The 57,671-nt window shown below is 48.3% G+C and carries 46 protein-coding genes and 2 pseudogenes; 33 read left to right on the top strand and 15 right to left on the bottom strand.

What is annotated here, in order from left to right; genetic code table 11:
- The first annotated feature begins 107 nt into the window (after positions 1-107).
- On the top strand, positions 108-917 hold the full coding sequence (locus QM717_RS12825; protein ID WP_415037904.1) for an energy transducer TonB: 810 nt from the start codon (positions 108-110) through the stop codon (positions 915-917).
- Between the two features lie 55 nt (positions 918-972).
- On the opposite strand, the pseudogene QM717_RS12820 reads toward QM717_RS12825, so the two are convergent.
- Positions 973-1,185: pseudogene (locus QM717_RS12820) on the bottom strand (zinc ribbon domain-containing protein YjdM); the annotation flags it as partial.
- Between the two features lie 260 nt (positions 1,186-1,445).
- Between QM717_RS12820 and QM717_RS12815 the strand changes: the two are divergent.
- A complete protein-coding gene (locus tag QM717_RS12815) occupies positions 1,446-2,684 on the top strand; it encodes an MFS transporter (protein WP_415037903.1) in 1,239 nt (412 codons plus the stop codon).
- A 3-nt stretch (positions 2,685-2,687) separates the two neighbouring features.
- On the opposite strand, the gene QM717_RS12810 is transcribed toward QM717_RS12815, so the two are convergent.
- Positions 2,688-2,996, bottom strand: coding sequence for a hypothetical protein (locus QM717_RS12810; RefSeq protein WP_415037901.1), 309 nt, complete (start codon positions 2,994-2,996; stop codon positions 2,688-2,690).
- Between the two features lie 258 nt (positions 2,997-3,254).
- On the opposite strand from QM717_RS12810, the gene lipA reads away from it, so the two are divergent.
- The 3 genes from lipA (at position 3,255) to QM717_RS12795 (ending at position 7,613) form a co-directional block, all read left to right on the top strand.
- On the top strand, positions 3,255-4,124 hold the full coding sequence (gene lipA, locus QM717_RS12805; protein ID WP_415037899.1) for a lipoyl synthase: 870 nt from the start codon (positions 3,255-3,257) through the stop codon (positions 4,122-4,124).
- 98 nt (positions 4,125-4,222) lie between these two features.
- Positions 4,223-5,224 (top strand): type I glyceraldehyde-3-phosphate dehydrogenase, encoded by a 1,002-nt coding sequence (gene gap / locus QM717_RS12800; RefSeq protein ID WP_415037897.1) that lies wholly within the window; start codon positions 4,223-4,225, stop codon positions 5,222-5,224.
- Between the two features lie 190 nt (positions 5,225-5,414).
- Positions 5,415-7,613 carry an ATP-binding protein gene (locus tag QM717_RS12795; RefSeq protein WP_415040123.1) on the top strand — a complete coding sequence of 733 codons (2,199 nt, stop codon included), beginning with the start codon at positions 5,415-5,417 and terminating at the stop codon, positions 7,611-7,613.
- Positions 7,614-7,794: 181 nt separating this feature from the next.
- On the opposite strand, the gene QM717_RS12790 is transcribed toward QM717_RS12795, so the two are convergent.
- The 3 genes from QM717_RS12790 to lpxK form a co-directional block, all read right to left on the bottom strand.
- Positions 7,795-8,607 (bottom strand): purine-nucleoside phosphorylase, encoded by an 813-nt coding sequence (locus QM717_RS12790; protein WP_415037895.1) that lies wholly within the window; start codon positions 8,605-8,607, stop codon positions 7,795-7,797.
- A gap of 86 nt (positions 8,608-8,693) precedes the next feature.
- Positions 8,694-10,868, bottom strand: coding sequence for a zinc-dependent metalloprotease (locus QM717_RS12785; protein WP_415037893.1), 2,175 nt, complete (start codon positions 10,866-10,868; stop codon positions 8,694-8,696).
- A gap of 142 nt (positions 10,869-11,010) precedes the next feature.
- Positions 11,011-12,027: a tetraacyldisaccharide 4'-kinase gene (gene lpxK, locus QM717_RS12780; protein ID WP_415037891.1), complete on the bottom strand. Its 1,017-nt coding sequence runs from the start codon at positions 12,025-12,027 to the stop codon at positions 11,011-11,013.
- 55 nt (positions 12,028-12,082) lie between these two features.
- On the opposite strand from lpxK, the gene QM717_RS12775 reads away from it, so the two are divergent.
- The 7 genes and pseudogenes from QM717_RS12775 (at position 12,083) to QM717_RS12745 (ending at position 18,344) form a co-directional block, all read left to right on the top strand.
- The gene (locus tag QM717_RS12775) at positions 12,083-12,655 is read left to right on the top strand and encodes a hypothetical protein (protein ID WP_415037889.1); all 573 of its coding nucleotides are present in this window, start codon (positions 12,083-12,085) and stop codon (positions 12,653-12,655) included.
- A 10-nt stretch (positions 12,656-12,665) separates the two neighbouring features.
- Positions 12,666-13,760, top strand: a complete 1,095-nt coding sequence (locus QM717_RS12770; RefSeq protein WP_415037887.1) for a Nif3-like dinuclear metal center hexameric protein — start codon at positions 12,666-12,668, stop codon at positions 13,758-13,760.
- A 3-nt stretch (positions 13,761-13,763) separates the two neighbouring features.
- Positions 13,764-14,546: a zinc ribbon domain-containing protein gene (locus tag QM717_RS12765; protein ID WP_415037885.1), complete on the top strand. Its 783-nt coding sequence runs from the start codon at positions 13,764-13,766 to the stop codon at positions 14,544-14,546.
- Positions 14,547-14,577: 31 nt separating this feature from the next.
- Entirely contained in the window at positions 14,578-15,423 is an 846-nt protein-coding gene (locus QM717_RS12760) for an alpha/beta fold hydrolase (protein WP_415037883.1), read from the top strand.
- A 210-nt stretch (positions 15,424-15,633) separates the two neighbouring features.
- Positions 15,634-16,410: pseudogene (rluF, locus tag QM717_RS12755) on the top strand (23S rRNA pseudouridine(2604) synthase RluF); the annotation flags it as partial.
- 322 nt (positions 16,411-16,732) lie between these two features.
- Positions 16,733-17,101, top strand: coding sequence for a lipocalin family protein (locus tag QM717_RS12750; protein WP_415037881.1), 369 nt, complete (start codon positions 16,733-16,735; stop codon positions 17,099-17,101).
- 79 nt (positions 17,102-17,180) lie between these two features.
- Positions 17,181-18,344: a T9SS type A sorting domain-containing protein gene (locus QM717_RS12745; protein ID WP_415037879.1), complete on the top strand. Its 1,164-nt coding sequence runs from the start codon at positions 17,181-17,183 to the stop codon at positions 18,342-18,344.
- Here QM717_RS12745 and QM717_RS12740 read toward each other — a convergent pair.
- From QM717_RS12740 to QM717_RS12725, 4 genes are all read right to left on the bottom strand, one after another.
- Complete coding sequence (locus QM717_RS12740; protein WP_415037877.1) at positions 18,331-19,218, bottom strand: bifunctional 5,10-methylenetetrahydrofolate dehydrogenase/5,10-methenyltetrahydrofolate cyclohydrolase; 888 nt, start codon at positions 19,216-19,218, stop codon at positions 18,331-18,333. The two genes, QM717_RS12745 and QM717_RS12740, sit on opposite strands and share 14 nt — an antisense overlap.
- Before the next feature lie 130 nt (positions 19,219-19,348).
- Positions 19,349-20,686, bottom strand: a complete 1,338-nt coding sequence (gene ffh / locus QM717_RS12735; protein ID WP_415037875.1) for a signal recognition particle protein — start codon at positions 20,684-20,686, stop codon at positions 19,349-19,351.
- A 154-nt stretch (positions 20,687-20,840) separates the two neighbouring features.
- Positions 20,841-21,785 carry a LamG domain-containing protein gene (locus QM717_RS12730; RefSeq protein ID WP_415037873.1) on the bottom strand — a complete coding sequence of 315 codons (945 nt, stop codon included), beginning with the start codon at positions 21,783-21,785 and terminating at the stop codon, positions 20,841-20,843.
- Positions 21,700-22,182, bottom strand: coding sequence for a hypothetical protein (locus QM717_RS12725; RefSeq protein ID WP_415037871.1), 483 nt, complete (start codon positions 22,180-22,182; stop codon positions 21,700-21,702). Before QM717_RS12725 ends, QM717_RS12730 begins: the two co-directional genes overlap by 86 nt.
- Positions 22,183-22,355: 173 nt before the next feature.
- On the opposite strand from QM717_RS12725, the gene QM717_RS12720 reads away from it, so the two are divergent.
- The 5 genes from QM717_RS12720 to QM717_RS12700 all read left to right on the top strand — a co-directional run bounded on the left by QM717_RS12720 (position 22,356) and on the right by QM717_RS12700 (position 28,162).
- Complete coding sequence (locus QM717_RS12720; protein ID WP_415037869.1) at positions 22,356-22,874, top strand: RNA polymerase sigma factor; 519 nt, start codon at positions 22,356-22,358, stop codon at positions 22,872-22,874.
- 45 nt (positions 22,875-22,919) lie between these two features.
- Positions 22,920-23,825, top strand: a complete 906-nt coding sequence (locus tag QM717_RS12715; RefSeq protein WP_415037867.1) for a FecR family protein — start codon at positions 22,920-22,922, stop codon at positions 23,823-23,825.
- Positions 23,826-26,132, top strand: a complete 2,307-nt coding sequence (locus tag QM717_RS12710) for a TonB-dependent receptor plug domain-containing protein (protein ID WP_415037865.1) — start codon at positions 23,826-23,828, stop codon at positions 26,130-26,132.
- A gap of 83 nt (positions 26,133-26,215) precedes the next feature.
- Positions 26,216-27,559, top strand: a complete 1,344-nt coding sequence (locus QM717_RS12705; protein WP_415037863.1) for a T9SS type A sorting domain-containing protein — start codon at positions 26,216-26,218, stop codon at positions 27,557-27,559.
- A 189-nt stretch (positions 27,560-27,748) separates the two neighbouring features.
- Entirely contained in the window at positions 27,749-28,162 is a 414-nt protein-coding gene (locus QM717_RS12700; protein ID WP_415037862.1) for a 3-hydroxyacyl-ACP dehydratase FabZ family protein, read from the top strand.
- A gap of 172 nt (positions 28,163-28,334) precedes the next feature.
- Here the strand turns inward: QM717_RS12700 and argS are convergent, their stop codons facing one another.
- Entirely contained in the window at positions 28,335-30,113 is a 1,779-nt protein-coding gene (gene argS, locus QM717_RS12695; protein WP_415040121.1) for an arginine--tRNA ligase, read from the bottom strand.
- A gap of 268 nt (positions 30,114-30,381) precedes the next feature.
- Between argS and QM717_RS12690 the strand changes: the two genes are divergently transcribed.
- Both QM717_RS12690 and QM717_RS12685 read left to right on the top strand, forming a co-directional pair.
- Positions 30,382-34,992: a choice-of-anchor L domain-containing protein gene (locus QM717_RS12690; RefSeq protein WP_415037860.1), complete on the top strand. Its 4,611-nt coding sequence runs from the start codon at positions 30,382-30,384 to the stop codon at positions 34,990-34,992.
- 159 nt (positions 34,993-35,151) lie between these two features.
- On the top strand, positions 35,152-37,533 hold the full coding sequence (locus QM717_RS12685) for an outer membrane beta-barrel protein (protein ID WP_415037858.1): 2,382 nt from the start codon (positions 35,152-35,154) through the stop codon (positions 37,531-37,533).
- A gap of 113 nt (positions 37,534-37,646) precedes the next feature.
- Here QM717_RS12685 and QM717_RS12680 read toward each other — a convergent pair whose 3' ends face one another.
- The 3 genes from QM717_RS12680 to QM717_RS12670 all read right to left on the bottom strand — a co-directional run bounded on the left by QM717_RS12680 (position 37,647) and on the right by QM717_RS12670 (position 41,035).
- Positions 37,647-38,654, bottom strand: coding sequence for a 3-oxoacyl-ACP synthase III family protein (locus QM717_RS12680; RefSeq protein ID WP_415037856.1), 1,008 nt, complete (start codon positions 38,652-38,654; stop codon positions 37,647-37,649).
- 147 nt (positions 38,655-38,801) lie between these two features.
- Positions 38,802-40,070: a YCF48-related protein gene (locus QM717_RS12675; protein WP_415037854.1), complete on the bottom strand. Its 1,269-nt coding sequence runs from the start codon at positions 40,068-40,070 to the stop codon at positions 38,802-38,804.
- A gap of 11 nt (positions 40,071-40,081) precedes the next feature.
- Positions 40,082-41,035 carry an ABC transporter ATP-binding protein gene (locus QM717_RS12670; RefSeq protein ID WP_415037853.1) on the bottom strand — a complete coding sequence of 318 codons (954 nt, stop codon included), beginning with the start codon at positions 41,033-41,035 and terminating at the stop codon, positions 40,082-40,084.
- A gap of 153 nt (positions 41,036-41,188) precedes the next feature.
- Here QM717_RS12670 and QM717_RS12665 point away from each other — a divergent pair, with 153 nt between their 5' ends.
- Positions 41,189-43,372: a hypothetical protein gene (locus QM717_RS12665; RefSeq protein ID WP_415037851.1), complete on the top strand. Its 2,184-nt coding sequence runs from the start codon at positions 41,189-41,191 to the stop codon at positions 43,370-43,372.
- 59 nt (positions 43,373-43,431) lie between these two features.
- Here the strand turns inward: QM717_RS12665 and QM717_RS12660 are convergent, their stop codons facing one another.
- Together QM717_RS12660 and QM717_RS12655 are read right to left on the bottom strand one after the other, a co-directional pair.
- On the bottom strand, positions 43,432-44,124 hold the full coding sequence (locus QM717_RS12660) for an OmpA family protein (protein WP_415037850.1): 693 nt from the start codon (positions 44,122-44,124) through the stop codon (positions 43,432-43,434).
- A gap of 23 nt (positions 44,125-44,147) precedes the next feature.
- The gene (locus tag QM717_RS12655) at positions 44,148-44,624 is read right to left on the bottom strand and encodes a hypothetical protein (RefSeq protein WP_415037849.1); all 477 of its coding nucleotides are present in this window, start codon (positions 44,622-44,624) and stop codon (positions 44,148-44,150) included.
- Between the two features lie 168 nt (positions 44,625-44,792).
- On the opposite strand from QM717_RS12655, the gene htpG reads away from it, so the two are divergent.
- The 13 genes from htpG (at position 44,793) to QM717_RS12590 (ending at position 57,275) form a co-directional block, all read left to right on the top strand.
- Positions 44,793-46,679 (top strand): molecular chaperone HtpG, encoded by a 1,887-nt coding sequence (gene htpG, locus QM717_RS12650; protein ID WP_415037846.1) that lies wholly within the window; start codon positions 44,793-44,795, stop codon positions 46,677-46,679.
- Positions 46,680-46,821: 142 nt separating this feature from the next.
- On the top strand, positions 46,822-47,421 hold the full coding sequence (locus QM717_RS12645) for a TetR/AcrR family transcriptional regulator (RefSeq protein ID WP_415037845.1): 600 nt from the start codon (positions 46,822-46,824) through the stop codon (positions 47,419-47,421).
- Positions 47,422-47,488: 67 nt separating this feature from the next.
- The gene (locus tag QM717_RS12640) at positions 47,489-48,742 is read left to right on the top strand and encodes a TolC family protein (RefSeq protein WP_415037843.1); all 1,254 of its coding nucleotides are present in this window, start codon (positions 47,489-47,491) and stop codon (positions 48,740-48,742) included.
- 12 nt (positions 48,743-48,754) lie between these two features.
- The gene (locus QM717_RS12635) at positions 48,755-49,645 is read left to right on the top strand and encodes an HlyD family secretion protein (protein WP_415037841.1); all 891 of its coding nucleotides are present in this window, start codon (positions 48,755-48,757) and stop codon (positions 49,643-49,645) included.
- 1 nt (position 49,646) lies between these two features.
- Entirely contained in the window at positions 49,647-50,627 is a 981-nt protein-coding gene (locus QM717_RS12630) for an ABC transporter ATP-binding protein (protein ID WP_415037839.1), read from the top strand.
- Entirely contained in the window at positions 50,624-51,379 is a 756-nt protein-coding gene (locus tag QM717_RS12625) for an ABC transporter ATP-binding protein (RefSeq protein ID WP_415037838.1), read from the top strand. Before QM717_RS12630 ends, QM717_RS12625 begins: the two co-directional genes overlap by 4 nt.
- A 16-nt stretch (positions 51,380-51,395) precedes the next feature.
- Positions 51,396-52,502 carry an ABC transporter permease gene (locus tag QM717_RS12620; protein ID WP_415037837.1) on the top strand — a complete coding sequence of 369 codons (1,107 nt, stop codon included), beginning with the start codon at positions 51,396-51,398 and terminating at the stop codon, positions 52,500-52,502.
- 12 nt (positions 52,503-52,514) lie between these two features.
- Entirely contained in the window at positions 52,515-53,633 is a 1,119-nt protein-coding gene (locus QM717_RS12615) for an ABC transporter permease (protein ID WP_415037835.1), read from the top strand.
- A 39-nt stretch (positions 53,634-53,672) separates the two neighbouring features.
- On the top strand, positions 53,673-54,686 hold the full coding sequence (locus QM717_RS12610; protein ID WP_415037833.1) for a hypothetical protein: 1,014 nt from the start codon (positions 53,673-53,675) through the stop codon (positions 54,684-54,686).
- Positions 54,687-54,690: 4 nt separating this feature from the next.
- Positions 54,691-54,909, top strand: a complete 219-nt coding sequence (locus QM717_RS12605; protein WP_415037832.1) for a hypothetical protein — start codon at positions 54,691-54,693, stop codon at positions 54,907-54,909.
- 96 nt (positions 54,910-55,005) lie between these two features.
- The gene (locus QM717_RS12600; protein ID WP_415037830.1) at positions 55,006-55,779 is read left to right on the top strand and encodes a hypothetical protein; all 774 of its coding nucleotides are present in this window, start codon (positions 55,006-55,008) and stop codon (positions 55,777-55,779) included.
- Between the two features lie 81 nt (positions 55,780-55,860).
- Positions 55,861-56,682 carry a LytR/AlgR family response regulator transcription factor gene (locus QM717_RS12595; RefSeq protein WP_415037828.1) on the top strand — a complete coding sequence of 274 codons (822 nt, stop codon included), beginning with the start codon at positions 55,861-55,863 and terminating at the stop codon, positions 56,680-56,682.
- Positions 56,683-56,693: 11 nt separating this feature from the next.
- The gene (locus QM717_RS12590; RefSeq protein ID WP_415037827.1) at positions 56,694-57,275 is read left to right on the top strand and encodes a Crp/Fnr family transcriptional regulator; all 582 of its coding nucleotides are present in this window, start codon (positions 56,694-56,696) and stop codon (positions 57,273-57,275) included.
- Positions 57,276-57,671: the final 396 nt, after the last annotated feature.

Below are 57,671 nucleotides of genomic sequence, written 5' to 3'. Positions count from 1 at the left end.
TAAAAAATTCTTAACGTTTTATATATTATCTCAATCATTTTTCACGTTAGGTGTTAAAATGAAGCTTATGACCTGACATTACTTTTAACCATTTAACACTTAAAACTATGTCAAAACTAAGCCTTTATGAGACCAATTGGATCAATCTTGTTTTTGAGGGAAAAAACAAAGATTACGGCGCCTACCAACTGCGCCAGGAAAATCCGCGAACCACTTTACTCGCCTTTTTATTCGGATTGTTTTTTATCGCTTCGGCATCGGGGATCATCCTGCTGCTGAGCTCGTTTGGCGATGCACCGGCACCAGCCAAAACGCCCGATCTACCGGAAATCAAGATTACCAATGTCATTTATCCGCCTGAAACACCGCCTTTGCCACCGACACGTCACACCACAACACCGCCAACCGAAGTGGTCGACAGCCGCGATTTGATCAACCCGATTATCACACCGCCAGAGTTTGCCGACAACGACATCCGCCGCAACGACGATCCGCCTGCCGCGCCCGATCCTGGACCTACAGGAACCGATACCGGAACTTCAACAACGACGACTTCCGGAACGGGAACAGCGGTAACGCTAGCATTGCCTCCAGATAATGGAAATACCGTCATCACAACAGTTAATGTAGACGTCATGCCCGAATTTCCAGGCGGCGTTAAAAAGTTCCTGCAATACGTTGGGGACAATTTCGAAAAACCGGAAATCGACGAAACGGTAACGATACTGATGTCGTTCGTGATCGAAAAAGACGGCTCAATGACCGACATCAAAGTATTGCGCAATCCCGGATACGGACTCGACAAGGAAGCCATCCGCGTGCTCAAGGCACAAAAAACCAAATGGAAACCGGGCATCAAGAACGGCCAGCCGGTACGCGTACTCTATACGCTCCCGATCAAGGTGACGCGCTATTAAACCTTCAAAAACCCTAAACAAAACAAAAGCCGATGGAATCCATCGGCTTTTTCATTTATGCTTTCTTGACAAATTCCGTTCGCAAAACCATCGCCGTCTTGTTTACACGGCAATCGATTTCTGCCGGGTCGTCGGTCAGTCGTATGTTCTTGACCATCGTCCCGCGCTTGATCACGTCCGAAGAACCGCGTACTTTCAAATCCTTAATCACCGTTACAGAATCGCCGTCCTGCAAAATATTGCCGTTGCTGTCTTTTACATCCATTTTGTTTGTTTTTGGTCGACAAAGATACAAAGTTTTAGGAGCCGGTCCCGACAATTCGGGATGCTTTCCGCTATATCTTTTGCACTTCAAGATTTACCTGACTGTCGATGGCAGTCCTCCTCTTAATATCAAATGCAAAAGGATGCCGCTGCCATCAGGGCTAGCGCCTCTCATCCAATCCAACATTTTTTTCACATTTACAATTCATCATTTACCATTCACAATTCTTTTTTACATTTGAACCAAACCGACGTAACCAAAAAATGCAAACCTTTACCACTTCCCAAAAGATAAAACACCTGCTCAGTTTTCCTGTCATCGTCGCCGCACTCGGCTATTTCGTAGACATTTACGACCTCTTGCTTTTTGGCATCGTGCGCGTCCCAAGCCTTAAAGATTTGAACCTCGACGCCGATGTCGCCGGCACCTTGATTATCAATTACCAAATGACCGGATTGTTATTGGGCGGTATTCTTTGGGGCATTTTGGGCGACAAGAAAGGACGGCTTTCGGTGTTGTTCGGTTCGATTCTCGTGTATTCGCTGGCCAACATCGCATGCGGATTTTTACCCCAGATGAATTTCGCCGACAAAACCGCGATTTACGCTGCCTTGCGTTTCCTCGCCGGAATCGGTCTCGCAGGCGAACTCGGTGCCGGAATCACCTTGGTTTCCGAAAGCCTGCCCAAAGAATTGCGCGCGATCGGCACTTCGATTGTCGCGGGATTTGGTTTGCTCGGTGCGGTCATCGCGCAATTGACCGTTGAACTTGCCGGCGATTGGACCTATGCGTATTTTATCGGTGGCGGTCTGGGATTGTTGCTGTTGCTGCTTCGTGTTGGCGTGCTCGAAAGCGGCCTCTACAAAGAAATCGCGCATTCGGAAGTCTCGAAAGGAAATTTCCTGTCTTTTTTTACCAATTGGGAGCGCTTCGTCAAATACCTCAAATGCATCGCGATCGGTTTGCCCACCTGGTTCTGCGTCGGGATTCTGGCCATGATGGGCAACCAGTTCGCACCGGTTTTCGGGATTGAAATCGAGCCCGGGAAAGCCATCATGTGGGCTTACGTTGGAATCTCGATCGGGGATTTTGCAAGCGGATTCATTTCGCATGCGCTGCATTCGCGCAAGAAAGCCATTTTCTACATGATGTTGTTTACGATTGTCGGCGTATTGCTGATGCTTTTCGGCGGAACGACCAGCGAAAACAGCTATTACTTTTTCTGCGCCTGGCTTGGGCTCGGAACGGGCTACTGGGCGATGTTTGTAACGGTTGCCGCGGAGCAGTTCGGGACCAACATCCGCTCGACGGCAACGACCACCGTCCCCAATATGGTGCGTGGTTTGGTTCCCGTGATGCTGCTCGGTTTCGATTTTTTCAAACCGACTTACGGCGTGATTGCCGCGGCAATGATTGTCGGCGTAATCGTTTTTGCGCTCGGCATCTATTCGACCTTAACGGTTTCGGAAACGCACGGCCGCGACCTGGATTTTACCGAATAGCGTTCAAAGCAAAATTAAAGTAACCTCGCCTTTGCCCACCATGATCGTACCGACGATTTCCTTCTTGAGGATTTTTCGGATGGCCCTGAGCATATTGGGCTTGACTTTCCTGATCGACTGTGTCAGGTCGAGTGTAACGAAAAGCAATTTACTGCTCAAGGCGTGTACGATGGCTTCTTTGTGCGGCACTTCTTCTTCGTTGTACCGTTCATTGATGTTGCCGCTGGCCAATTTCTGGAGGTAAGTGGTCAATTCGGTGCGAAACGGAATGTTGCATTCGCACTTCAGCTCGATGCATGCAGGATTTTTCATAACCGGTTGATTTAGGGAAGGATAAAACTACAATTTTGCGCATTTCGATTGTTACATCAATCACATGATTTGATACATCAATCCGCATCTGTAACAAATTCCATAACGGTTAAGCGCTTAATCTTCTTAGTGATTGTCCCATCTTACTTCCGCAAAACTTACAATCTTCCCCTGCACGAACCAAGTGATTGCCGGTTGGGAAACCCTTAACGATTTTAATCAAAACAATCCTTATCTTTGTACGGCAAAATGGACTACATGGAAACCGTACTCGACAACAACCTACCGGTCAGCAAGCCCAAATGGCTCAAGGTAAAACTGCCCATCGGACAGAAATACACCGAATTGCGCGGACTGGTCGACAAATACAAACTCAACACGATCTGCACCTCGGGAAGTTGCCCGAACATGGGCGAATGCTGGGGCGAAGGCACGGCTACGTTCATGATTTTGGGGAATGTTTGTACGCGATCGTGCGGATTTTGCGGCGTCAAAACCGGACGTCCGGAAACGGTCGATTGGGACGAACCAGAGAAAGTGGCGCGCTCGATCAAGATCATGAAAATCAAGCATGCCGTCGTGACCTCGGTAGACCGCGACGATTTGAAGGACATGGGCTCGATCATCTGGATCGAAACCGTGAAAGCGATTCGCCGCATGAATCCAGAGACGACACTCGAAACGTTGATCCCCGATTTCCAAGGGAACGAACGCAACCTCGACCGCATCGTCGAAGCCAATCCCGAAGTCGTTTCGCACAACATGGAAACCGTCCGCCGATTGACGCGCGAGGTTAGAATCCAAGCCAAATACGACCGCAGCCTCGAAGTCTTGCGTTACCTCAAAGAAAAAGGCATCCGACGCACCAAATCGGGCATCATGCTGGGCTTGGGCGAAACCGAAGAAGAAGTCATCCAGACCATGCGCGATTTGCGCAACGCCAACGTCGACATCGTCACCATCGGCCAATATTTGCAGCCGAGCAAAAAGCACTTGCCCGTCAAGGAATTCATCACGCCAGAGCAATTCGCCAAATACGAACAAATCGGGAAAGAAATGGGATTCCGCCACGTAGAAAGCGGCGCGCTCGTGAGAAGTTCTTACCACGCACAAAAACACATTTTGTAATTATTTATTGGGCGTTGCCTGCGGCCCGGGCTGTACGCGGTGCACGGCACCCAGCTCCCATCCCTAACGCGGTCGCCCGTACACCACAACGACCAAACATGAAAACACGCATTGCCATCAACGGATTCGGGCGCATCGGTAGAAACCTGTTCCGGTTATTGCTCGACCACCCCAACATAGAAGTCGTCGCCATCAACGACATCGCCGACAACCGCACGATGGCGCACCTGATCAAATACGACTCGATCCACGGCGTGCTCGATTTGGATTGTTCTTATGATGAAAATTCGATCATCGTCGGTGGCAAGCACTACACTTTCCTGCACGAAAAAAGCATCCCTAACATCGATTGGAACAGTCTCGACATCGACGTCGTTGTCGAATCGACGGGCAAATACAAAACGTTTGACGAGATCAACGCGCACATTTTGTCGGGTGCCAAAAAAGTCATCCTTTCCGCCCCGGCCGAAGTAGACAACATCAAAACCATCGTGCTCGGCGTCAACGAACACATCCTTGACGGCAGCGAAAACATCATTTCGAATGCGAGCTGCACGACCAATAACGCCGCACCGATGATCAAAGTGATCCGCGATTTGTGTGGCATCGAACAGGCTTACATCACGACCGTTCACTCCTACACCACCGACCAGAGTTTGCACGATCAGCCGCACAAGGATCTGCGTCGGGCACGCGGCGCCTCGCAATCCATCGTTCCTACGACGACCGGAGCGGCCAAGGCGTTGACCAAAATATTCCCAGAATTCGAAGGCAAAATCGGCGGCAGCGGCATTCGCGTCCCGGTTCCCGACGGTTCTTTGACCGACATCACCTGTTACGTCAAACAAGAAGTATCGATCGAACAGATCAACGAGGCTTTTAGAAAATCGGCCAACGGTGAACTCAAGGGCATCCTTGCCTATACTGAGGATCCGATCGTTTCGGTGGACATTTTGGGCAACCGGAATTCGTGTCTTTTCGATGCACAACTGACTTCGGTGATTGATAAAATGGTTAAAGTTGTGGGGTGGTATGACAATGAGATCGGTTATTCATCAAGAATCATCGATTTGATTGGATTGATTGAGCACAATACCTAACGATTTATGAGTATTTGTGGCCTGTTTGTATCCATCCAAACTACCTCAAACCCACTGGTCTTGTTTGTTTATACTTTATAGACATGACAATGAAATTGGGTATTTCTCTCGAATTATTGGGTAGATATCGCTAACAGTTCAAAAATAATTTCTACATTTAACCCCCTGAAAAACAAATCGACACACATTGATGCGGTTACTGATTGTACTTTTTATTTTTGTGAACAGCCTTGCATTCGCCCAAAAGCAGCCCAAATCTGCCGCGGTCGACAGTGTTGATTATTACATCGAACTCTCCAATTTCAACATCAAGACGAACAATTACAAGTTCTCGCTCGCGTTTGCGCAAAAGGCCATCGATTACTCCAAGAAGACTTCGAATGTCGTGGCGCAGGCCAATGCTTATGCGACTTTGGGTGCGATTTATTTCGAGCTCAAGAAATACGACGACGCAATCGAGACCTATTACAAAAGCGTTTCGCTCTACAATACCATCAAACCATCGAGCAATCAGGCTTTTTCGTATTACCGCATCGGTTTGTGCTACATGGAAAAGGGCGATTATTCGAAAGCCGACGTCAATTTCGACAAGGCCAAGACGATTTACGAAACCATCCGCATCCCGAATGCGATCGAGTTGCTGAACCTGCAGAAAGGCATCGTCTACAAAGCCAAGGGTGAATTCAAGTCGGCCATCCCGATCTTCAACCAGATCATCGCCAAACCCGATTCAGACGATTCGTTCAAGACCAAGGCCGAAGCGTTGTATCAGATCGGCAACATCGAAATGCTCAACAACCGCAAGAACCTGGCGTTGAATTACCTCAACCGCGCCTACGAACTCAACGCGCGCGACAAGAACATCGAACAGAAAGCCAAGATTTTACTTTCGTTGAGCCAGGTCTACGAACGTTTGCTCGACGTCAACCGCGCCTATACCTTGCTCAAGAAACATTTGCAGCTCAAGGACAGCATTGCGTATTTGAACACGCAGAAACTCGGTTCGGAAGATTACGTGCAGTTCAAGGAAAGCGAGCGCCTCAAAACCATCGAGCAGATGGACAAGGAAAACAAGGAGCAGCAAAAAGCCAACAAGGTCGCCAAATTGATTTCGATTCTGGCCATTGCACTCATTTCGATCCTGTCGCTTTTGAGTTTGTCGTTGTACAAGAACAACATCATCCGGAACCAGTCGAACTTGCTGCTCAAGGAAAAGAACAACGAATTGCAGATGGCCAAGGAAAAAGCCGAAAAGGCGTCGAAGGCGCGTGCCGAATTCCTTTCGACGGTGAGCCACGAGTTGCGTACGCCGCTCAACGCGATCAACGGCATCACGCATTTGCTCCTGGAGGAAAACCCGAAGGAATCGCAGATGAATTACCTGACCTCGCTCAAATTCTCGGGCAATTATTTGCTGACGTTCATCAACGAAATCCTCGAGATCAACCGCATCGAATCGAGCGCAATCGAGACCGAAAGTATCAATTTCAACCTCAAGTTGCTGCTGGCCAACATCCAGAACTCGCTCAAGGAACTGGCCGCGATCAACAACAACGCGTTCACGATGGAAATCGACCCGAACATCCCCGATTTCCTGATCGGCGACCCGACCAAATTGTCGCAGATTTTCCTGAACCTGATCAACAATGCGCTCAAATTCACCAAGAACGGTGAAGTGAAAGTGATTTTGACCACCAACGAGATCAACCCTGAATTCACCTCGATCCATTTCGAAGTACTCGACACAGGCATTGGGATTCCGGAAGAAAAAATCGAAACCGTGTTCGACAGTTTCGCGCAGGGTTCAATCGAGATCAACCGCAAATATGGCGGTACCGGACTCGGGCTCACGATCGTCAAGAAACTCATCGAGATCATGGGCGGCAAGATCAAATTGGAAAGCAAGGTCGGCAAAGGTTCTTCGTTTACGTTCGATCTGAGCTTCAAGATCGGTATCGATGCCGAAGCGGCCGCACAGCAGGAAAAGATGACCGATTTCGACGATTCGATCCTTGACGGCAAGAAAGTATTGCTCATCGAAGACAACAAGATCAACCAGATGATCACCAAGAAAATGGTCGAGAACAAAGGCATGGTTTGCGAGGTCATCGACAACGGCGAGGATGCGATCGAGGCGGTCAAGAACAAGGAATACGATCTGGTTTTGATGGACGTGCATTTGCCGGGCATCAACGGAACCATTGCCACGCAAACGATCCGTACCTTCGACAAGAAAACCAAAATCATCGCGCTCACGGCCATTTCGCTCAACGAAAACCGCGACATGCTCATGTCTTACGGCATGAACGACGTAATCACCAAGCCATTCGATCCGATTGATTTTTACCGCGTCATTTCGCAGAATCTGGCCAAGAAGGAGAAGGCTTAATTAGAAAATGAGTCAATTAGAAATTAGACAATTGACGTCCGAAATGAATTATCTCATTTCCTAATTGATTAATTGGCACATTGATACCCTTTCAATTCCAAAAAAAAAATGAGGAGATTGGATAATCAGAAAATGCACCTGCAACTCAATTATCTCATTTTCTAATTATCTAATTGACCAATTAATATCTCTTGATCAATTCCGAAATCAGTTTTCGTACTTTAGGTTCCGCCGTTTTGGCCGCCTCCAGTACTTCCTTGTGCGTGATCGTATCGATGCTTTCCTCGTCGCCCATATCGGTAATGACCGAAATCCCGAACGTTTCGAGTTCCATGTGGCGCGCCACGATGACTTCTGGTACGGTCGACATGCCTACGCAATCGCCGCCCATCGCCTTGACCATTTTGTATTCGGCCAGGGTTTCGAATGTCGGCCCTTGCAAACCAAGGTAAACCCCGTCCTTGACATCGATTTGGAGTTCATAGGCAATTGTCTTCGCCGCAGCAATCATCTTGCGGCTGTACGGCTCGCTCATATTCACGAAACGCGGCCCGAAACGCAAATCGTTCTTGCCACGCAACGGATGTTCGGGCAATAGGTTGATGTGGTCCTTGATGATTACGATCGAACCGACCTTGTAATCCGGGTTCACACCGCCCGAGGCATTGGAAACAATCAGTTTTTCGACACCGAGGTATTTCATCACACGCACCGGAAACGTCACTTGCTTCATGTCGTAGCCTTCGTAATAATGGAATCGGCCTTGCATCGCCACGACTTTCTTGTCGCCAATCGTCCCAAAAACGAGTGCCCCTTTGTGGCCTTCGACCGTAGACACGGGAAAATTCGGGATTTCGTTGTACGGCAGCGTGTGTTCGATTTGGATGTCATCGGTAAAACTACCGAGGCCAGAGCCCAAAATGACGCCGTATTCCGGACGGAAGTTGATGGTGTTGTTGATGTAATTGACGGTTTCTTGCACTTGTTCCCACATGGTTTTCTGAATTAATCTCCGCCAAAAATAACAATTAAAAGCCACTTTCATCAGACCGTGGCTTTTAATTGCTGTAAAATCGGCAATTACTTTTTAAGGATGCGGAATGTCTTTTCGGTAGTCGTGGTCGTCACCGTAACGATATAGGTTCCTGAAGCATAGTCACCCATCTCGCAATCAAAGGCATTTGCATTGGTTTTGCTAAAATCGATCGTACGTCCGAGCACATCCGAAATGCGAACCGATACGATGGCCTCTGGCGACTGAACCGTCAACCTGTGCTCCACCGGGTTCGGGAAAACCTGCAGCCCATCGCGAGAAAAAACTGTAGTGCCCAAGGTTTCGATGCAGCTCACCTGTCCGCGGAAACCCTCTGGCAGCCAGCGCGCCGTGGTATTGTAGTATTCGAGTGTCAGTGTTCCCGTCGGGTGTGTGGAAACGAGTGCCGGTGCATTTTCGACCACGCCGGTGTAACTGGCAATCATGGGGTCGGTGATGTTCGGGCCGTCGTAAATCCGGACGAAATCCCTTTGCGAATTCGTGACCACATACTCCATTGCCAATGACACGAGCTGGTTGGCCGCATCGGGAAACAAGGTAGTTTGGTAATTGTAGCCCACTTCGGTTTCTTCGGTCGGGTCATCATAGGCATAGATAAAGCCACCACAATACTGGCCCGAAGTGCGGAAATAGTTGGCGTTGGTATAATTCGCCTCGAAAGGTTCGGCACAAATTTTACGCACTTCCACCGAATACAATGTTTGCGGCTGCAATCCTTCGATGACAAACGGATTGCTGTCGATTTGCTGGAATTCACCCGGGACGATTCGGTACAGCCACGAAACGGAATTGGGATCGGTATCCACAATGGTGAGTTTGGCCGTATGCAACCCGATGTCGCTGAATTCTAGCTTGGCCACACTTGGCGTACACGAATACACGCAATCGTTACCGAAACACGCCGCCGATTCGATGTTGTTGATGATCAACTGGCGGGGCTGCGGCCCAAAACCCGCGGCCAGCGAATTCAAGCTACAGTAGCTCATGATGGTGCCCTGTGTAATCCCGTCGACCGTTTCGGGAAAAATCGGCGCGGATGGATCGTAACATGGGCTCGGTGCTTCCACGAAAGGAAAAGCATTGCCGCAATCATCGATCTGCGTATTGTTGCCGTTCCACACGCAATGGTGCGTATGCGGCGACCCAAACACATGCCCCATTTCGTGTGCCGTCAATTTCACCTCCCAGGAATAGCCAGGAAATTCGGGAACCGGGCCGTTGTACAAATCCGAAACGCAATACGATCCGGAAGCCAGTGGATAGTCACCGTGAAAAGCGTTGCAACGCGACGGATCGGCCACACCCATGCCGCTGTTGTATTGGAAAAGACAGGCAATATCGCCGTTAAAAGCGGGACGCAGGTGCTTGAAATTCCGAAGCACGTCAAACGAAGATCCCGGGCCATAGCCATCGGGGGTAATCCAGGCAAAAACTTCACTGATGGGCAAATTGTTGATGCCGTCGTTGGCATATACCGCCGCCACAGCGTTGTGCAATGCGGTCAGCCGATTGAGTTCCTGATCGAGGTCTCCGCCGTAGTTGACATAAATCTCATGCATGAGTTCATAATACACGCGTACGCATTTGGTGGTTTCGGTTGGCGTTTGCAAAAGCCTCTCGGTAGACGGAATCGGCGGAAATAAAGCCGTATCGGTGGTGCATTGCAGCGGCGCTCCATCAGCCGGACCAACCAGGTATTCATTGGCATTGGCCGCATTTGGTCGCTTGCCGATATTGAGGTCGCCCCAATTCCGTGAAGAAACCACGGCCACCATTTCCCCTTCAAAAAAACTGACGGCAGCCAAAGATTCCGCATTTCCTGACACGATGCCCCGGTAATAGACCCCTTTGGAATATGCGGTATATTCACCCTGATCGGTTTTGATTTTACAATCGGGCGTCATGATGTCTACTTGATAGAGCTGTACCGAAATGGTTTGCCCGTTGTACGGAAAAGCAAATTGGATTGCAGCAGGTTTGGCGTTGTAAATGGATTGCAATGCACCAAAATGGAGTACGGCCTGCGTGGTTTGGCTTAAGGCCGACGCATCGGCAAAGGGTACATAAGGCGAATCGAACAAATCAAAGGTTTCGAAATCTACGCCGCGTTGCTCGAGCCGGGTCACCGCTTGGCTTACCTTGCCTTTCTGTGCAAACAATACACCGCAGGAGAACAAAAGAAATAAAAAAAGCCGTTTCATATGGGTTTGGTTTTAAGAGGGTTAGTTGACCCGTTTGACGGCGCTTTTGCATTTTGTTTCACCAAAACAGGTAGACAAAAGGTAGACAAAACCTATTTTTCAAGGTTTTTTTGAAAAATTAATGAATAGCTAGGGGAATTTGCTAAGCTTGCTCTGCAACAAAATCAAGAATCCGGCAATCGAATGAAGTTGCGTCATCGAGGAATTGCGAACGAATCGGCAGGTAGAAAAGCTGGTCGGCGGGAATTTTGCCGTTGAGCCTTACGTAATCTTTCTCGGTGGTGATAATTTTTCTGCCGTTGGCCTTGCTTAGGATTGCTTGAATATCGGTTTCGGAAAAATGATGGTGGTCCGGAAACTCCATAATTGTGTCGTTTTCACCTTGCAAATAGGCGAAAAACGGTTTGGGTTTGGCGATTCCGGCGAGCAATAATTTGTCGGAAGATTTGATTTCGTTTACCGATAAAGATTCATGCTCCGTATAAATGCGATCATCATATTGGATGCAGGTAAAATACAACAATTGATTGTGCCCGATATTCAATTTTTCCCAAATTTTATTTTGTTCCTGTCGCGATAAATCCGGCGGACATTTGGTGACAATAATGACGTCTGCCCGTTTCGAACCACTTCTGCTTTCGCGCAAATTTCCGGTCGGCAACATCCAATCATCGGCATACAAATCGCCATAAGCCGTGAGCAGAATGTAGCATCCGGCCTTGACTTTGCGGTGCTGGAAGGCGTCGTCAAGCAAAATGATTTGCGGCGGTGGATTTTGTCCCAATAAGTTTTCGATGCCGTTTTTGCGATTGGCATCGACGGCAACCAGAATTTGAGGGAATTTATTGTAAAACTGGAATGGCTCGTCCCCGATACTTTCCGCGCTGGCATTGGAATCGGCCAACACAAAACCTTGCGTCGTCCTTTTGTAGCCGCGGCTTAGCGTCGCAATCTTGTATTTTTCTGCCAGCAAACGGATCAAATATTCGATCATCGGGGACTTTCCGGTGCCACCTACGCTAAGATTTCCCACAGCGATAACGGGCAAGTCAAACGAATAGGATTTGAGGATTTTCCGATCGAAAAGAAAATTGCGCAACTGCGTAACCCAGCCGTACAAAACCGCCAACGGAAATAGGATTTTTCGCAGTAAATTCATTCTACGAAAGTATAATATTTTATCTTTGGAAGGAAATAATTTGCCCGCGCTTCGCATGAAAACGAAAACCTGTTTATTGATTTGGCTCGCTTTTTTGGGAATGGTTCCGTTGGCCAGGGCCCAAAATACCGAAGATGCGGCAGTGATCAAAACCGTATTGCTGCGCTACTACAAGACCGAAAAGCCCGTCTACAAAGGCCGAAGCCAATTGTTGTATTTGTATTGCAACCGCGCCAACAACAACGAGGAATTGGTCGAAGCGATCCAAAGCACGAAATTGCCGGCCGATTTCAAGACCGAAATCCGCCAGAAAATTACCGATACCAAGGAACTCGACTGGCACAACGAACTCGAAGCGATCTACAAAACCGACCAGACGAAACTCCAGCAAAAAATCTCCGAATGCCTGAGCCTCGAAAAATACCACGAGGTTTCCAAAAGGCTCCATTTGAACAACCAACGCCTGATGATCATCAGTAAGCCATTGTATTATTCGAAATCGAACATCGCCTTGGTTAAAGTCACGTTTTACCGCAACATCGAGCACAACAACGGATCGGTCTTGCTGCTCGAAAAAGTCGATGGCCAATGGATCATCAAAGACTACCTAAACACCTGGGCAACCTAAAATTACCTTCATGAAAATCAAAGAAATTCTCCCGATACTCGAAGAAATGGCGCCGCTCGCCTATGCCGAAGATTTCGACAACGTTGGCTTGCTCATCGGCAATCCAGATACCGAAGCAACCGGAATCCTGGTGTGCCACGACGCGCTCGAAAGCGTCATCGAGGAAGCGATCGCCAAAAAATGCAACTTGGTCGTTTGCTTCCACCCGATCGTATTTTCGGGTCTCAAGAAAATCACGGGCAAGAATTATGTCGAGCGCGTGGTCTTGCAAGCCATCCAAAATAACATCGCGATTTATGCGGTGCACACGGCCTTGGACAACCACAAAGACGGCGTCAATCGAATTTTCAGCGACGCACTCGGATTGGTGAACACAAAAATCCTGGTTCCAAAATCGAATTTCATCCGCAAATTGATCACGTACACTATAGCCGAAAATGCCGAAAAATTGCGCCACGCCTTGTTTGAAGCGGGCGCTGGAAACATCGGCAATTACGAGAATTGCAGTTTCAATTCGACTGGAATTGGAACGTATAGGGGCAATGAAAACAGCAATCCCGAAATCGGCGAGCGGTTTGAATTCGTGCAAAGCGAAGAAACCAAGATCGAAGTGACTTTTGAAAAACATTTGGAATCGAAAATCCTCAAGGCATTGTTTTCGAACCATGTCTACGAAGAAGTCGCGTACGAAATTTATGATTTGCAGAACGCGCACCAAAATATCGGGCTCGGCATGATCGGCGAACTGGAAACGGCCCGTAGCGAGCGCGATTTCCTGCAGATGGTCAAGGACAAGATGCAAACCGAGAGCATCCGCCATTCGGAATTCCTGAATAAAAATATCAAGAAAGTAGCCGTTTTGGGTGGTTCGGGCAGCTTTGCGATCAAGAATGCGATGGCTGCCGGCGCAGATGCATTCCTGACGGCCGACCTCAAATACCACAATTTTTACGAGGCCGAAAACCGCATGCTTTTGTGTGACATCGGACATTTTGAAAGCGAACGGTATACAAAAAATTATATGGTTGATTTTCTTAAGAAAAAAATCACTAATTTTGCCATCATTTTATCGGAAAAAAATACAAATCCAGTTAAGTACTTTTAAAATATGGCTACGAATACCAAAGAATTGAGTGTGGAAGATAAGTTGAGAGCGTTGTATGACCTGCAATTGATCGACACCAGAATTGATGAAATCAGAAATGTTAGGGGTGAATTGCCGCTTGAAGTGGAAGATCTGGAAGACGAAGTGGCCGGACTCACGACGCGTACCGAAAAACTGAAACAAGATTTAGAAACCATCGAGGAGCAGATCAAGGCGAAGAAAAACGCCATTGAGGACCACCAGTCTGCCATCAAAAAATATTCAAAACAACAGGAAAGCGTTCGCAACAACCGCGAATTCAACTCGCTCACCAAAGAAGTGGAATTCCAGGAACTCGAAATCCAATTGGCTGAAAAACAGATCAAGGAAATGAAGGCTTCGATGGAACACAAAAAAGAAATCATCTCGAACTCAAAAGAGAAACTCGAGGCCAAAATGGCGCACCTCAAGCACAAAAAATCGGAACTCAGCGACATTATGGCCGAGACCGAAAAAGAGGAAGCGTTCCTTTCTGAAAAATCGGCCGAATTCGAGGCACTCATCGAAGAACGTTTGCTCGCGGCCTACAAAAGAATCCGCAGCAGCGTGAGAAATGGTTTGGCAGTCGTATCGATCGAAAGAGGCGCATCTGCCGGTTCGTTCTTCACGATTCCACCGCAAACCCAAGTGGAAATCGCCGGACGCAAGAAAATCATCACCGATGAGCATTCCGGAAGAATCCTCGTGGATACTTCACTCGCCGAAGAGGAAAGAGAAAAAATGCAACAATTGTTTTCACAATTCTAAAATACCAGCCTCGTTTTAACGGGGCTTTTTTATGCAGAAAATCAAGCGGTTCTTACTGACGAAATCCATCGGGATGTACCTCAATATTTTGAGTTATACGCGTCCGAAACAAGCGTCGTTGCTCGCCTATCGGTTGTTCAGCGAACCGCGCGATGGCCGTTTGCACAAAGACCGCCTGCCCGATATTCTAAAGGAAACCCAAACCGAAACCTTCCGCTATGGCGGCCACGAGATGCAATCGTACACCTGGAAGGGCAACGACCATGTGATTTTGCTCGTACACGGCTGGGAAAGCAATGCCGCGCGTTGGGAGAAAATGCTGCCGCACCTTAAGAAAACCGGAAGCACGATCATCGCAATCGACGCGCCCGCACATGGTTTGTCGAGCGGCAAGGAATTTACCGTTCCTAAGTATGCCGAATTCATCGATGCGGCCATTCAGAAATTCAAACCCGATGCGCTGATTGGGCATTCGATCGGCGGTGCGGCCTGTGTGTACCACCAGTACCAATATCCCGAAAATGGCGTACGCAAGATGGTGCTGCTCGGTGCGCCTTCGGACTTGCAGACGCTGATCGACAATTTCGGGAACCTCTTGAGCCTCAATGCCAAGATGGTCCAGTTGCTCGAAAACCATTTCATCGAACGTTTTGCGATCAAGACCGCTGAGTTTTCCGCACGTATTTTCGGCTCGCAGCTCCACCTCAAAGGCATGGTCGCGCATGACATCGATGATGAAGTCGTGGCTTTCGACGAGGGCAAAAAAATCGCGAATTCGTGGAAACAGGCCACTTTTATCGAAACCAAAGGATTGGGCCATAGCATGCACGACGATGTGTTGTATGGAAAGGTGGTGGATTTTTTGTTTGCCGATTAGGAGCTTTTTCCTGCTGTCCGCTTTATCTTTTCCCTGCTAAAGAAGCAGGAAAAAGGATACCGCTTCCATCAGGGCTAAATGAGACAATGTCTCAATTAGAAAATTAGATAATTAGATAATGTCCAAAAATTGGCTAATCATCTAATTGACTAATTTTCTAATTTTCTAATTTTCTAATTGACACATTTCCTAATTCCCTAACTTTGCCACATGGAACAAGAACTAAAACGCCTCAACAAATACATAGGCGAAACCGGATTCTGCTCGCGACGCGAAGCCGATGCATTAATCGAAGAAGGACGCGTCACCGTCAACGGCAACCCAGCCGAAATGGGCATGAAAGTGACCAACGACGACGAAGTGCGCATCGACGGCAAACTGATCCGCGACAAAAACGAGAAACCCGTTTACCTCGCCTTCAATAAACCACCCGGGATCGAATGCACGACCAATCTTGAAGTCAAGGACAACATCGTCGATTTCATCAATTACCCCAAACGCATTTTTCCGATCGGGCGATTGGACAAAGCCTCGGAAGGTTTGATCTTCATGACCAATGACGGCGACATCGTCAACAAAATCCTGCGCGCGCGCAACAACCACGAAAAAGAATATACCGTGACGGTCGACAAACCGATTACCTCGCGTTTCATCGACCGCATGGGCAACGGCATCCCGATTTTGGATACCGTGACACGCAAATGCAAAGTCGAACAAATCAGCAAATACACCTTCAAGATTATCCTCACGCAAGGCTTGAACCGCCAAATCCGGCGTATGTGCGAGTATTTGGGCTATGAGGTGACGCGACTCATCCGCATCCGCATCATCAACATTTCACTCGATTTGCCACAGGGCCGTTACCGCGATTTGACCGAGGCCGAAATCAAGGAACTCAACCAACTCATCGAACCGTCAAGCAAGACCGAAGAAGCGAGTTTGCCCAAAGCGGAACCAAGAGTCAAGAGCCAAGAGCCAAGAACCAAGAGCCCGGAGCCAAGAACCGAGCGCAAATCTTATGACAAACGCAAACGCGAGGATGCTGCAGCAACGGAACGTCCGGCGAGAAAAATCGAATTCATCCAACGCGAAGACACCAAAGTCATGCGCGAGGAGAAACCTGCACGCAAGGTAGGTTTTGTCAAAAAAGAGGATTCCAAAATCGTCGACAAAAAGGCAAATGAAAATCCCAAAACCGATGGTACGCCAGAAAACACCGCCAAACCGGCCAAACGTTGGAACGTCGAAATCATCAAAAAAGACGACCCGAATTACCGCAAAAAAGGAGAATACTAATTCCTATTCAACCATGTCAAGAATCATCGCTTTAGTTTTGTTTATCGGTTTTTTATCAACTGCCAACGCCCAATCCGCAAAAATGCTGGAAGGCAAATGGATTTTCAAGGAAGCACTGAACAAAGGCATCGATAAGGATGGGCGCAAAACCTTAAAGAAAGATGTCATCAATAAAATGACTTTGGAATTCAAGGGCAATGGCGATTTTACCGGCTCCTTGTTTGGTGCGCCGGCAAGTGGCAAGTGGTTGCTTGCCAACGATTCGAAGTCACTTGTCCTGAACGCCGAAGGGGAGAAATTTGAGTTTTCAATCCTGGAATTGACCGCAGACCGACTGGTCTTGAAATTTGGACTGGGCGAATTCCTGATGAAAAAGCTGTAAACCGCAGCTTTAAAAGCTAATTTGCTTGTTTTCAGAATTATACGTAATTTTTTCTTATACTTGTACAAACCAATACAACATGAGAAAAATTACAACACTACTTAGCGCGTTTGTTGCTTTCACAGCATTGGGCCAAAATTTCGCTGCCGATTTCAATGTCAATGGCTCGACCAAAACAGACACTTTTCAAAGCCGTCAGTCCATGGCAACCGCCTCCCCGATGGCTGAAATCTATGGCGAGGTTCGGGCATTAACCGAAATCAACACCAATACCGCCGAATCCTATCCGTGGATCAGTTCCGACGGACTCCGGCTGTATTACAGTCATTCCGATATTTCCTGGGGCAAGATCATGTTTACCCAAAGATCCGACACTAATAGTGAATTTGGCGTGCCGGTTGAAATCCCGACTGGTGTGGTTTATCCACGGTCGATGTGGCTTTCGGAAAATGAACTCGATGCCTACGTTATTGGGATTGGTTCCCTAACCCAATTGTATTACCTGCACCGCCCTACAGTGGATTCGCCATTTGAGGCACCTGTATTGATTACGCTGACGGGTTTGTTGATGGACCAGTTTTTCGGGCCATCGCTTGATGCTTCCCAAAACACGATGTACATGCATGACCAAACGGGAGATGACAGCATCCGCATTTTTGAGCGTAGTTCGGCGACCTCTTTTGCTTACAGCGGAATGCTAGATGTAGGCGGTATTTTGGCGCAACCCGGCCAACTTTCAAAAGATGAACTGAGTTACTTTTTTGGCTTTCCTCCGTTTGCCGGAAATGGGAACATCGGCCAAATTACGAGAACATCGACATCCGAGGCATTCGACCCGCAAACAACCGCGCCGCTACAAGGATTCGCGGAAGCAACGGCCTACATTTCGCACCCTACGGTTTCTGCCAATAATGAATGGATCGTTTACCTCAGGAACGACATGACCAACGGCTTCAACAGTTCCGATTTGTACATGGCGCACAACCAAAATCTTTCGGTCGCAAAAACAGCGGATGGGTCAAATGTTTTTAAAATTTACCCGAATCCTTCCAACGGGATCTTTCAAATTGCGTCGAACAACCATAAGCCACAAAACATCGAGGTTTACACCGCGACAGGACAAAAGGTCTTCAAACAATCGATGCCCGAAACCATCGATCTTTCTGCATTGGCCAAAGGAATTTATTTCGCCAAAATTTCAGGCGATGACTTTGCCGAAACCACAAAACTTATTTTGAAATAGCTTTCCGCTGTTCGCGGGCCAACAAGGTATTTTTGAGCAACATCGCAATCGTCATCGGGCCAACACCACCCGGCACCGGCGTGATATGGGATGCCTTTTTACTGACGTTTTCAAAATCGACATCGCCCGTGATGACATAGCCTTTTTCGGAATCTTTGTCTTCGACGCGCGTAATCCCAACGTCAATCACGACGGCATCGTCCTTGATCATCTCGGCTTTGAGATAGTTCGGGACCCCAAGTGCCGTAATAATGATGTCGGCCTGTGTGGTGATCTGTGCTATATTTTTGGTATAACTGTGCGTGAGTGTGACGGTGGAATTTCCGGGAAATCCTTTTCTTCCCATCAGGATGCTCATCGGACGGCCGACAATGTGGCTCCTGCCGATAACCACCGTGTGTTTGCCTTTGGTTTCGACATTGTAGCGTTCGAGCAATTCCAAAATTCCGAACGGGGTCGCCGGAATGAACGTCGACATATCGAGCGCCATTTTACCAAAATTCTCGGGGTGGAAACCATCGACGTCCTTGCTCGGATCGATGGCCATCAACACCTTTTGCGTATCGATTTGTTTCGGGAGCGGCAACTGTACGATGAACCCGTCGATGTGGTCGTCTTCGTTGAGCTGCTTGATTTTCTTGAGCAGTTCGGTTTCCGAAGTCGTGCTCGGCATCTTGATCAAGGTCGATTCAAACCCGACGCGTTCGCAGGCTTTGACCTTGCTGCCCACATAAGTCAAGCTCGCCCCGTCATTCCCGACAATTATGGCCGCCAGATGCGGGACTTTTTCGCCATTGGCTTTCATGGCCGCGACTTCGGCCGCGATTTCATTCTTGATGTCCTCTGAAGTTTGTTTTCCGTCCAGTAGTTGCATGTTAATTCGTGAATTAGAAAATTTGAAAATGAGCCAATGCCTTTCCAAATTTGATTGGTTGTGTTTGTATTAAAAGCAAATTAGCGAATGAAAACCCAGATTCTCATTCGCTAATTTTCTCATTTTCTCATTATCGCATTCCTTTCATGCCGCCCATCATTTTCATGAGGTTTTTGCCTCCCGGGCCTTGCATCATTTTCATCATTTTGCTCATTTGGTCGAACTGTTTCATCAGTTGGTTAACCTGTTCGATTTTGGTCCCCGAGCCTTTGGCGATGCGGTTCTTGCGCTTGACATCGATGATGGCCGGACGGCTTCTCTCCTGTGGTGTCATCGAGTAGATGATCGCTTCGATGTGCTTGAAGGCATCGTCCTCGATCTCGACATCCTTCATCGCCTTGGATGCACCCGGAATCATGCCCACCAAGTCCTTCATGTTCCCCATTTTCTTGACCTGTTGGATTTGGGTCAGGAAATCATCGAAACCGAATTCGTTCTTGGCGATTTTTTTCTGCAATTTGCGCGCTTCTTCTTCGTCGAATTGCTCCTGCGCACGTTCCACGAGGGAAACGACGTCACCCATACCGAGGATTCTTTCGGCCATACGCGACGGATAGAATACATCGATGGCTTCCATTTTCTCGCCGGTTCCAACGAACTTGATCGGCTTGTTGACCACCGATTTGATTGAGATTGCCGCACCACCTCGTGTATCGCCATCGAGTTTCGTCAGGATGACCCCGTCAAAATTGAGTCGGTCGTTGAAGGCTTTGGCCGTATTGACCGCATCCTGGCCCGTCATCGAATCGACGACGAATAAAGTCTCTTGCGGCTGGATGGCTTTGTGGACATTGGCGATCTCGTTCATCATTTCCTCATCGACGGCCAAACGACCGGCGGTATCGACGATGACGACGTTGAAACCATTGGCTTTGGCGTGCTTAATCGCATTTTCGGCAATGTTGACCGGGTTCTTGTTTTCGGGTTCCGAATAGACTTCTACCCCAATCTGGTCACCGACCACGTGCAACTGGTTGATCGCCGCCGGACGGTATACGTCGCAGGCCACCAACAAAGGCTTTTTATTTTTTTTCGTTTGGAGATAATTGGCGAGTTTTCCTGAGAAAGTCGTTTTACCCGACCCTTGCAGACCCGACATCAAGATGACTGTTGGGTTGCCTGAAAGGTTGATGCCCGCGGCGTCGCCTCCCATCAATTCGGTCAATTCATCCTTGACCAATTTGACGAGCAATTGCCCCGGCTGCAAGGTCGTGAGTACGTCCTGCCCGATGGCTTTGTCTTTTACCTTGGTCGTAAAATCTTTGGCAATCTTGAAATTGACGTCGGCATCGAGTAAGGCGCGACGTACTTCCTTTAAGGTTTCGGCTACGTTGACTTCGGTGATTTTGCCGTGGCCTTTCAAAATGTGGAACGCCTTGTCGAGTTTATCGCTTAAATTATCAAACATGATTTTCTATTTATGAAGCTGCAAATATAGTATAAAGTCGGCAAGCGTCAAAGCCGGAATTTCGAATTTTAACGCCCGTAAACGTTCCCGATAAATAAAAAAAACCAGCCCTTCCGGACTGGTTCTCCTGTATAAAAACTAACTACTAACTATTTTAGTCGAGGCAATGGCTCGTATCGCCTTCGAGTTCGTATAAAATTTGTATTTCCTCCATCTCCAAAGCCTTTTTGTATACGCGCAAATCATCAAGATAGCCTTTGTAATTTCCGCCTATGATCATTCCGAGGATTGAAATCTCATTGGCCCCCATTTGATTGACGTAAGAACCATCCCTGTAAAGTGTCATGGCCGTTTCTCCGTTGTAAGTAATGACCACGTGGTGCCAATTACTGGTGTCTGTACCCAAATTTTGACTGACCCATGAGAAATCATACAAAGTAGGATTGTCGTGGTAGATGATCACCGGCCCGCGTTGCGAAGGCAGGTTGTTATTGCCCAGATTGAGTGCAAATCCTTCCCCGGTAAACAAATCCTCGAAAGTTCCGGCCGGGTTGGTGTCCTGTCTTTTGAACCACAAACTGATGGAAAACGGCACTCCGGGAGGAATGGCGTTAAGCCCAGTCAAAGGAATTTCGATGCGGCTGGTGCCGTCATTGGTATCGAAAGAGATCGCACCATTGAGGTTTCCGCTCCTGTCGGTTACATAATGGGTAGACCCCAATACGGAAGGTACGGCAAAACCAGTCAAATCGTTTACTTCGCCCGCGAACGGAATGTAAGCCGCCAATTGATCGGTAAGCACGTGCGGATTGTCGCAGCCGCAGTTTTCGATGGCGTTGTAGATTTGCGAAGACAATTCGGCATTGCTGTTGATCGTAATGGGTGCGTTGTTCAAGGTCGCCTGCAACGGATAGTTGATCTGGAAATACTGCCCTGCCCCAAGGTTGACCACAAAGGCCAACAAATCGTAATCGTCTTGCATGGTCAACATTTGCGGGGTCTGCGAATTGGCATCATACAGCGAAATATTGAACGGAAACACCAATTTGAAGCAGCCGATTGGCGCAGCACCCGCCGGAATCGGGCAAGTCTGGCGCAAAGTCTGCAATTCGATTACATCTTTCGAGCGTCTGTTCCCCGCCGCCGTTGTGGTTGATCACCAACGGATAATTGAACTCCAGATAATCTTCATCGGCGTTCGAGGCATTGAAAATATTGGCTACATCGAGGTAATCGCTTTCATCTTGTACCGAAAGGAACTGGCCGTTTACAGCGAGATTGATCGGAAGTTTGATCTTGAAACAGCTCGCGCTGTCAAGGACATTGTCGTCTACCGCCCGGGCCTGCGCCACGCGTTGGAGCAGTGTCGTAAGCTGCGAAGATTTGCCCAGCGCTTCGGGATTGACGTAGCTGCTGTTCTCATCGCCCTGGCACGAAACCATCAGGATTACCACAACCGACAGAAGACCGAAGACCTTCCTTAAATCATTTTTCATAGTTCAATTTTCTAGTCCATTTTTGAGTAAAACAAATGATGGCCAAATTACCCTACCCAAGTAAATCTTTTTTTAAGTTAAATCTTATCTTTGGAAAATAAAAATATAAAAATAGGGTTTTTCCCTTCATTCCTGTTATACAGGAAATATTTTTACAAGCCCAATCTCAACCAATGGAAAAAAACGCTTCTAAAGGCATTTGCGAAGAAAACATTTTTGCCGCTTTTTTTAAAGCCAATGCCAAAAGCCTGACGAACTATTTGTACTACAAGTTCGGAAATGCCGATCAGGCGCACGACATCGCCCAGGACGCGTTCATCAAATTGTGGGAAAACTGCAGCAATGTCCCTCCCGAAAAAGCCAAATCTTATGTCTATACGGTGGCCAACAATGCGTCACTGAACCAGATTGCCCACCAAAAAGTAGTGTTGGCGCATGCCAAAAATTCGGCTTCGAACCCCAGTACCGCCGAAAGTCCGGAGTTTATTTTAGAGGAGGCGCAGTTCAAGACCAAACTGCAGGACGCCATCGCCAATCTATCGGAAGCACAACGCACCGCTTTCCTGATGAACCGCATCGATGGAAAAAAATACGCTGAAATCGCCGAAGAACTCGACATCAGCGTCAAGGCCGTTGAAAAAAGGATACACGGTGCCTTGGTTTACCTGCGCAAAGAAATCGGAAAAGTGTAGGTAGGGTTTTTTAAAAATAAAATGTTTTACAACAAAAATAGCAAAATGGAAGAGCAACACGATTTAGCGAAATGGCTGGAAGGCAAGATGACCGCAAGCGAATTGGAAGCTTTTGAAAAGTCCCCAGACTTTGAGACCTACCAGAAAATCAAACAGTATTCGGCCGAATTAGTCGGGCCGCAGATCCATACGGAGGCGATGTACCAAAATATCATCGCGCAACCGAAACAAACAACCATACCGCGCGTGATCAAGATGAAACCCAACTGGATGGCCCGTGTGGCCGCGGTGGCCGCCATTCTCGTCCTCGGATTTTTCATCGCCAAACCACTCGCCAACCAAACACAAATCGCCGCCAATGGCCAGCAGGAAGTCTTTTTCCTGCCCGATCATTCCGAAGTAACGCTGAACTCCGGTTCGGAAATCCGTTACAACAATTGGTTTTGGGACGGCAACCGCTCGCTCGATCTTGAGGGCGAGGCATTCTTCAAAGTAACCAAGGGAAAAACCTTCGATGTCCACACCGATTTGGGTACGGTGACCGTCGTGGGAACGCAGTTCAATGTCAAGGCGCGCCAGCAGCGTTTTGAAGTGACCTGCTTCGAAGGGAAAGTTAAAGTTGCCAATAACAGTGACAAGATTTACCTGACCAAAGGACAAAGCGTTATATTTGAAAACGGAAAACGTATGGCATCGGTAATCAATACCGACTCCAAACCTTCCTGGATGAACTATCAGCTAACATTCAATGCTGAGAATCTCAATGCGGTGATCGCCGAAATCGAGCGCCAATACGACATTGTGATTACAAAAGAAAACATCGCTACCAGCCAGAAATTCACCGGAACCGTTCCGGCCGGAGACATGGAAATGGCCTTGCAAATCATCAGTTCAGCCTATAATTTTAAATACCAAAAGACCGGAAAAAATAGCGTAACCTTTAAACGGTAAATGATTCGACCCAAAATCACTTTCATACTGATTCCACTCGTATGGCTGTTTTCTGTCGTGGCTTTCTCGCAAGAAAAGAAGCCGCTAAAGGTTGTATTAGCCGCGATTGAAAAGCAACACAAGGTCAAATTCAACTACACCGAAGAAACCGTTTCCGATCTCGAGGTCACCCCACCCGAAAGAAAACTGACCCTGATTCAAAAATTAGAGGCGCTCCAAACCGAAGCGCCTTTGGCATTTGAGCTCGTCAACAACCTGTATATTGTCATCACACGCACCCATCCCGAGAAGATTCCGGAGGAGGAAAACCAGATGGCGGCCGACCTCAACGAAGTGGTCATCGAAAGTTTCCTTGCCACGGGTATTTCGAAGAAAAAATACGGCGATGTGGTCATCAAGCCGCAGCAATTTGGGATTTTGCCCGGACTTACCGAACCCGACGTGCTGCACACCATGCAACAAATCCCCGGGATTTACAGCGCCGATGAAACCATCTCGAACATCAACGTCCGCGGCGGCACGCACGACCAGAATTTATTTTTGTGGAATGGCATCCGCATGTTCCAGACCGGACATTTCTTTGGATTGATCTCTGCTTTCGACCCGGCACTCGCCCACACGATTTCGATTTCAAAAAATGGAAGTCCTGCGTTTTATGGCGAAAGCGTTTCGAGTGTCGTCGATATTTCGACCCATACCGACGATATTGAGAAAACCCAATTTGGGATCGGGGCCAACATGATCGGTGCGAATTTTTTTGCCAAGGTCAAGGCGTCGAAAAAAGCATCGTTTGTCGTTTCGGCCAGGCGCTCGTATACCGATGAAATCCAGACACCGACTTACCAAAATTACTACAACCGCATTTTCCAGAATACGATCGTGACCAAGGTCGACAACAACCAGATCGTCGATTACCGCACCAACGAGAATTTCTTCTTTTACGACGGGACTTTCCAGTACCGCCAGAAAATCGGAAGCCAGCACGAATTTTTCATCGACGGCATCGGGATCAAGAACCGGCTTGGCATCAACCAGAATGCGACTGTCGACGGCATCGTGAATTCGAAATACAGCGCGCTCGAGCAGCAAAGTTTCGGATCAAGCCTCAATTGGAAAACTGTTTGGAATACGGCCAACTTTACCAAGATCAATGCCTATGTGTCGTCCTATAAACTGGATGCATTGAACCAATCCGTCGAAAACAACCAGATCCTTGACCAGCAAAACAAAGTGCTCGACTATGGGCTGCGCATCGAAAACCACCACCAGATCAATGCGTTTTGGGCGTTCAACAATGGTTACCAGTTCAACGAAACCGGGGTTTCCAATTTCGACGAGATCAACAATCCGTTCCTCAAAAGACGCATCACCGAGGTCTTGCGCACCCATGCCCTGATCCTCGAAACCGAATATGCCTCGGCAACCAAAGATGCTTTGTTCAAAGGCGGCGTCCGCACCAATTACATCGAAGAACTCCAGAAATGGATCGTCGAGCCGCGGCTCCAATTCAACTATACGTTGTCCAAAACACTCAAGGTGGAAATCCTCGGCGAACAGAAAAGCCAAACGATGGCGCAGGTCGTCGATTTGCAACGCGATTTCCTCGGCATCGAAAAAAGACGCTGGACCGTGGCCGGTGATGAAGTTCCGGTACAGAAAAGCAGCCAGGTTTCCGTTGGTGTTTCCTACAAGGACAACGCGTGGCGCATCGCCATTGACAATTTTTACAAAAAGGTAACCGGGATTTCCTCGCCGGGACAGGCGTTCCAAAACCAATTGGAATTGCTGCGCATCAACGGCGATTATACCGTGGCCGGCACCGAGCTGCTGATCCAACGCAATTTCGAACATTTTTACAGTTGGCTGGGTTACAGTTTCAACCGCAACGAATACCGTTTCGGCTCGTTCGACCCGACGCGTTTCCCGAACAATTACGAATTGCAGCATTCGGTCTCGGCTGCCGCTGTGTATGAAAAGGAACGCTTGAAGATTGCGCTCGGCGGCAAATGGAACTCGGGCCGCCCGACAACGGTTCCGCTCAGTTATTCTGGTTTTACGATTACCTACAACGATCCGAACAAGCGTTATTTGGAAGATTACCTGCAGTTCAATCTCTCGGCTTCGTATTATTGGAACCTGGGCCAAAAAACCAAATTGCAGGCCAATGCCTCGGTACTCAACCTGCTCAACAAAGAAAATGTCATCAACCGCTATTACCGTGTCAACACGACGGCCAATGACATTGAGGTCGTCAATACCTATTCGATGGAACGCACGCCCAACCTGAGTTTGCGCCTGACTTTCTAATTCAACAAAAAATATTTCACCGCGAAGACGAAAAGTTTTACGCAAAGCACACGTTGGCTGCAATACTCATAAAACCTATAACTATGAAGAAATATTATTTGATTTTAATTTTCCTTATAATCGCTCAAACGATAGGGGCGCAATGTGTCAAGTCAATCGCTACAGGTGCCGGACATTCAGGTTATATAGATAATGACGGAACTTTATGGATGTGGGGGCGAAACCTAAACGGACAGCTCGGAAATAATACTACCACCAACAGCAACGTCCCAATCCAGGTCGGCAATCCCGGGGAATGGCAATCCCTAGGTTCCTTTGCCTTCAATCACACCTATGCAATAAAGTCAGACGGCACCTTATGGCAATGGGGGTTTCATATAAGCCCAGGAGCTTCTTGGCCTGGTGTAGATGCGCATATTCCAACACAAGTAGGAACGGCATCAGATTGGAAATTTGTCAGCGCATTCGAACACGTAATGGCAATCAAAACCGATGGATCGCTATGGGGCTGGGGATACAATTACGAAGGACGAGTAGGCAATAATTCGTATACCTATGTTCCTGAGCCCGTCCGTATAGGAACCGACAATGATTGGCTCAGCGTTGCAACTGGGGGATCTTTTACAGCAGCTATAAAAACAGACGGCACATTGTGGGCTTGGGGCGGCAACCGTTATGTAATGACAATCGATAAGCAAAAAACGCCCATCCAGATCGGCAGTGACAATGATTGGCGCAAAATTGATGGCGGTAATAATTTTCTTGTCGCCTTAAAAAATGATGGTACGCTCTGGGAATGGGGTATGAAAGGATATAGTGGTCCTGGCGGTACAAGCGGGATATATCTATGGCCTACGCAGACCAACAGCGATTCTGATTGGGCCGATATTGATGCCGCGCTGTACAAATTTTATGCTATAAAGGAAGACGGTTCGTTTCATTATTGGGGAGATGGTTATGCCGAAAGCAGTGCCAACGATAACAATCCAGCACAACCAACGCTCTTCGGTAGCGACAATGATTGGGAAATTGCCAGTTGCGGTGCCACGCATGGGATGGCTATAAAAACAGATGGAAGTGTGTGGACTTGGGGAAGAAATGAAATGGGAGATCTAGGAAATGGCACCTATGAAACCAGCTACATCCCAATTTTAGTAAAGGATTGTGATATTGCAATACCCGAAGAACCTGGACAATGTGGATGTGAATGTTTGTTCATCCAGAATCCTGTTCACGATTTTGCTACCGTTTCTGCAGAAGGAAATGTTGTTTTTGAAGATGTAACGGTTTATGACATTTCTGGTAAGTCTATTATCTTAAGCCTTGAAAATAATCAGGTATATGTTGGAAATCTTCAACAAGGAATATACCTCGCTGAAGTTAAATGCAAAGGAAAAAGTTATTATAAAAAATTTATAAAAATATAATGGGCACAGCAGCCAACGCACAACTAAGCAAGCGCCAGATGTTACAAGCTACAACGTTTTACTTTCACGAAGAAACATCATATTCGTCAGAGAGAATTCGGTTCGCTTTTTCGCCTGCGCAGTTATGGGTAGCTGATTGCACTTCGGACACATCGGAAATAATTGTTATCTTGTCAAAAAAAAAAACTTATGTCACAAGAAATTGAGAATTTAATTCCACATAGAACTCCCTTTTTATTTGTCGATGAAATAACTTCATTTTCAAATGAAACTATTATTGGCCATAAGACATTTGACGAAAAAGACAATTGGTTGAAAGGAAACTTTCCTGAGTTTGAATATATTCCTGGAACAATCTTAATTGAATCAATGGCACAATGCGGCGGCGCAGGAGTTAAACTTTTAGGAGTGACTAATGGACTATTCGGTCTGGTAAGTATTGACGATGCCGAATTCTATGCTGGCGCTAGATTTACGGATCAAATAACATATGTTATTCAAAATATTCGTTTAAGTGAAAAAATAATTAAACAATCTGGAATTGTTTATGTGAAAGACAAAAAAATTCTAAAGGCAAGCTGGATGTGTGTTAAAATACAGTAGCACTCTCCAAAACTGTCTTTTCAAGCCATTGCCGCGTTTTCGGTAGCCGGAAGTTGCACTTTCACGAACAAACAGTATATTCGTCAGAGCGAACTCAATTCGCATTTTCGCGCCTGCGTAGTTGCGCAAAACAAAGCTTTGTGTACTTAGCAGTGAAAGAAATACTCTAAAATTACATCCTTTCCGGAACCGAAATCCCGAGCAAACCGAAAGCGGCCTTGATGGTATCGCCGACTTTTTGCGACAACTGCACGCGGAATTTCTTCTTCTCCGAATCTTCCTCACCCAAAATCGGAACCGACTGGTAGTAGGAATTGTACTCCTTGACGAGTTCGTAGGTGTAATTGGCCACAAGCGCCGGGCTGTGGTTTTCGGCGGCATCCTGGATGATTTGCGGAAATTGTGCGATGATTTTGAGCAATTCCTTTTCCTTTTCGTGCAATTCGGCAATGTTTGCAACCGAAGCGGTATCGAAATCGGCTTTGCGCAAAATCGATTGGATCCTTGCGTAGGTGTATTGGATGAACGGACCTGTGTTCCCGGCAAAATCAACCGATTCCTTCGGGTTAAACAAAATCTGTTTTTTGGGATCCACTTTTAGGATGTAATATTTCAAGGCGGCCAACCCGATGATTTGGTACAAAACCGCCTTTTCGGCTTCGCTATACCCTTCGAGTTTACCCAAGTCTTGCGAGATCTGTTGGGCCGTTTGGGTCATTTCTACCATCAAATCATCGGCATCTACAACGGTACCTTCGCGGCTTTTCATTTTACCGGAAGGCAATTCGACCATGCCATAGGACAAATGCGTCAAATCTTTGGACCATTCAAAACCGAGTTTCTGCAAAATCAGGAACAACACCTTAAAGTGATAGTCTTGTTCATTACCGACCGTGTAGACCATACCGCCTACGTCAGGGAAATCCTTGACCCGCTGGATCGCGGTTCCGATGTCCTGCGTCATGTAAACGGCCGTACCGTCGGAACGCAGCACGATTTTACGGTCAAGTCCGTCGGCGGTCAAATCGATCCACACCGAACCGTCTGGGTCTTTTTCGAAAATCCCTTTCTCGAGACCGAACTGCACGACTTCTTTGCCCAACAAATAGGTGTTGCTTTCATAATAATAGGAGTCGAAATCGACACCGATGTTGGCATAGGTCTGGTCGAAACCTTCGTAGACCCAGCCGTTCATCATTTTCCAGAGTGCAACGACGGCTTCGTCACCGGCTTCCCATTGGCGGAGCATTTCTTGGGCTTCGAGCAAAATCGGTGCTTGCTTTTTGGCTTCGTCTTCGGTTTTGCCTTCGCCCATCAACGCATTGATTTGTTCCTTATAGGCTTTGTCGAATGCGACGTAATAGTTTCCAACAAGTTTGTCGCCCTTGAGTCCGGTGGATTCAGGTGTTTCGCTGAGACCCGATTGCTGCCAAGCCAACATCGATTTGCAGATGTGAATGCCACGGTCGTTGATGATCTGCGTCTTGTAGACTTTCTTGCCCGAAGCCTTCAGGATTTGCGCGACAGAATAGCCCAACAGCACATTCCTGACGTGCCCGAGGTGCAACGGCTTGTTCGTATTGGGCGAGGCGTATTCGACCATGATCGCTTGGCCTTCGGGGTTTGGCGTAACAAATCCGAATTGCGCATCGGTTTTGATCGTGTTGAAGAAATCAAGGTAATATTGGTCGGAAATGACAATGTTCAAGAAACCCGACACGACGTTGAAACGCTCCACTTCGTTGACATTCTCGACCAAAAACTGTCCGATTTTATTGCCGATCTCGGCCGGATTGCCCTTGATCTGCTTGAGCAACGGAAAAATAACCATCGTAATGTCGCCTTCGAAATCGCGTCGCGTGGCCTGGAATTCGATTTTATCAATCTGAACATCGAACAATCCGGCAATGGCCTTTTGAATTTGCGGGGTAAGAATCTCGGCTAACATAATTATGGTTTTTAAGAGGCGCAAAGATAGCAATATCTGTGGCGATTTGAAAACACAGAAACCTTCAAAATAGATTTAAATCATTTCAATTTCCGTTCAACTGGCCCATTCTTTTATTTTCAACACAGTTATAAACACAAAATGTAAGAATTTTATCTTATTAAAAATGAAAATTGTGCATTTCATCGATTTTTTTTGCATTTAAACGATTTTAATTACAATATTTGACCCGTCAAAACAAAGTACTCTTATTTCCCTAATTAAGATGAACATGAAAAGATTAATACTCATTTTCGCGCTGGCTATTTCTGCCCAGTGTTTTTCCCAGGCCATTACGGTGAGCACTTCCTCGCATACCGTACCCCAGTTGGTCAACAACGTACTGATCAATTCGCCTTGCGTGTCAGCTACGAACATTACCTGGAAAACCGGAACCAATTTCGGATCGTCGAACGGTATCGGTTATTTCAACAACACCAATATGAATTTCCCGATGCCATCGGGCGTGATCCTTTCGACAGGAAATGTCGCCAACGCGCCGGGCCCCAATTCGGTTCACTTGAATGACGGTGACATGAGCTGGCCGGGCGACGCCGACCTCGAGGCGACTTTGGCCGCGGCCGGAATCCCGATGAACTCGGTCAACGCGACAGTGCTTGAATTTGACTTTACCCCTATTTCCCCACAATTTAGTTTCGATTTCCTTTTTGCCTCAGAAGAATATGGAAACTTCCAATGTGAATTCTCGGATGCGTTTGCGTTCTTGTTGACCAACGTCAATACGGGCGTAACGACCAACCTCGCGGTGGTTCCGAATACGAACCTGCCGATTTCGGTCGTGACGATCAGGGATTTCCTGTACAACTCGTCGTGCCCATCGGCCAACGCACAATTCTTTGGAAGTTACAACGGCGGCTCGGCTGCTGCAGGTTCGGCAACGAATTACAACGGACAAACGAAACTCATGAACGCTTCGGCGGTAATGGTTCCGGGAACACCTTACCATATTAAATTGGTCATTGCCGACCGTACCGACAATGAATCGGATTCGGCGATTTTTATCAATTCCGACAGTTTCAACATTGGTCAGGACGCTTTGGGACTGGACTTGACCGTAGCCAACAACACGGCGATCTGCCATGGCCAACCGTACACGATCAATTCAGGTTTAAGCGCCACGACGTATGCCTTCTCTTGGAAAAGAAACAACGCCACGCTTCCGGGTGAAAATGGTCCATCTTTGACCATCACGCAAGCAGGAACTTACGAATTGACTTACCAGTATTTGGTGGGCACTTGTACGCCGATCACCGACTCGGTCCTGATCGAGTACTATCCTGAAATTACGACCCAAAATCCGGTCGACCTGTACAAATGTATCGGCGCCGGTGGAAACTATGTATACGACCTGTCTTACAACACCCCAATTGTAAAGACTGGTTTGAATCCGGCCACTACGGTCACTTACCACAGTTCGCAAACCGCTGCCGAAGCAGGAACTGGCGCATTGCCTTTGAACTATTCGAGTACGGGCAGCCAAACCATCTATGTAAGAATCAAGAGCGCAGACACGCCTTGTCATGTCGTCAAATCGTTCCAGTTGTTGACGTTGCCATCGCCGGTAGCAAACCAGCCGTTGGACATGACGATGTGCGCACGTTCGCAAACCATCAACAATGCCATTTTCAATATTGCTTCACAAACGGCTACCGTTTTGGGTGGGCAAGCGCCGGCACATTATACGGTTACTTACCATACTTCGTTGGCCAATGCCAATTCTGGAACAAATCCGCTTGGAAATACTTACATCGGCATCAACAATGCGGTGGTGTATGTAAGGGTTCAGAACGCAACCGACCCGAGCTGTTTCAGCACGACGAGTTTTACCTTGCACATTGCACCATTGCCTCCTGTCGATTCATTGAACAACCTTGTTCTGTGCGATCCGTATGTGTTGCCTGTATTGACCAACGGAAATTATTTCACAGGACCAAATGGTACCGGAACGCCAAAGTTTGCCGGCGATATCATTACCGAAACCCAAACCATTTATATTTTCAACCAGCCGGGCGGACCCGATTCGTGTTCGGCGGGAAGCAGCTTCAAGATCACCATCATCAATCCTTTGGAATTGTCCCCGGGCAGCGGCACCTATTGTGGAAGCTTCACTTTGCCTCCATTGGAAAATGGTGTTTATTATCCGCAACCGGGCGGTCAGGGTACGCCTTTGACACCGGGAACTGAAATCACGGAAAGCCAAACCTTGTATGTGTATTTCGAATCGTTGACGCCGCCTTTCTGTATCATTGATACCGATTTTACAGTGACCATTTTACCGACCGTGGAAATCGGACAGCAGCCTAATATTTTCGACTGTACTTCTTATATCTTGCCTGCCTTGCCGGGCGGTGGAACCTATTACACCGAACCCAATAAAAATGGAACTGAAGTCCCAGCCGGAACAACCATCACGACAACGACCACGCTGTATGCGTATGCCGATACCGGAGCACCAAATTTCTGTAAATCGGAAAAACAATTTACGGTTTACATCGGATTTACCGCGCCAGCCGATATTTCGCAGTGTAACGGTTATACCTTGCCGACATTACCTATCGGAAATTATTTCACCGGACCAGCGGGAACGGGAGACATGATCCCGGCGGGCACCATCTTGGAAGAAACCGCCACTGTTTACATCTACATCCCGAAAGCGGGCGGCGGCGGACCGAACTGTACCGATAACGTCCATTTCACGGCCTACATCGCCCAGCCGCTCATCGACCACCTCGAAGACGTAACGGTTTGTGACAGCTATACCCTGCCAGTAATCACCAGAGGAACCTATTATACCGGCCCTGAGCAAAGCGGCACCGAATTGGCTGCGGGTGACATCATTGCGTCAACCCAGACGATTTACATCTTCAAGAGATCGACACCGACCTGCTACAACGAGGACAGTTTTACCGTAACGGTGAACCCGAAACCGGCCATCGATTCGAGATCTGATATTGATGTTTGTAATTCGTATACGTTGACCGCGCTCGGCGTGGGTAATTATTTCACCGGACCGGGCGGAACTGGAACGATGCTTCCAGCCGGAACGGTCATCAACAACACCCAGGACATTTACATCTATGCGGTAGGCACCACCGAACCGGCTTGTGTGGCCGAGAACCACTTTACGATTACGGTTTTCTCGATCCATGCCGACGATCCAGCCGATGTAACGGCTTGCGACAGCTATACCTTGCCAGCGTTGACCGTAGGAAACTATTATTCGCAACCCGGCGGTCCCGCTGCAGGCGAAGGCACCTTGATGCACGCCGGAGATGTCATCACGACTTCCAAGACGATTTATGTGTACACCGAATCGGGTGAAAGGATCAACTGTACCGATGAGAACAGTTTCAACATCACGATCAACAACACCCCGGTAATTGCGCCAATGAGCAACCAGAATGCTTGTAATTCCTACACGCTTCCTGCCTTGCCAGTCGGACAAAGCTATTATACCGGAACGAATAAAACCGGGACGCAGCTTTTCGAAAACGATGTGATCACGGCCACGCAAACGCTTTATGTGTATGCCGAAACCGGAACCACCCCAAATTGTGCTGCCGAAAGAAGTTTCGTGGTGACTATTTTCAACGTAGACGAATTGCCAAACGTAACGACCTGTGCGAGCTACACCTTGCCAGCACTTACCAAAGGCCGTTTCTATACCGGTCCAAACGGAACCGGACAGGTGCTCAACGCGGGCCATGTCATCACGAGCACGGCTACAATTTACATCTATGCGACATCGCCGTTCTCCCCTATTTGTTCGGACGAGAGTTCGTTCCAAGTGACGATCGTACCTACGCCGGTGGCGCATAGCGTAAGTTCGACCTTGACGACGGTTTGCGACGAAGACGGAACCAATGACGGCATCACCAATTTCACCTTGACCGATCTCAACGCGGCAGTACTCGGAACACAAACCGGGGCAGAATTCACGGTGGCTTATTATGCCACGATGGACGACGCAATCGGACAGGTCAGCCCAATTACGACCACCAATGCAACATTGGCTTTCGCAAGGGTCAACAACACATTGACTGCGAATTGCTTCGGCGTCCAGGCCATTACGATTTTGGTCAACAAAATTCCGGAGCCGACCCCAATCGGTGGCATCATCTGCTACGACAGCAGAAAACAGGAATTGATCAATGCGTTTACGATTGTCAGCGGACTCAGTGCCTCGAACCACACTTTTGAATGGTTTGACGAAGCGGGTGAGCTCGTAGGAACCGGAAGCAGCTATACGGCGGTATTGCCAGGCGAATATTCGGTCATCGCGACCAATTCATTGACCGGCTGTCCTTCTGCCGAAACTTTTGTAACCGTTAGTCCATCTGAACCGGCTTTGGTCAGCTACACCATCACCGACGATTTTGCCGACAGCCAAACGATTGTCGTCAATGCACAAGGTGTGGGCGGCGACTACGAATACATGCTCGACCACGGCCCATGGCAGGACAGCAATGTGTTTGACAATGTTTCTTCGGGCACGCACACCGTGACGGTGAGGGATAAAAATGGTTGCGGAACCACAACCTCGCAAGCGCTTGTGGTGAACTATCCGAAATATTTCACGCCAAACGGCGACGGCTTCCACGACACCTGGAACATTGTCGACCTGAAACAACAATTGACTTCGACAATCAGCATCTTTGACCGTTACGGAAAATTGCTGACCAAGATCAAACCGAGCGGCGCAGGCTGGGACGGTACATTCAACGGCCAGGCCATGCCATCAACCGACTATTGGTTTGTCGTGAACTATGAAGAAGACGGCATCGAAAAAGAATTTAAGGCGCATTTCGCCATGAAGAGATAACCCCAGCGTCACATTTTTGACGCAGCAAATCCCTATTCCCCAAATCTTTAAAAAGCTCCCTTGCCCAGGGAGCTTTTTTATTGGGAAAAACCGAAAAAAAAATGTAACATTTGCAACTGTTTATCATCTAAACAGCATCCATCATCAACAAAAAAACAAATGAACTTAAAATTACTGCTGTTGTGCTTTTTTGCATCGGTCTTTTCGATGCAGGCACAAAAAAACGGTACGCTTTCAGGTAAAGTGACCGACAAAAACAACGCTCCTATTTCCTATGCCAGTATCGTTCTCAAAGAAGCCGGAAAAATCATCACCGGCGGCATTTCCGACGACAATGGAAATTACGACATCAAGAATCTCGAACCCAAGAACTACACGGTCGAGATCCAATTCATCGGCTACAAGACTTTCACGGGCAAAGCCGATTTCACGACTGGACAACGCAGCATCTCGCTTGGCAAGACGGTACTCGAGGAAGAAGCGACCGAACTCACCGGCGTGAACATCGTTAACGAACATTCGACGATCGAACAGAAAATCGACCGCAAGGTCATCACGGTCGGGAAAGATTTGACGACGGCTGGCGCGACGGCTTCGGACATCATGAACAACATTCCTTCGGTGAACGTGGACCAGGACGGTAAATTGTCTTTGCGCGGCAACGAAAACGTCCGTGTCTTGATCGACGGCAAACCGACCAACATCGACGCCTCCCAATTGCTCAAGCAGATTCCGTCTTCGTCGATCAAAAAGATCGAGTTGATCACCAATCCGAGCGCGAAATACAACCCAGAAGGCATGTCGGGCATCATCAACATCGTGCTGCACAAAAATGCCAATGACGGTTTCAATGCGAGTGTCAACACCGGGGTAACGATTGCCGTGACGCCCAAATACAATGGTTCGATCGACATGAATTACCGCAAGGGCAAGGTCAATTTCTTTGGCAATTACGGCACGAATTTCGGCAACAAATACAACGAAGGTTATGTGTACCGCAAGGACAGTATCATCGAGCAGATCCTCGACATGAAGAATGCCGACAAGAACCACCTGTTCAAAGTGGGCATGGATTATTACATTAACGACCGCAACACGGTTTCGGTGTACACGAACCAGAACTTTTTCTCGGGTGACGGCGACATCAAGACCGATTATTTGTACTGGCAACTGCCAGGTGCCGTCGAATCGCGCGACAAGTATTTGACCAAAAACAACAGCGGTGCGTACAACCTCGCCTTCAAACACGTGTTCCCGAAAGAAGGCCACACGCTCGATTTTGAGGTCAACCACAACATCACCAACAACGACAAGGACATTTATTTCAATTCGGTCAATCGCATCGGCGGGATTTCGACGCTTTCGAATACCGATTTGATTGAGGACGACCGCCAACAAACGACGATCAACCTCGATTATGTCAATCCGCTCAGCGCGAAATCGACGCTCGAATTGGGTGCCGAATCGCGCACGATACGAACCGACAATATTTTCCGTTCGACGCGTACGAGCAGCTTCGATTACAATTACGACCTCGACATCTATTCGGCTTACGCGACGTTTGGACAGAAGTTCGAAAAAATCAGCTACCAGTTGGGCGCGCGTCTCGAAAGCTACAAAGTCGACGCCATCCTCAACGGTGCCACGGCCTATAAGGACGATTACATCACGGTCTACCCATCGGCTTACCTGACGTATACACCGAGCGAGAAAAACAGTTTCCAAATTAGTTACAGCCGACGCGTGGACCGTCCGAGTTTGGAGCAGACCAAGCCGAGTCCGGAATTCGCGACGTTGAAATTGACCTCGATCGGAAATCCGCAGCTCGATCCGCAGTTCACCAATTCGGTCGAAGTGAACTACACGCGTACGTTCGCCAAAAACAAAGGTTCGGTTACCGGGGGCGTATTTTACCGTTTGATCAACGACGAGATCAGCCGCATCCTGTACCCAGACCCGCAGAAAAGCGGCAACCAGATCATGACGTTCGACAACTACGACAACAATACGGCCTTTGGTTTTGAAGTGTCGGCCAATTACAAAATCAACTCTTGGTGGGATGTGCAACCGGCCATCGATTATTCGGCCCTGAAGCAAAAAGGCGCGGTGGCGAAATTCATCCCGAATACGCAGATTTCGTACAGCGAAATTGAGGAAGTCGATGCCAATGCGTTCAACGCCCGACTCAACTCGAACTTCAAGGCGACCAAAAACATCCGTTTCAATTTGTTCGGTTTTTACCGTGGCGGTGTCGAAGGCATCCAGTTCACGAGCGAACCGATGTACAAGATCGACGGCGGCGTGCGTTTCAGCATGCTGAGCAACAAGGCGAGCTTGAGCGTGCGTTTCAACGACATCTTCAACACGATGCAATTTGGTTTCGACGGCGACAATCCGTATCCGCAATCGGGTTATTTTACCTGGGAAAGCCAGTCGATTTTCATCGGGTTCAACTATATGTTCGGTGGCGGAAAAAACCGTGCGTTGCAGCGTAAACAGCGCGACGACAACACCAAACAAAACAGTGGCGGATTATTTTAAAATTGTTACAATAAACCGACAACCGTTACCGTTTTAGAATTTTATTTGAGTTTTAATCATAAGAAAACCCCGGGTGTGCAACCGGGGTTTTCTGTTTTTACTGTTTCATTTTTTTACCAGCGGATGATCGCGCTTCCCCAAGTGAATCCGCTGCCGAAAGCCGCCAAAACGACCAAATCGCCTGACTTGATTTTGCCCTGCTCCCACGCTTCGGTCAATGCAATCGGGATTGATGCCGCCGTAGTGTTGCCGTATTTCTGGATGTTGTTGTACACCTGCTCATCGCTCAGGCGGAATTTCTGCTGGATGAATTGCGAAATGCGCAAATTGGCCTGGTGCGGGATCAGCATGTTGATGTCGGAAACATTGAGATTGTTCGCCTGCAAGCCTTCGTCGATGACTTCCGCGAAGCGCACCACGGCATTCTTGAACACGAATTGTCCGTTCATGTACGGCAGGTAACTTTCATCGTTCGGATCGTTGTCGGCCACGATGTCCGAAACCCAACGGCCGCCCATTCCGGGTGCCTTGACAATCAGTTCTTCTGCATGCTGTCCTTCGGAATGCAAATGTGTCGACAAAATCCCTTTGGCCAAATCCGTTTCACGGCTTAAAACTGCCGCCCCTGCCCCATCGCCGAAAATCACCGAAACGCTTCGGCCGCGGTCGGTAAAGTCGAGACCTGCGGAATGTACTTCGGAACCGATGATCAGTATGTTTTTGTACATGCCCGACTTGATGTACTGGTCGGCCACGGAAATCGCATACACAAAACCCGAGCACTGGTTGCGGATGTCAAGCGCGCCCACGGTTTTGAGCCCCAAATCGCGTTGCACCAAAACGCCCGGTCCCGGAAAGTAATAGTCCGGGCTCAGCGTCGCGAAGATGATGAAGTCGATGTCGTCCTTGGAAATACCCGAACGTTCAATCGCAATCTTGGCGGCCTTCACGCCCATGGTCGTGGTTGTATCTTCCCCTTTGATGATGTGTCTTCGCTGCTGGATTCCGGTACGTTCCTGGATCCATTCGTCACTGGTATCCATGATTTTCGACAGCGCGTCATTGGTTACCACATTTTCGGGCACATAATAACCGAGCCCCGTTATTTTGGAATGATACATATTTGCTATTTTATAAAAATTCGAATGGCAAATTTACGCAAACCGCAAAATTGCATCACACAAGATAAGTTATTTTTAGCATTTGGCAATTTTGGCGTACAAAAAAACCAATCAACTGATTGGTTTTAGGCAAGTTGTACCTGTAATTTATTTGACAAATCTAATGGATTGCCTTCCTGTATTCGTATGCAAGTTGATCAGGTAAACGCCCGATGCATAAGGGAAATCGAAGGTATAGCTTTTCTTTCCGGCCGCTGCAATGTCGTCGCGCTGCAATTCCTTGATGCGACGGCCCGAAGCATCGTACAGTTCGAGTCGCAAATGGTCGGCTTCGGTGAATTCGATCGTCACATGGAGTTTGTCCTTGACCGGATTCGGGTTGACCGCAGCCTTGAGCGGTGTACGCGCTTTTTCAACAAAGGCCGCATTCCCAAGATCGTTCGTAAATTTATAGACCGTCGTTCCCGAAGCATAAGCCAGGTTGTTGCTCATGATTTGGATGCGGTTCAGGTTGCTGCCCACATGGATGTTTGTCCAGGTCTGGCCGCCATCGGTCGTTTCGAGGAATTCCGAATTGTGCCCGCCCATCCAACCGTGATCGGCCGTCAAGAAACCGACTGCCTGGATATCGGTGTCGGGCACTTCGTGGCTGGTCCAGTTTGTACCGCCATCGAGCGTGCGCACGAGTTTACCCAGATTCGGGGCAACCGATTCGACCGAGCCAAAAATTACATTGGCATCGGATGCCAAAATTTGCAGTTTCCAAACGTATTCGCCTTCGATATTGGTGTTGTAGATTTCGGTCCAGCTTGCGCCGCCATCGGTGGTTTTCAAAATGGTTCCGCCATTATTGCTTTGCCCGGAGGCATACCCTGTATTTTCATCGACAAACAGGATTTCGACCAAAGCCACGGCATATTCACTCATATTGATGTATTGCCAAGTTTCGCCACTGTCGATCGATTTGATGATGTAGGCCGGCGAAAAATAAGCTCCGCAACCATAGACCGTTGAAGTCCCGACACAGTCGATTCCGCAGATGGCCTGTGGTGTCGTCGGAAAATTGTTGACAATCGACCAGGTCACACCGCCATCGGTCGTGCGCAAGAACTTGTTGTTGGTCAGCGTACCGACAAAACCAATGTTTTCGTTGAGGAATTCGACATTGCGGAAATAATAATTGCCCGGCAATTGTGCCGTTTGCTCTGCGATTTGCAGCGTCCAGGTCAGGCCGCCATCGGTGGTTTTGTAGATGGCCGCGTTCGAGCCGTTGGCCGCCCATCCGAGGTTGTCGTTGAGGAAAAACACATCGTCGAACCGCTGGTGGTTTGCATTGACCGGCAGCGATGGAACAGCCTGCCATTCTTGGGCCGAAGCGGAAAATGCGATCAATAAAAGCAGGTAAATTTTCTTCATGGGTATTTTTTTTACAAATGTAACATTTTAGAATATTCGAGAAAGACGCCGGTGCCCGAGGTGATTCCGATCGGGTTTTCAAAAAAAAGCCTTCCCTTTTCATAGGTTGCCTCAATCAAAAAACCGTTGCCCGTAAAAAAAGATTTGACGACCGTTGCCTTGAGCTTCGATTGACCGACGACCTTTAATTGGTGCGGATAACACAAAACCGTCGCGGTTTCGGCGCCAGTGATGAACTTCGAAGGAATTTCATTGACTTCTTCAAAAAGCGAGGCCGTATAATAATCGTCCGGGTTTTCGTAAATGGCTTTGGGATTGCCTTTGCGGTGGATTTTCCCGGATCGCATCACGAGCGTTTCATCTGCGAAAGCGAGAATGTCGGTCGCATCGTGGGTTGCAAAAATGCAACTGATTTGGCGCTCCTTCAAATAACGGAACAGGTTGCGGCGCAATTTGTTTCGCCTAAATGCATCGATTTGGCTGAACGGCTCGTCGAGCAAAAGCACTTCGGGTTCGAGCGCAAGTACACGGGCCAGGGCGACGCGTTGTTGTTGGCCGCCGCTTAGATATTGGGCCTTGGTTTGGGCGAATTCGGTCATTTCGACCATATCGAGCAGTTCGGCGACCCGTTGTTTTTTGCGGTCCTTGTAAATGTTCGACAGGTATTTCCCGATGTTTTCCTCGACCGTAATAAACGGCATCAGGTCGAAATCCTGCGCGAGGTATTTCATGAAATCCATGCCCGGAATCAGGTTGAATCTAGGGCCGAAAATGGGTTTGCCTTCGTAGCTGATTTCGCCTTCGTTCAAATCGTACAGTCCATACATCAATTTGAGCAACGTGCTTTTTCCACAGCCGCTTTCGCCGATCAAGGCCAAATGCTGTCCTTTGGGAACCGTCAAACTGATGTGGTCGACGACCATCCGGTGTTGGTAGGCAAATGAAATTTGGCGGAGTTCTAGCATGCGCCAAAATTAGCGCAAAAAGGCTTCGGTTATTGAAATCCTGTAAAAAAGAATGGATGCGAAAAAATAGAACGCGCTTTGGCAATAATCCGAACCTTCACGCAGACGCGCCGGCATACATTTGCCAGACATCATCCTATTCAATCCATCGTCATGAACAAAGTCTCGCTTTTCTATTTTGTCTTGATTGCCACAACTTGTCTCCGGACGCAGGCGCAGGTCGGTATTGCGACCACCGTACCCGCCGCCCAACTGGACATCCGTTCTTCGAACCAGTCGGCCCCATCCCAAACCGATGGGATTTTGATTCCCAAAGTCGATGCGTTTGCGGCAGTCAACCCAACTGCGGCGCAACAGGGCATGCTGGTGTACCTTAATGTAGCCGCTACCGGAAAACCGGTTGGGTTTTACTATTGGGATTTCCCGACCTTGGGTTGGATTGGCATTTCAACGGTCATCAATTCCGACAAGGACTGGCTGGAATCGGCAACGGGATTGGGTCCTGACGACAGCAACGACGACATCTATCATCTGGGCAATACAGCCATCGGCAAAGTCACGCCGACGGTTCCTTTGGACATTGAAAATACGACCAAGACGTCGAACATCCTCAACACCGCCAATTTCAGCAATACCCTTTCTACGTTGCGTGCGGGACTTTCCAATGCCATCAGTGCGACCAGCAGTACCGATGCGATTGCGGGGGTGATGCAGACGCTTTCGGGCAATTCGACCAGCGGCAACCGATACGGAATGCACAATACATTTTCGGGCAACCCGTTTGGGGAATTCTACGGCACCTACAACAATTTCCTGAGCACCAGCCTCAGTACGCAATACGGAACCTGGAACAATTTCACGAGCAATTCCTGGGGCAACCGCTACGGATTGTACAATACCATCGGAGGCAACGGCGGCGGTTACCAATTTGGGGTTTATTCGGTATTCAACAATACCGGCAGCGGCGAACAACGCGGCATGCAAAATACATTTAACGGACCGGGCGGTTTTGGCAGTTCTAAATATGGCGTCCACAACCAGATGCTGGGCGCCAACGATTCGAGTTATTACGGCACCTACAACCAGATGAATTCGACGGGAACGGGAAGCAAATACGGCATGTTCAATGATTTTTCGAATGGCACCGGAACCAAATACGGCAGTTTTTTGATGACGAGTTCGACCCAAACGCAATACGGTATGTACAACAACATGAATATCCTGAGCGGTTTCGGGAGCAATTTTGGGGTGTACAACGTATTGACTTCTGCGGCTACCAGTGGCGGTTACCAGTACGGCGTGTACAATTCGCTGAGCGGAACCAACACCAGTGATGTGGCCGGCACGCTCAATTTTATCGACAACACCGGCAGCGGCTTTGGGTACCATTATGGCACTTCGAATGTCTTGAGCGGATTGTCCGATGCGTGGCGGTATGGCGTGGCCAATAATCTCAACGGCAATGGCAACGGCACCCAGATTGGAACATCGAACACGCTTTCGGGCAATGGATCGGGGCAACACTTTGGTACACAAAACCTGATTTCGGGTTCGGGCAGTGCCATCCAGACCGGTATGTTCACCCACATTTACAATACCGGAAACGGCGACCATTATGCCGTGAGCAGCAACATGACCGGAACGGGAACGGGATCGCATTACGGTACCTACAACACGCTTTCGGGAACCGGAACCGGCAACAAATACGGCGTTTACAGTTTGATTGCACCGGCTGCGGGCGGAACGCATTACGGCGTCTATTCGATAGCGACCAAAACGGGAAGTTATTCGGGTTATTTCCTCGGCAGCATGGCCATCGGAACGACCATCGCCAACACCTATACGATGCCACCTTCACGCGGAACCAACGGACAAGTCATGCAAACCGACGGTTCGGGCAATGTCAGTTGGGCAAACCCGAACAGCGGGATGTCGCTTTCGCGCGCCAACTTAACGACGAACCAAAGTTTGACGACAACGGGCTGGCAAAAAATCAATTTCAATACCGAATCTTTCGATGTCAACGGTGATTACAATCCTGCAATGGGCCGTTTTACCGCACTCAAGGCCGGTTACTACCGGGTCAATGCGACCTTCCACACGAACAGTCTGGCGAGCACCGATTTCTATTCGATCGGCGTGTACAAAAACGGTTTGCTGTACCAGGAAAGCTCGGCCAACCATTTGAACAACGGCCCGGTTATTCGTACCATCAACTGTGTGGTGCCGCTGGCCGTGGGCGAATACATCGAAATCTACACGCAGAACTACCAATCGGGCGTTCAGATCGATTCGTTCGCCCCCAAAACTTTTTTCGAAGTCGAGCAAATCCAGTAAATAAAAAAAGCTGCCCGAGAGCGAGGCAGCTTTTTATTGATAATCACGCAACGTAAGAATTAGTTTCCTTGTTTTTGTGCGTCCTGTACCATTTTATCATTGGCGGTGATCGCAAATTCCACACGGCGGTTTTGGCTTCTTCCGTCAGGGGTATCGTTGGTCGCGATCGGGTCGGCGATTCCCATTCCGGTGGTTTGGAAACGGGTAGACACCAAGCCTTTTCCAGAAAGATAACTCTTTACCGATGCGGCTCTTTCGCCAGACAACTTCAAGTTGTATTCCGGTGTACCGGTGTTGTCGGTGTATCCGTAAATCACGATGTCGGTGTCCGGGTAATCGTTGAACACTTTAACGAGTTTATCCAAATTGGCTTTGGCTGTCGGCGTCAAGGTCGATTTGTTGGTGTCGAAACGAACGGCATTTTCGCCAAGGACCAACTTGATCCCCTCGCCTACACGCACCACATCGGCACCCGGAAGTGCATTGTCGATCTCACGGGCCTGCTTGTCCATCTGGTTTCCGATCACGCCACCGGCCACACCGCCGACTACGCCACCGAGTACCGCACCGAGTGCGCCGTTTCCGCCTTTGCCCAAATTGTTGCCGAGGATACCGCCGATGACGGCTCCGCCCACAGCACCGATCGCTGCGCCTCTTTGTGTTTTATTCGTATTTTTTGCTGCTTCACAACTCGTAAATACCGAACCTGAAATCATCAGGGCCGCGAGTGCTATAATTGAAAACTTCTTCATGATTGTTTAGCTTTAGATTTGGATTAGTTTACTTTTTGGAATTGGTATACCACATCGGTGTTTTTGCCACCTACGTTGATGTTGTCAACGAGTTGGAAAGATTCTGTGGTTTGGTTGGCCATCCTGAGCACGTAACCATCGCGTACTTTCTTGGCTTTTTCGCCCGCGTTCAATACCTTGAGCACGAATTGTCCATCTTTGTTGACAAACCATTTGATTGGGGAAGAAAATGACGGACAGCCCGCAGCGTTAAGTTCCATGGTGCCTGAATCATTGTTCGATACAAATTTCCAGTTGCTGCCTTCAAAACATTTCGAGTCGGCCAAGTTGAACGATGTCACTTTGATGTATTCCGAACCCGGATAGGTGACCGACGTAATCGTCCAGTTTCCTTTAACGGCTACATGCGATCGGTTGTCTACTTTGGTGTTGGTGGCTGATGTCGACTTGCAGCTTCCGAAAGCCAATGCAAGCGCAAACAGTAGGATAAATTTTCTCATGTCTAGATGGTTTAAAAATTTTAACAAAGATACCATATGTTAAAATTCCAATCGTTCCAAAATTTCTTAAATTACTATTAAAATTAACATATCGGTCATTTTGTCACCTTGATTCGATTGGTATCAATTTTGAAAAACCGCGGGCAGAAAATTTAAAACCGAAAATATATGACAACCGGAAAAATCAATGTTTCAGTAGAGAACATCTTTCCCCTTATCAAAAAATTCCTGTACAGCGACCACGAGATTTTCTTGCGCGAGCTCGTATCGAATGCTACCGATGCAACCTTAAAACTCAAACACCTGACAGCCATTGGCGAAGCCAAAACCGAATATGGCAGCCCGGTCATCGACATCAAGATCGATAAGGACAACAAAAAACTCCACATCATCGACCAAGGTCTTGGGATGACCGCCGAGGAAGTCGAGAAATACATCAACCAGGTCGCATTCTCGGGAGCCGAGGAATTCCTCGACAAATACAAGGATTCGGCTAAAGATGCCGGAATCATCGGGCATTTTGGCCTCGGATTCTATTCGGCGTTCATGGTAGCCGAAAAAGTCGAGATCATTACCAAATCCTACAAAGACGAACCGGCAGCGCACTGGACTTGTGACGGCAGCCCAGAATTTACGCTCGAACCGGCCGACAAAGCCACACGCGGCACTGAAATTATCCTGCACATCGCAGAAGATTCTTTGGAGTTTTTGGAAGAATCGAAAATCCGTGAACTGCTCAACAAATACAACAAGTTCATGCCGATTCCGATCAAATTCGGCACCAAGCAAAACGCGCTTCCAAAGCCCGAAGACGCTCCGGAAGATTACAAAACCGAATACGAAGAAGTCGACAACATCATCAATAATCCTGCTCCGGCCTGGACCAAACAACCATCCGAACTGACTTCGGAAGATTACCAGTCGTTCTACCGCGAACTCTATCCGATGCAGTTCGAGGAGCCGTTGTTCCACATCCATTTGAATGTAGATCATCCGTTCAATTTGACGGGAATTTTGTATTTCCCGCGCTTGGGATCGGACATGCAAATCCAAAAGGACAAGATCCAGTTGTACCAAAACCAGGTGTTCGTGACCGACAATGTCGAAGGCATCGTTCCCGAATTCTTGACGATGCTCAAAGGTGTGATCGATTCACCCGATATTCCTTTGAACGTGTCGCGTTCGTACCTGCAAGCCGATGGAAACGTCAAGAAAATCTCGAATTACATCACACGTAAAGTCGCCGACAAACTCAAGTCGTTGTTCACCGAAAACCGCGAGGATTTCGAAGCGAAATGGAACGACATCAAGATCGTACTCGAATACGGGATGTTGTCCGAACCGAAATTCTATGAAAAAGCAGGTGCGTTTGTGTTGTATCCGACGGTCGACGGAAAGTTCTTCACTTTGGACGAAATCAAGGAAAACCTCAAGGAAAAACAAACCGACAAAAACGGCAAGCTCGTTATTTTGTACGCCGGAAACAAAGACGCCCAGCACGCCTACATCGACGCAGCGAAAGCCAAAGGCTATGAAGTAGTGCTACTCGATTCGCCGATCGTATCGCATTTGATCCAGAAACTCGAAGGCGACAACCCAGATTTGACTTTTGTACGTGTCGATTCGGATCACATCGATAACCTGATCAAGAAAGACGAAACTTCGATTTCGAAATTGTCGGAGGACGAGCAAACCAGCCTTAAATCGGTGGTGGAAGAAATTGTCCCGAAAACGACCTACAGCGTCCAGCTCGAAGCGCTCGACAGCAACGCCGCGCCTTTCCTGATTACGCAGCCTGAATTCATGCGCCGTATGAAAGAGATGAGCCAGACCGGTGGCGGCGGGATGTTCGGCATGGGCAACTTCCCTGAAATGTACAATTTGGTCGTCAATACCAATTCGGAATTGGCCACGAACATTCTCAAGACCGAAGACAAAACCCATCAGGAACACCTGGTCAAACAGGCGCTCGATTTGGCCAAATTGTCGCAGAATTTATTAAAAGGCGAAGAACTTACCGCTTTTGTCAAGCGCAGTTTTGAGCTAATCAAATAAGAATTTTCCCATTTAAATATCGAAACCTGTAAGCCAAAACTTGCAGGTTTTGTTTTTTGTGTTAAATTTTTAATCATTTGATTAAATTTTTTGTTTAAATCGAAATCAGCCTTATCTTTGTCAAAAAAATTGAAGCCTCAAAATGTCTGAAAAAGATCTGTCGACAGAAGAAAAAATCAAAGAAGCCGCAAGAATCGTTTTTACCAAAAAAGGATTTGCCGCCACCAGAACGCGCGATATTGCTGAGGAAGCGGGCATCAACCTGGCCTTGTTGAATTATTATTTCCGCAGCAAGGAAAAATTGTTCCACCAGGTCATCATGGAAAAAGTACAACAGATTTTTGGCGTACTGTTTCCGATCATCAACAACGAAAGCCTCGATCTGGAAACCAAAGTCGAGCTCATTGTTGAAAATTACATCAGTCTGCTGCTCGAAAATCCAGATTTGCCGATTTTCGTTTTCAGCGAACTCAGGAACAACCCGCAATTGTTCGAAGGCCGCGTCAACGCGCACCTGATCGGTGAATCCTCGCTGATGAAACAATTGCAGGAGAAAAAGCCAGACATCCATCCGGTGCAGTTCATCCTGAGCCTCTTTGGTTTGACCGTGTTCCCGTTTATGGCCCGGCCGATGATGACCGTAACCAAAATGGCCGCCACCGATGCCGAGTTCAGGGCATTGCTCGAACAACGCAAGAAGCTCGTCCCTAAATGGATCAAGCTGATACTCGAAAGCGATTAGCTTTTTTTTTATCCTTAAATTAATCAAATGATTAAAATATTTATTTAACTCACACCTCCATCAAAAAATGAAACAGTTATTTATCCTCATGATGCTCAGCCTGCCGCCACTCATCAATGCGCAGACCGCAAAATCGCTCACCCTGGAACAATGCCAATTGGCCGCAGAGCAAAACTATCCGCTCACCCAAAAAAGGGACTTGATCGCCCAAAGCCGTGCGTTCACACTCGAAAACATCAGCAAAGGCTACCTGCCGCAACTCAGCGCCAACGGCCAAATGACGTATCAATCGGATGTGACGGAAATCCCCGTATCGATTCCCGGAATCGACATGCCGACACAGGAAAACCTGCAATACAAAGCCTATGCAGAGATGACCCAGCTCCTTTACGACGGCGGAAAAATCAAGCAACTCAAGAATTCCGAAAATGCCAAACGCAATGTCGAGACCCAAAAACTCGAAGTGGGTTTGTATGAGCTCCGGGAACGCATCATCAATTTGTATTTCGGGATTTTGATCAACAACGAGCAACAGAAACAAAACGGTTTGCTCAAAAACGACCTTCAAATCGGGTTGAAATCGGTCGAGGCGCAAATCGCCAACGGGACCGCTTTCCGCAGCAACGCCGATCTATTGAAAGCCGAATTGCTCAAAGTCGAACAAAATGCGATTGCACTGCGCAGCAACAAAAAGGCTTACCTGCAAATGCTCGGGTTGTTTATCGGCGAGGAACTTCCGGAAAATACCGAATTGCAAAAGCCGCAAACCCCATTGGTTTCATCAGCCATCAACCGTCCCGAACTCGCGATGTTCAACTTCCAGACGGAAAGTTTCGAACTCGAAAAGAAATTGATCACCTCCGACAGCCGTCCGAAACTGAATTTCTTTGTACAGGCCGGCATGGGCAACCCTGGGCTCAACATGTTCGAGGAAGGCGTTCAGGATTTCTACATCGGCGGATTGCGCATGACCTGGAATTTGACGCACACCAAAAAGAAACAGAAGGCAATCCTCGACCTCAACAAACTCAGTACAGCATCCGACAAGGAAACCTTCCTGTTCAACACCAACCAGTCGCTCCAACTGCAAAATGCCGAAATCAACAAATTGCAGGAATACTTAAAGGTCGACGGCGAAATCATTGCGCTGCGTTCGAATGTCAAGAAAGCGGCCCTCGCACAACTGCAGAACGGAGTCATCGATTCGAGCGACTACCTGCGCGAGGTCAACGAGGAAAACCAGGCCAGACAAAACAAGAGCACACACGAAACCGAATTGCTGCTCGCCCAATACCGTGAAAAAATAACCCGAGGAAATTAATCAAAATCAAAAATGAGAACACTAATCACCACTACAATCGCCGCCCTGACACTCGCTTCGTGCGGCAACAAAGACAATCAATTTGACGCCAGCGGCACTTTTGAGGCTGTGGAAACCATCGTTTCGGCCGAAGCCAGCGGGCTCATCAAAACACTCAACATCGAGGAAGGCCAGCAATTGCAGGCCGGACAGACCATCGGTTACATCGATACGGTCCAGCTTTCGTTGCAGAAAAGACAGATCGAGGCGCAAATCAACGCCGTACTGAGCCGAAAACCCAACATTGCCGCAGAGACCGCTGCCTTGCAGGAAGAACTCCGGCATGCGAGACAAGAACAACAACGCATCGCGAACCTGGTCAAGGCCGACGCCGCGACGCAAAAACAACTCGACGATGCGACGAGCCAGATCAATGTCATCCGCAAGCGAATTACGGCGCAGCAAACTTCGCTCGGCACGACTACTTCGAGTTTGAGCGACGAAGCCCAAGCGCTTCAGGCGCAACTGGCCCAAATCAAGGACCAGCTCGCCAAATCGGAAATCGTCAACGATGTCGAAGGCAGCGTGATCACCAAATACGCCGAGGCCAACGAAATGACCGCGATGGGAAAACCGTTGTACAAAATCGCCAACATGACGACCATTACCTTGCGGGCTTACCTGACCGGCGACCAATTCGCCAAAGCCAAGATCGGGCAAAAGGTCAAGGTGTTTGTCGATGCCGATGCCGAAAACTACAAAAGCTACGAAGGAACGATTGAATGGATCAGCGACAAGGCCGAATTCACGCCAAAGACCATCCAGACCAAAGACGAACGCGCCAACCTCGTGTATGCGGTCAAGGTCAAGGTCAAAAATGACGGGCTGCTCAAGATCGGGATGTACGGCGAAATCAAATTCTGACATGGAAACGCTAGCCAACAACACTTTACCTGAAATCGCCGTATCGGTGCAAAACCTGACCAAGACCTATGGCAAAAACAAAGAAGTCGTTGCCGTAGATTCGGTTTCGTTCGAGGTCAAGCGTGGGGAATTGTTCGGGCTCATCGGACCCGACGGTGCGGGAAAGACCAGCCTGTTCCGCATGCTCACAACCTTGCTCGTGCCGGACGATGGCGTTGCATTGGTAGACGGGCTCGACATTGTCAAGGATTACAAGCAAATCCGCAACAATGTGGGTTACATGCCCGGTAAGTTCTCATTGTATCAGGACATGACCATCGCCGAAAACCTGCATTTCTTCGCGACCATTTTCAATACGACCGTCGAAGCGAATTACCACCTGATTGAGGACATTTACGTGCAGATCGAGAAATTCAAGGACCGACGCGCCGGGAAACTCTCTGGCGGGATGAAACAGAAACTCGCACTTTGCTGCGCCCTGATCCACAAACCTACCGTCCTGTTTCTCGACGAACCCACGACCGGTGTCGATCCGGTGTCGCGCAAGGAATTCTGGGAAATGCTCAAACGGCTCAAAGAACAGCACATCACCATTGTCGTGTCGACGCCTTATATGGACGAAGCGACGATGTGCGACCGGATTGCACTCGTACAACAGGGAAAAATCCTGTCGATCGATACACCGGAGAATATTATCAATTCCTATCCAACCACACTATACAATGTAAAAGCAACCCACATGTACCCACTTTTAAAAGCGTTGAAAAAATGGGAGAAAGCTTCCAACAGTTATGCTTTCGGCGAATACGCTCACCTTTCCATGAAAAAGAAACCCGAGGCGGAGCAGAACGGAGCGAAGCTAAACCCGAATAACCTCCAGGAAATCATGCAATACCTGCACGAGGAAAAACTGATCGGGGTCGAAGTCAAGGAAACCCAACCGACGATCGAAGATTGTTTCATCCATTTACTGTCGTCATGAAAACGCTAGACCCAACCGAATTATCGATCAAGGCCGACAAAATCTGCAAGCGTTTCGGCGACTTCACGGCCGTGAAAGAAATCAGTTTTGAAGTCGAAAAAGGCGAAATTTTCGGGTTCCTTGGCGCGAACGGTGCGGGAAAAACCACGGCGATGCGCATGCTGTGCGGGCTGTCGGTTCCCACCTCGGGTTCGGCAACCATTGCGGGATTCGATGTGTACAAACAAACCGAGCAGATCAAGAAACACATCGGTTACATGAGCCAGAAATTTTCGCTGTACGAAGATTTAACCGTGCTCGAAAACCTCGAATTCTTTGGCGGCATCTACGGATTGTCGCGCCAACAGATTGCCGACAAAAGCGACCAGTTGATCCAGACTTTGGGTTTGCAGAAAGAAGCCAAAAAACTCGTCGGCGGATTGCCGCTGGGCTGGAAACAGAAGCTCGCCTTCTCGACCGCCGTGTTCCACGATCCCGAAATTGTCTTCCTCGATGAACCGACCGGCGGGGTCGATCCCGTGACACGTCGCCAGTTCTGGGACTTGATCTACGAGGCAGCCCAACGCGGCATCACGATTTTCGTCACGACGCATTACATGGACGAGGCCGAATATTGCAACCGCATCTCGATGATGGTCGACGGCAGCATCTCGGCGCTGGGCTCGCCTTCCGAACTCAAGAACCAGTTCCATACCGACAACATGGACGAAGTGTTTTACCAATTGGCCCGCGCGGCCAAACGCGGCGATTAATTAAAAAAAGAAAAAGATGAAGCAATTTTTAACTTTTGTACGCAAGGAATTTTACCACGTGCTGCGCGACCGCAAGACGCTTTTCATTTTATTCGGGATGCCGATTGTACAGATTACGCTGTTCGGTTTTGCGCTCACAAATGAACTCAAGAATTCCAAGATCGTCGTCGTCGACAACGCCAAGGATGCGGCTTCGCAAGCCATCATCACCAAACTCGAAGCGAGCCGTTATTTCGAAATCGAAAAGGCGCCGTTGTCGCCCAAGGAAATCCTGGAACAATTCCGCGGCGGAAAAATCAAGGCGGCTGTGGTCTTTCCTGACCATTTCAACAATGATTTGATGCACGCCCACAAGGCCCAGGTCCAAATCATCGCCGATGCCTCCGACCCGAATACGGCCACTACGATTACCAATTATGCAACCTCAATCATTCAGGATTACCAAAGAGGATTGAACACCAATCAAGCGATGCCGTACCAAATCAAACCCGAAACACGCATGCTGTACAACCCGCAAATGAAAGGCGCCCACAATTTTGTCCCGGGCGTGATGGCGATGGTCCTGATGCTCATTTGCGTGATGATGACGGCCATTGCGATCGTCAAGGAAAAGGAACTCGGCACGATGGAAATCTTACTCGTGTCGCCCTTTCGCCCGATCATGGTGATTTTGTCGAAGGCGGTGCCTTATTTCATCCTGTCGCTGGTCAACCTCACGACGATTTTGGTCTTGAGCGTCTATGCGATGGACTTGCCGATCAAAGGCAGTCTGCTGCTGCTCGTGGCCGAAAGTGCATTATTTATCATCTGTTGTTTGACGCTGGGCATTTTGATTTCAATCAATACGGCTTCGCAACAAGTTGCCATGCTGGTTTCACTCGTGGGCATGCTGATGCCGACGATGATTTTCAGCGGTTTCATGTTCCCGATCGAAAACATGCCCGAAGTATTGCAGGTTTTCTCGAACGTCGTGCCGTCGAAATGGTATTACAGCATCGTCAAATCGGTGATGATCAAAGGGCTCGGCTTTGGCGCGGTTTGGAAAGAAACGGCCATCCTGGCCGGAATTACCTTATTCCTGTTGGTGGTAAGCCTCAAAAAATTTAAAGTCAGACTCGAATAAAAAAGAGAAATCATGAAAACATTACTTTTTTTACTCCGAAAAGAATTCCGCCAGATTTTCAGGAACAAATCGATTCTCGCGATCATTTTCATCATGCCGACGATCCAGTTTTTGATCCTGCCGTTGGCCGCGAATTATGAGGTCAAGAACATCAACCTGTCGGTGGTCGACAACGACCATTCGGATTATTCGCGACAATTGATTTCGAAAATCACGAGCTCGGGTTATTTCAAATTGCAGAGTTCGGACGCTTCGTTCGATCTGGCCATGAAAAACATCGAAAGCGACAAAGCCGACCTGATCCTCGAAATTCCCAAAGACTTCGAAAGAAATCTCATCCGCGAAAATGCGCAACAATTGTTTATCGCCGTCAACGCCATCAACGGTTCCAAAGCCGGACTTGGTGGCAGTTATCTCGCGCAGACGATCGCCGATTTCAACAACAACATTCGCGCGGAATTATTGACGCCGGCTAAAATCGGCCCGCAGCCGCAAATCGAAATCACTTCGGCCAACTGGTTCAACCCGCACCTCAACTACAAATTGTATTTTGTTCCGGGCATCCTGGCCTTGCTCGTGACGATGGTCGGCGGTTTCCTCACGGCGCTCAACATCGTCAAGGAAAAGGAAATCGGGACCATCGAACAGATCAACGTAACCCCGATCCGCAAACACCATTTCATTTTGGCCAAGTTGATCCCGTTCTGGATTCTGGCCAACATCGTGTTCACGATCGGCCTGCTGCTCGCGCGTTTCGTCTACGGCATCATCCCCGAAGGAAACATCCTGGTCATGTACGCGTTCATCGCGATTTACCTGTTGGCCGCACTCGGATTCGGGCTTTTGGTATCGACCTATTGCGAAACCCAACAACAGGCGATGCTGATCATGTTCTTTTTCATGCTTATCTTTATGCTCATGGGCGGATTGTTTACACCGATCGAGAGCATGCCCGAATGGGCGATCTGGGTTTCGAAATTCAATCCGGTGAGTTACCTGATCGATGTGATGCGCATGTTCATCCTCAAAGGAAGTACGTTCCAAAATGTGCTGCCGCATTTCGCCGCAATCATCGGATTTGCCCTATTTTTCAATGGATGGGCGGTGCTCAATTACCGAAAAACGAATTAGTCGTTTAATCAAAATCAATTATCAATCGAAATCAAAATCATGAATCCCATCAAAATCAAACTGTTTTTAATCGCCTTGCTGCTGGGGCTAAACCTGCAGGCGCAAGTCAGCGATTCGATCAAGAAAAAGGCGCAGGCGGCGATCACCGACCGCTTTCCCGTCACACGTACTTTCGATGTGCAATACCAACAATACTTGCCCACCGACTACGAATCGGAACTGTACGATCGCAGCTTCAGGAGTGGCGAAATGAGCAACCATTATCGTTTGGCATTGGCGGCCAACATTCCTGTCCTCAAACGCCCGAAATGGCAACTCACAGCTTCGGCCAATTACCGTTACGAGGCTTTTGAGTTGCGCGACACCAACACCGACGCGTTGTACAGCGCCCTGCCTGCTGGCCAGGACAAGGTCGACTTTCATTACCTGTCGACCGCGATGAGCTTTACCTATTATTCGACCTTGTTCCGCAAACTCATCATTTACAACGCGAGTGTGATTGTGGACGGCAGCGAAGAACAGGCCGAGCGCGTCAAGGGTTTTGCCGCGGCCACCTGGATCGTCAAACGCAACCAGCAAACGATGATCGGTATTGGCTTGTTGGCTTTCATCGACCCGACGGCACAGCTTCCTGTGTTACCGACCTTGGCCGTGGAGCACCATTTCAAGAATTCACCTTGGTTTGTCGATGTGATCTTGCCGCAGCGCGCAATGCTCAAACGACCGATGTTTGCCAACGGCCGCCTGTCGATCGGTACCGAAATCAACGCCGATAATTTTTATGCCTATTCGAATTCGCCTTTTTTCGCCGACACTTACGATTACCGGCAGTTCGAACTCAAATCGGGTTTTACTTACGAGCACCATTTGAGCCACCAATTCATCGCGTCGCTGCGCGCCGGGATTTCGAATGTGATTGCTTCCAACATCTATGAACTGGGCCAGTGCGGCAACAACGAGACGTTGTCGGTCACGCCGGATCCGACGGGTTATTTCACGCTTGGCTTTTCCTACAATCCCCATTTTAAATCATTCAAAAAATCAACAAAATAATCCTATGAAACCCATCCTGTCCATTTTTAAAACTTCGGCAGAAAAACCGGAAGACATCGAAAAAATAAAACCGTACCTTGACCTGCTCTATGCGGTGCGCCAATGGCATTTTGCACCCGGGAGCAACGGCGGCATCCTGCGCATCAACAGCATCCATCCCGTTTCGGAATTTGTGGTGCGCATGATGGGGATGTTCGATTTCAAATGCGAGGAATTGAAATAGTTCGGCTTTCAATCTTACTATTTTTCGATTCGGTGAAACATTTTTTGCATTCGGACAACAAACGGTAATCATCCACAATCCATCAATCAAACTACAATGAAAAGAATCCATCTATTCGAATTTGAGGACCAGCAATGGTTTCCCACTTTTCTCCGAAATTACGTCACCGATTTCCTCCAATTCCTCTCGAACAAGGCCAATATGTTCCAAAGCGTCTTGCCCGTCATCGAGAAAGGACTGCAAAAAAGCGGCGGCAACCGCATCATCGATCTGGCCTCGGGCGGCGGCGGCGGGCTCATCCGTGTGAACCAGGAGTTGCGCAAGACCCATCCCGACCTCAAGATCACGATGACCGATTACTATCCGAATCTGCATGCGTTTGCCTACACCCAAAAACAGGCGACTAATTTTGATTTCATCGCGACTTCGGTCGATGCGATGCATGTTCCTGAAACACTAAAGGGTTTGCGTACGCAGTTTTTGTCGTTCCACCATTTCAGGCCCAATGACGCGCGCCAGATTTTGCAGAATGCGGTCGATGCCCAAAGCGCCATTGCTATTTTTGAAGGACAGGAACGCAGCGCGGCGAGCATCATTGCGATGATTTTCTCGCCGATTTCGGTCTTGCTGACCACGCCGCTGATCCGGCCGTTCAAGTTGGGACGCATTGTTTTTACGTACCTGATTCCGATTGTTCCTTTGATTGTATTGTGGGACGGCATCGTTTCTTCGCTGCGCACCTATTCGGTCGCCGAAATGCACGAACTGGTTTCGCAATTGGATCACAAGGACGACTTCGAATGGGAAATCGCGCGTGTCAAATCGGGGCCGGCGCATGTTTTGTATTTGCTGGGTTATCCAAAAATCTGATGGCTTACGGCCGCAGAAAATAAAACCGAAATGGTAAATTCCGTTTCGGTTTTTTTACTTTTATCTCATCAAAATCCGCCGATGAATTTCTGGAAGCAAAAAGATGTAAAACTGTTCCTGGTCCTTGTACCGGTGTTCACGTTTGTGACTTACCTGGTCACCTATTCGGGTATCGTGTATGATTCGGGACTCGCGATCGCTTTTGCCATCGATACGGCCAACGCCTACATTACCTGGCTCGGCGTGCGGTTCATCATCAAGACGCTCGAACAGCAAAGCAAGGGCGATTATTTTTCGAGCAGGCAGTTTATCAAATTGTTCCTGTTTACCTTTATCGGCGGCGTGGGCGTGACGATTGTACTGCCCAACGGACATCCGTACATCACCGGAAACCGTTACGCCAAAGACCAGGCGGGCATCTGGACGCACGATTTATTGATTTTCCTGATGTGGATCGTAGCGGTCAATTTCATTTATATCCTGATGCGGTATTACGAGATCTGGCAGCAATCGGAACAACGGCTCGCCGATGAAAAAACGCTCAAGACCGAAGGCATCAACCTCAAGATCGGCGACAAGAACGTCAAGTTTTCACTCAAGGAAATCCACGGTTTTTTTGTCGAAGACGGTTTTACCTATCTGATCAATGCCGATTTCAAGACGTTTATCGTAGACAGTTCGCTCGACAACCTCGAACAGAAACTGCCCGAACGGTATTTTTTCCGTGTCAACCGCAAATTCATCCTGCACCGAAACGCGATCGTGTCGTTCAAACGCATCGAGGACAGCAAATTGCTGCTGACGACCCTGGCGCAAAAACCGTTGCCCGATTCGCTGCCGATGAGCCGACTCAAGGCACCGGCTTTCAAAAAATGGTTCGAGCAGGACGCCGCGGCACTCTAAATCTTTGCAGTATGGACACCGATTTGATTTTCCAGAACATCAACAAACACATCCAGCTCGATGCGATCGAAACCGATTTCTTCTTGTCGGTCTTGCAGCCGCGAACAATCAAGAAAAAAGAATATTTGCTCAAGCCGGGAGACATTTGCCGCTACGAAACCTTTGTCACCAAAGGCTGCCTGCGTACCTACACGATCGACGACAATGGTTTTGAACACGTCGTGATGTTTGCGATGGAAGATTGGTGGATCAGCGATTTCTACAGTTTCCTGACCCAAAGCCCGGCGACTTATTTCATCGACGCGGTCGAAGACACCGAAGTTTTGCAGATCACCAAGGAAAACATCGACCGTTTGTATGAGCGGGTCCCAAAATTCGACCGCTTCTTCCGCATCCTGTTGCAGAACGCCTTTGTGGCACAGGAAAAACGCATCAACCAGAACCTTTCATTCACCGCCGAGCAGCGCTATTTGAATTTCATCCAGAAATACCCGCAGCTCGAACAGCGGTTGTCGCAGAAACAGATGTCGGCCTATTTGGGCATCACACCGGTTTTTTTGAGTATGCTGCGTCGCAAGTTGGCTGGGAGATAGACCGGCTGCGCTGCCAGAACCAAGACCACTGCGTTGCAAGACCGCTTCGCTGAAAGACTTTCTAACAGTACTTAAATAGCGCTCAATCTTGCTTCTTGCAGTGAAACGGTCTTGGCTCTAACAGCTAAGCGGTCTTTCTTAAACTACTTTAATTTTTATCATTTCCATTCACCGTTGCTTTGTCCCGACAAAACAGCAACCGATGAAAACCTTTTATTTTCCTTTCGTCCCTCTTTCTGATCCGAATCGCTTTCAGAAAAATACCAATTCTTCCTTTTCCGCCAAAAAGGGTGAAATACCGTCTGCATTTCAACCCCAAAAATGCTACACTTGGGCTTTGGTTCGAGGTGAAATTCGCTACACTTCGGCTTTAAACCCTTGTAAATGCTAGGATTC

The organism is Flavobacterium sp. (genome assembly GCF_047602195.1).
Taxonomy (GTDB): Bacteria; Bacteroidota; Bacteroidia; order Flavobacteriales; family Flavobacteriaceae; genus Flavobacterium.
The sequence above is the reverse complement of the archived record's forward strand: the minus strand, read 5'-3'. Positions and strand labels throughout refer to the sequence as shown.

Excerpts from the sequence above, each read along its gene's own strand:
- QM717_RS12740 (WP_415037877.1), bottom strand. The coding sequence starts at position 19,218 with ATGCAACTACTGGACGGAAAACAAACTTCAGAGGACATCAAGAATGAA.
- QM717_RS12795 (WP_415040123.1), top strand. The coding sequence starts at position 5,415 with ATGCGGTTACTGATTGTACTTTTTATTTTTGTGAACAGCCTTGCATTC.
- QM717_RS12635 (WP_415037841.1), top strand. The coding sequence starts at position 48,755 with ATGAGAACACTAATCACCACTACAATCGCCGCCCTGACACTCGCTTCG.
- QM717_RS12660 (WP_415037850.1), bottom strand. The coding sequence starts at position 44,124 with ATGAAGAAGTTTTCAATTATAGCACTCGCGGCCCTGATGATTTCAGGT.
- QM717_RS12610 (WP_415037833.1), top strand. The coding sequence starts at position 53,673 with ATGAATCCCATCAAAATCAAACTGTTTTTAATCGCCTTGCTGCTGGGG.
- QM717_RS12625 (WP_415037838.1), top strand. The coding sequence starts at position 50,624 with ATGAAAACGCTAGACCCAACCGAATTATCGATCAAGGCCGACAAAATC.
- QM717_RS12785 (WP_415037893.1), bottom strand. The coding sequence starts at position 10,868 with ATGAAACGGCTTTTTTTATTTCTTTTGTTCTCCTGCGGTGTATTGTTT.
- QM717_RS12790 (WP_415037895.1), bottom strand. The coding sequence starts at position 8,607 with ATGTGGGAACAAGTGCAAGAAACCGTCAATTACATCAACAACACCATC.
- lpxK (WP_415037891.1), bottom strand. The coding sequence starts at position 12,027 with ATGAATTTACTGCGAAAAATCCTATTTCCGTTGGCGGTTTTGTACGGC.
- QM717_RS12775 (WP_415037889.1), top strand. The coding sequence starts at position 12,083 with ATGAAAACGAAAACCTGTTTATTGATTTGGCTCGCTTTTTTGGGAATG.
- ffh (WP_415037875.1), bottom strand. The coding sequence starts at position 20,686 with ATGTTTGATAATTTAAGCGATAAACTCGACAAGGCGTTCCACATTTTG.
- QM717_RS12725 (WP_415037871.1), bottom strand. The coding sequence starts at position 22,182 with ATGAAAAATGATTTAAGGAAGGTCTTCGGTCTTCTGTCGGTTGTGGTA.
- QM717_RS12710 (WP_415037865.1), top strand. The coding sequence starts at position 23,826 with ATGATTCGACCCAAAATCACTTTCATACTGATTCCACTCGTATGGCTG.
- QM717_RS12705 (WP_415037863.1), top strand. The coding sequence starts at position 26,216 with ATGAAGAAATATTATTTGATTTTAATTTTCCTTATAATCGCTCAAACG.
- QM717_RS12770 (WP_415037887.1), top strand. The coding sequence starts at position 12,666 with ATGAAAATCAAAGAAATTCTCCCGATACTCGAAGAAATGGCGCCGCTC.
- QM717_RS12765 (WP_415037885.1), top strand. The coding sequence starts at position 13,764 with ATGGCTACGAATACCAAAGAATTGAGTGTGGAAGATAAGTTGAGAGCG.
- QM717_RS12600 (WP_415037830.1), top strand. The coding sequence starts at position 55,006 with ATGAAAAGAATCCATCTATTCGAATTTGAGGACCAGCAATGGTTTCCC.
- htpG (WP_415037846.1), top strand. The coding sequence starts at position 44,793 with ATGACAACCGGAAAAATCAATGTTTCAGTAGAGAACATCTTTCCCCTT.
- QM717_RS12810 (WP_415037901.1), bottom strand. The coding sequence starts at position 2,996 with ATGAAAAATCCTGCATGCATCGAGCTGAAGTGCGAATGCAACATTCCG.
- QM717_RS12760 (WP_415037883.1), top strand. The coding sequence starts at position 14,578 with ATGCAGAAAATCAAGCGGTTCTTACTGACGAAATCCATCGGGATGTAC.
- QM717_RS12670 (WP_415037853.1), bottom strand. The coding sequence starts at position 41,035 with ATGCTAGAACTCCGCCAAATTTCATTTGCCTACCAACACCGGATGGTC.
- QM717_RS12720 (WP_415037869.1), top strand. The coding sequence starts at position 22,356 with ATGGAAAAAAACGCTTCTAAAGGCATTTGCGAAGAAAACATTTTTGCC.
- QM717_RS12675 (WP_415037854.1), bottom strand. The coding sequence starts at position 40,070 with ATGAAGAAAATTTACCTGCTTTTATTGATCGCATTTTCCGCTTCGGCC.
- QM717_RS12620 (WP_415037837.1), top strand. The coding sequence starts at position 51,396 with ATGAAGCAATTTTTAACTTTTGTACGCAAGGAATTTTACCACGTGCTG.
- QM717_RS12640 (WP_415037843.1), top strand. The coding sequence starts at position 47,489 with ATGAAACAGTTATTTATCCTCATGATGCTCAGCCTGCCGCCACTCATC.
- QM717_RS12685 (WP_415037858.1), top strand. The coding sequence starts at position 35,152 with ATGAACTTAAAATTACTGCTGTTGTGCTTTTTTGCATCGGTCTTTTCG.
- QM717_RS12615 (WP_415037835.1), top strand. The coding sequence starts at position 52,515 with ATGAAAACATTACTTTTTTTACTCCGAAAAGAATTCCGCCAGATTTTC.
- QM717_RS12590 (WP_415037827.1), top strand. The coding sequence starts at position 56,694 with ATGGACACCGATTTGATTTTCCAGAACATCAACAAACACATCCAGCTC.
- QM717_RS12715 (WP_415037867.1), top strand. The coding sequence starts at position 22,920 with ATGGAAGAGCAACACGATTTAGCGAAATGGCTGGAAGGCAAGATGACC.
- QM717_RS12630 (WP_415037839.1), top strand. The coding sequence starts at position 49,647 with ATGGAAACGCTAGCCAACAACACTTTACCTGAAATCGCCGTATCGGTG.
- QM717_RS12690 (WP_415037860.1), top strand. The coding sequence starts at position 30,382 with ATGAAAAGATTAATACTCATTTTCGCGCTGGCTATTTCTGCCCAGTGT.
- gap (WP_415037897.1), top strand. The coding sequence starts at position 4,223 with ATGAAAACACGCATTGCCATCAACGGATTCGGGCGCATCGGTAGAAAC.
- QM717_RS12595 (WP_415037828.1), top strand. The coding sequence starts at position 55,861 with ATGAATTTCTGGAAGCAAAAAGATGTAAAACTGTTCCTGGTCCTTGTA.
- QM717_RS12605 (WP_415037832.1), top strand. The coding sequence starts at position 54,691 with ATGAAACCCATCCTGTCCATTTTTAAAACTTCGGCAGAAAAACCGGAA.
- QM717_RS12700 (WP_415037862.1), top strand. The coding sequence starts at position 27,749 with ATGTCACAAGAAATTGAGAATTTAATTCCACATAGAACTCCCTTTTTA.
- QM717_RS12750 (WP_415037881.1), top strand. The coding sequence starts at position 16,733 with ATGTCAAGAATCATCGCTTTAGTTTTGTTTATCGGTTTTTTATCAACT.
- QM717_RS12745 (WP_415037879.1), top strand. The coding sequence starts at position 17,181 with ATGAGAAAAATTACAACACTACTTAGCGCGTTTGTTGCTTTCACAGCA.
- QM717_RS12645 (WP_415037845.1), top strand. The coding sequence starts at position 46,822 with ATGTCTGAAAAAGATCTGTCGACAGAAGAAAAAATCAAAGAAGCCGCA.
- QM717_RS12815 (WP_415037903.1), top strand. The coding sequence starts at position 1,446 with ATGCAAACCTTTACCACTTCCCAAAAGATAAAACACCTGCTCAGTTTT.
- QM717_RS12680 (WP_415037856.1), bottom strand. The coding sequence starts at position 38,654 with ATGTATCATTCCAAAATAACGGGGCTCGGTTATTATGTGCCCGAAAAT.
- QM717_RS12655 (WP_415037849.1), bottom strand. The coding sequence starts at position 44,624 with ATGAGAAAATTTATCCTACTGTTTGCGCTTGCATTGGCTTTCGGAAGC.
- lipA (WP_415037899.1), top strand. The coding sequence starts at position 3,255 with ATGGAAACCGTACTCGACAACAACCTACCGGTCAGCAAGCCCAAATGG.
- QM717_RS12825 (WP_415037904.1), top strand. The coding sequence starts at position 108 with ATGTCAAAACTAAGCCTTTATGAGACCAATTGGATCAATCTTGTTTTT.
- QM717_RS12665 (WP_415037851.1), top strand. The coding sequence starts at position 41,189 with ATGAACAAAGTCTCGCTTTTCTATTTTGTCTTGATTGCCACAACTTGT.